Origin of the sequence: Streptomyces sp. NPDC088745 (assembly GCF_044751045.1) — a bacterium.
In the GTDB taxonomy this organism is placed as follows: Bacteria; Actinomycetota; Actinomycetes; order Streptomycetales; family Streptomycetaceae; genus Streptomyces; species Streptomyces cremeus.
This window is the reverse complement of record NZ_JBIVLB010000006.1, coordinates 1-55315: the sequence shown is the minus strand read 5'-3', so window position 1 is coordinate 55315 and position 55315 is coordinate 1. Positions and strand designations below refer to the sequence as shown.

51 protein-coding genes and 1 pseudogene (1 of these 52 cut by a window edge) are annotated in these 55315 nt (G+C 74.5%); 27 read left to right on the top strand and 25 right to left on the bottom strand.

What is annotated here, in order from left to right:
- Positions 1-138 carry the 3' portion of an SRPBCC family protein gene (locus ACIP93_RS17685; protein WP_401759887.1) on the top strand. The gene continues 483 nt to the left of window position 1, outside the view, so only the last 138 of its 621 coding nucleotides appear in the window; the start codon falls outside the window, past its left edge; the stop codon is at positions 136-138.
- Between the two features lie 110 nt (positions 139-248).
- Here the strand turns inward: ACIP93_RS17685 and ACIP93_RS17680 are convergent, their stop codons facing one another.
- The 3 genes from ACIP93_RS17680 to ACIP93_RS17670 form a co-directional block, all read right to left on the bottom strand.
- Positions 249-905, bottom strand: coding sequence for a 1,4-alpha-glucan branching protein (locus ACIP93_RS17680; RefSeq protein WP_401759884.1), 657 nt, complete (start codon positions 903-905; stop codon positions 249-251).
- A 91-nt stretch (positions 906-996) separates the two neighbouring features.
- Entirely contained in the window at positions 997-2721 is a 1725-nt protein-coding gene (locus ACIP93_RS17675) for an acyl-CoA dehydrogenase family protein (RefSeq protein WP_401759881.1), read from the bottom strand.
- A 194-nt stretch (positions 2722-2915) separates the two neighbouring features.
- The gene (locus ACIP93_RS17670) at positions 2916-3488 is read right to left on the bottom strand and encodes a dihydrofolate reductase family protein (protein WP_345219484.1); all 573 of its coding nucleotides are present in this window, start codon (positions 3486-3488) and stop codon (positions 2916-2918) included.
- Positions 3489-3665: 177 nt separating this feature from the next.
- Here ACIP93_RS17670 and ACIP93_RS17665 point away from each other — a divergent pair, with 177 nt between their 5' ends.
- From ACIP93_RS17665 to ACIP93_RS17645, 5 genes are all read left to right on the top strand, one after another.
- Positions 3666-4274, top strand: coding sequence for a GNAT family N-acetyltransferase (locus ACIP93_RS17665; RefSeq protein WP_401759878.1), 609 nt, complete (start codon positions 3666-3668; stop codon positions 4272-4274).
- Positions 4275-4422: 148 nt separating this feature from the next.
- Positions 4423-5280: a hypothetical protein gene (locus ACIP93_RS17660; RefSeq protein WP_345219482.1), complete on the top strand. Its 858-nt coding sequence runs from the start codon at positions 4423-4425 to the stop codon at positions 5278-5280.
- A 304-nt stretch (positions 5281-5584) separates the two neighbouring features.
- The gene (locus ACIP93_RS17655; protein ID WP_401759875.1) at positions 5585-6928 is read left to right on the top strand and encodes an esterase-like activity of phytase family protein; all 1344 of its coding nucleotides are present in this window, start codon (positions 5585-5587) and stop codon (positions 6926-6928) included.
- A gap of 220 nt (positions 6929-7148) precedes the next feature.
- Positions 7149-8357, top strand: a complete 1209-nt coding sequence (locus ACIP93_RS17650) for an RNA ligase (RefSeq protein ID WP_401759872.1) — start codon at positions 7149-7151, stop codon at positions 8355-8357.
- Positions 8358-8360: 3 nt separating this feature from the next.
- On the top strand, positions 8361-9389 hold the full coding sequence (locus ACIP93_RS17645; RefSeq protein ID WP_401759869.1) for an AAA family ATPase: 1029 nt from the start codon (positions 8361-8363) through the stop codon (positions 9387-9389).
- A gap of 58 nt (positions 9390-9447) precedes the next feature.
- Here ACIP93_RS17645 and ACIP93_RS17640 read toward each other — a convergent pair whose 3' ends face one another.
- Both ACIP93_RS17640 and ACIP93_RS17635 read right to left on the bottom strand, forming a co-directional pair.
- Entirely contained in the window at positions 9448-10104 is a 657-nt protein-coding gene (locus tag ACIP93_RS17640; protein WP_401759866.1) for a GPP34 family phosphoprotein, read from the bottom strand.
- Between the two features lie 171 nt (positions 10105-10275).
- On the bottom strand, positions 10276-10725 hold the full coding sequence (locus ACIP93_RS17635; RefSeq protein WP_401759863.1) for an iron chaperone: 450 nt from the start codon (positions 10723-10725) through the stop codon (positions 10276-10278).
- Positions 10726-10994: 269 nt separating this feature from the next.
- On the opposite strand from ACIP93_RS17635, the gene ACIP93_RS17630 reads away from it, so the two are divergent.
- The 6 genes from ACIP93_RS17630 to ACIP93_RS17605 all read left to right on the top strand — a co-directional run bounded on the left by ACIP93_RS17630 (position 10995) and on the right by ACIP93_RS17605 (position 18953).
- A complete protein-coding gene (locus ACIP93_RS17630; RefSeq protein WP_401759860.1) occupies positions 10995-12170 on the top strand; it encodes a hypothetical protein in 1176 nt (391 codons plus the stop codon).
- Positions 12171-12225: 55 nt separating this feature from the next.
- Entirely contained in the window at positions 12226-12894 is a 669-nt protein-coding gene (locus ACIP93_RS17625) for a histidine phosphatase family protein (protein ID WP_401759858.1), read from the top strand.
- A 326-nt stretch (positions 12895-13220) separates the two neighbouring features.
- Positions 13221-14699 carry an MFS transporter gene (locus tag ACIP93_RS17620; protein WP_401759855.1) on the top strand — a complete coding sequence of 493 codons (1479 nt, stop codon included), beginning with the start codon at positions 13221-13223 and terminating at the stop codon, positions 14697-14699.
- Positions 14700-14961: 262 nt separating this feature from the next.
- Complete coding sequence (locus ACIP93_RS17615) at positions 14962-16944, top strand: transglycosylase domain-containing protein (protein WP_401759853.1); 1983 nt, start codon at positions 14962-14964, stop codon at positions 16942-16944.
- A gap of 156 nt (positions 16945-17100) precedes the next feature.
- Positions 17101-18321 (top strand): sensor histidine kinase, encoded by a 1221-nt coding sequence (locus ACIP93_RS17610; RefSeq protein ID WP_401759850.1) that lies wholly within the window; start codon positions 17101-17103, stop codon positions 18319-18321.
- Positions 18306-18953, top strand: a complete 648-nt coding sequence (locus ACIP93_RS17605) for a response regulator transcription factor (RefSeq protein WP_345219471.1) — start codon at positions 18306-18308, stop codon at positions 18951-18953. Before ACIP93_RS17610 ends, ACIP93_RS17605 begins: the two co-directional genes overlap by 16 nt.
- A 67-nt stretch (positions 18954-19020) precedes the next feature.
- On the opposite strand, the gene ACIP93_RS17600 is transcribed toward ACIP93_RS17605, so the two are convergent.
- Both ACIP93_RS17600 and ACIP93_RS17595 read right to left on the bottom strand, forming a co-directional pair.
- Positions 19021-19836, bottom strand: coding sequence for a phosphotransferase family protein (locus tag ACIP93_RS17600; protein WP_401759847.1), 816 nt, complete (start codon positions 19834-19836; stop codon positions 19021-19023).
- Positions 19837-19879: 43 nt separating this feature from the next.
- Positions 19880-22123 carry an MMPL family transporter gene (locus ACIP93_RS17595; RefSeq protein ID WP_401759844.1) on the bottom strand — a complete coding sequence of 748 codons (2244 nt, stop codon included), beginning with the start codon at positions 22121-22123 and terminating at the stop codon, positions 19880-19882.
- Between the two features lie 268 nt (positions 22124-22391).
- Here ACIP93_RS17595 and ACIP93_RS17590 point away from each other — a divergent pair, with 268 nt between their 5' ends.
- Both ACIP93_RS17590 and ACIP93_RS17585 read left to right on the top strand, forming a co-directional pair.
- Positions 22392-23699, top strand: coding sequence for a sensor histidine kinase (locus ACIP93_RS17590; RefSeq protein ID WP_401759841.1), 1308 nt, complete (start codon positions 22392-22394; stop codon positions 23697-23699).
- On the top strand, positions 23696-24382 hold the full coding sequence (locus ACIP93_RS17585) for a response regulator (protein ID WP_401759838.1): 687 nt from the start codon (positions 23696-23698) through the stop codon (positions 24380-24382). The genes ACIP93_RS17590 and ACIP93_RS17585 overlap by 4 nt, the downstream gene beginning before the upstream one ends.
- Positions 24383-24455: 73 nt before the next feature.
- Here the strand turns inward: ACIP93_RS17585 and ACIP93_RS17580 are convergent, their stop codons facing one another.
- Positions 24456-24812, bottom strand: coding sequence for an STAS domain-containing protein (locus tag ACIP93_RS17580; RefSeq protein WP_345219466.1), 357 nt, complete (start codon positions 24810-24812; stop codon positions 24456-24458).
- A 601-nt stretch (positions 24813-25413) separates the two neighbouring features.
- Between ACIP93_RS17580 and ACIP93_RS17575 the strand changes: the two genes are divergently transcribed.
- The 3 genes from ACIP93_RS17575 (at position 25414) to ACIP93_RS17565 (ending at position 30219) form a co-directional block, all read left to right on the top strand.
- Positions 25414-29445, top strand: coding sequence for a SpoIIE family protein phosphatase (locus ACIP93_RS17575; protein ID WP_401760595.1), 4032 nt, complete (start codon positions 25414-25416; stop codon positions 29443-29445).
- The gene (locus ACIP93_RS17570; RefSeq protein WP_345219465.1) at positions 29442-29762 is read left to right on the top strand and encodes an STAS domain-containing protein; all 321 of its coding nucleotides are present in this window, start codon (positions 29442-29444) and stop codon (positions 29760-29762) included. Before ACIP93_RS17575 ends, ACIP93_RS17570 begins: the two co-directional genes overlap by 4 nt.
- A 181-nt stretch (positions 29763-29943) precedes the next feature.
- Complete coding sequence (locus ACIP93_RS17565; RefSeq protein ID WP_345219464.1) at positions 29944-30219, top strand: hypothetical protein; 276 nt, start codon at positions 29944-29946, stop codon at positions 30217-30219.
- Here ACIP93_RS17565 and ACIP93_RS17560 read toward each other — a convergent pair.
- The 5 genes from ACIP93_RS17560 to ACIP93_RS17540 all read right to left on the bottom strand — a co-directional run bounded on the left by ACIP93_RS17560 (position 30216) and on the right by ACIP93_RS17540 (position 34349).
- On the bottom strand, positions 30216-30944 hold the full coding sequence (locus ACIP93_RS17560; RefSeq protein ID WP_401759834.1) for a GAF domain-containing protein: 729 nt from the start codon (positions 30942-30944) through the stop codon (positions 30216-30218). The two genes, ACIP93_RS17565 and ACIP93_RS17560, sit on opposite strands and share 4 nt — an antisense overlap.
- A gap of 191 nt (positions 30945-31135) precedes the next feature.
- A complete protein-coding gene (locus tag ACIP93_RS17555) occupies positions 31136-32176 on the bottom strand; it encodes an NAD(P)-dependent alcohol dehydrogenase (protein ID WP_401760593.1) in 1041 nt (346 codons plus the stop codon).
- Positions 32177-32237: 61 nt separating this feature from the next.
- Complete coding sequence (locus ACIP93_RS17550; RefSeq protein ID WP_401759831.1) at positions 32238-32996, bottom strand: SDR family NAD(P)-dependent oxidoreductase; 759 nt, start codon at positions 32994-32996, stop codon at positions 32238-32240.
- Between the two features lie 14 nt (positions 32997-33010).
- Positions 33011-33634, bottom strand: coding sequence for a TetR family transcriptional regulator (locus ACIP93_RS17545; RefSeq protein ID WP_345219461.1), 624 nt, complete (start codon positions 33632-33634; stop codon positions 33011-33013).
- Positions 33635-33755: 121 nt separating this feature from the next.
- A complete protein-coding gene (locus ACIP93_RS17540; RefSeq protein WP_401759829.1) occupies positions 33756-34349 on the bottom strand; it encodes a TIGR03086 family metal-binding protein in 594 nt (197 codons plus the stop codon).
- A 256-nt stretch (positions 34350-34605) separates the two neighbouring features.
- On the opposite strand from ACIP93_RS17540, the gene ACIP93_RS17535 reads away from it, so the two are divergent.
- On the top strand, positions 34606-35553 hold the full coding sequence (locus tag ACIP93_RS17535; RefSeq protein WP_401759827.1) for a helix-turn-helix transcriptional regulator: 948 nt from the start codon (positions 34606-34608) through the stop codon (positions 35551-35553).
- Positions 35554-35732: 179 nt separating this feature from the next.
- On the opposite strand, the gene ACIP93_RS17530 is transcribed toward ACIP93_RS17535, so the two are convergent.
- Entirely contained in the window at positions 35733-36848 is a 1116-nt protein-coding gene (locus ACIP93_RS17530) for a glutamate--cysteine ligase (RefSeq protein WP_345219458.1), read from the bottom strand.
- Between the two features lie 167 nt (positions 36849-37015).
- Here ACIP93_RS17530 and ACIP93_RS17525 point away from each other — a divergent pair, with 167 nt between their 5' ends.
- Positions 37016-38128: an alpha/beta hydrolase gene (locus tag ACIP93_RS17525; protein WP_401759824.1), complete on the top strand. Its 1113-nt coding sequence runs from the start codon at positions 37016-37018 to the stop codon at positions 38126-38128.
- A 37-nt stretch (positions 38129-38165) separates the two neighbouring features.
- On the opposite strand, the gene ACIP93_RS17520 is transcribed toward ACIP93_RS17525, so the two are convergent.
- A complete protein-coding gene (locus ACIP93_RS17520) occupies positions 38166-39785 on the bottom strand; it encodes a hypothetical protein (protein WP_401759821.1) in 1620 nt (539 codons plus the stop codon).
- Positions 39785-40447 (bottom strand): ATP-binding cassette domain-containing protein, encoded by a 663-nt coding sequence (locus ACIP93_RS17515; protein WP_401759818.1) that lies wholly within the window; start codon positions 40445-40447, stop codon positions 39785-39787. Before ACIP93_RS17515 ends, ACIP93_RS17520 begins: the two co-directional genes overlap by 1 nt.
- A 395-nt stretch (positions 40448-40842) precedes the next feature.
- On the opposite strand from ACIP93_RS17515, the gene ACIP93_RS17510 reads away from it, so the two are divergent.
- Positions 40843-41982, top strand: coding sequence for a PP2C family protein-serine/threonine phosphatase (locus tag ACIP93_RS17510; RefSeq protein ID WP_401759815.1), 1140 nt, complete (start codon positions 40843-40845; stop codon positions 41980-41982).
- A gap of 6 nt (positions 41983-41988) precedes the next feature.
- Here ACIP93_RS17510 and ACIP93_RS17505 read toward each other — a convergent pair whose 3' ends face one another.
- The 5 genes from ACIP93_RS17505 to ACIP93_RS17485 all read right to left on the bottom strand — a co-directional run bounded on the left by ACIP93_RS17505 (position 41989) and on the right by ACIP93_RS17485 (position 46955).
- The gene (locus ACIP93_RS17505) at positions 41989-43464 is read right to left on the bottom strand and encodes an aminotransferase class I/II-fold pyridoxal phosphate-dependent enzyme (protein WP_401760591.1); all 1476 of its coding nucleotides are present in this window, start codon (positions 43462-43464) and stop codon (positions 41989-41991) included.
- Positions 43465-43565: 101 nt separating this feature from the next.
- Positions 43566-44417, bottom strand: coding sequence for a glycosyltransferase (locus tag ACIP93_RS17500; protein WP_401759812.1), 852 nt, complete (start codon positions 44415-44417; stop codon positions 43566-43568).
- Positions 44414-45001: a class I SAM-dependent methyltransferase gene (locus ACIP93_RS17495; protein ID WP_401760590.1), complete on the bottom strand. Its 588-nt coding sequence runs from the start codon at positions 44999-45001 to the stop codon at positions 44414-44416. Before ACIP93_RS17495 ends, ACIP93_RS17500 begins: the two co-directional genes overlap by 4 nt.
- 56 nt (positions 45002-45057) lie before the next feature.
- Positions 45058-45888, bottom strand: a complete 831-nt coding sequence (locus ACIP93_RS17490; RefSeq protein ID WP_345219452.1) for a PIG-L family deacetylase — start codon at positions 45886-45888, stop codon at positions 45058-45060.
- Positions 45885-46955, bottom strand: coding sequence for an acyl-CoA dehydrogenase (locus ACIP93_RS17485; protein WP_401759809.1), 1071 nt, complete (start codon positions 46953-46955; stop codon positions 45885-45887). Before ACIP93_RS17485 ends, ACIP93_RS17490 begins: the two co-directional genes overlap by 4 nt.
- A 322-nt stretch (positions 46956-47277) precedes the next feature.
- Here ACIP93_RS17485 and ACIP93_RS17480 point away from each other — a divergent pair, with 322 nt between their 5' ends.
- The 4 genes from ACIP93_RS17480 (at position 47278) to ACIP93_RS17465 (ending at position 49782) form a co-directional block, all read left to right on the top strand.
- Complete coding sequence (locus tag ACIP93_RS17480; protein WP_345219450.1) at positions 47278-48243, top strand: LLM class F420-dependent oxidoreductase; 966 nt, start codon at positions 47278-47280, stop codon at positions 48241-48243.
- Between the two features lie 56 nt (positions 48244-48299).
- Positions 48300-48677, top strand: a complete 378-nt coding sequence (locus ACIP93_RS17475; protein WP_401759806.1) for a hypothetical protein — start codon at positions 48300-48302, stop codon at positions 48675-48677.
- Positions 48678-48758: 81 nt separating this feature from the next.
- Positions 48759-49082 carry a plasmid stabilization protein gene (locus tag ACIP93_RS17470; protein WP_345219448.1) on the top strand — a complete coding sequence of 108 codons (324 nt, stop codon included), beginning with the start codon at positions 48759-48761 and terminating at the stop codon, positions 49080-49082.
- 25 nt (positions 49083-49107) lie between these two features.
- Positions 49108-49782 carry an HAD family hydrolase gene (locus tag ACIP93_RS17465; RefSeq protein ID WP_401759804.1) on the top strand — a complete coding sequence of 225 codons (675 nt, stop codon included), beginning with the start codon at positions 49108-49110 and terminating at the stop codon, positions 49780-49782.
- Between the two features lie 60 nt (positions 49783-49842).
- Here ACIP93_RS17465 and ACIP93_RS17460 read toward each other — a convergent pair whose 3' ends face one another.
- Positions 49843-50496 (bottom strand): TetR/AcrR family transcriptional regulator, encoded by a 654-nt coding sequence (locus tag ACIP93_RS17460; RefSeq protein WP_401759802.1) that lies wholly within the window; start codon positions 50494-50496, stop codon positions 49843-49845.
- 129 nt (positions 50497-50625) lie between these two features.
- Here ACIP93_RS17460 and ACIP93_RS17455 point away from each other — a divergent pair, with 129 nt between their 5' ends.
- The gene (locus ACIP93_RS17455) at positions 50626-52266 is read left to right on the top strand and encodes an ABC-F family ATP-binding cassette domain-containing protein (RefSeq protein WP_401759799.1); all 1641 of its coding nucleotides are present in this window, start codon (positions 50626-50628) and stop codon (positions 52264-52266) included.
- Here the strand turns inward: ACIP93_RS17455 and ACIP93_RS17450 are convergent.
- The gene (locus tag ACIP93_RS17450) at positions 52240-52917 is read right to left on the bottom strand and encodes a hypothetical protein (protein WP_401759796.1); all 678 of its coding nucleotides are present in this window, start codon (positions 52915-52917) and stop codon (positions 52240-52242) included. The two genes, ACIP93_RS17455 and ACIP93_RS17450, sit on opposite strands and share 27 nt — an antisense overlap.
- Positions 52914-53489 carry a TetR/AcrR family transcriptional regulator gene (locus ACIP93_RS17445; RefSeq protein ID WP_345219443.1) on the bottom strand — a complete coding sequence of 192 codons (576 nt, stop codon included), beginning with the start codon at positions 53487-53489 and terminating at the stop codon, positions 52914-52916. The genes ACIP93_RS17450 and ACIP93_RS17445 overlap by 4 nt, the downstream gene beginning before the upstream one ends.
- 153 nt (positions 53490-53642) lie before the next feature.
- Between ACIP93_RS17445 and ACIP93_RS17440 the strand changes: the two genes are divergently transcribed.
- Entirely contained in the window at positions 53643-54203 is a 561-nt protein-coding gene (locus tag ACIP93_RS17440) for a GNAT family N-acetyltransferase (protein ID WP_401759794.1), read from the top strand.
- A 107-nt stretch (positions 54204-54310) separates the two neighbouring features.
- Here the strand turns inward: ACIP93_RS17440 and ACIP93_RS17435 are convergent, their stop codons facing one another.
- Positions 54311-54988 carry a TetR family transcriptional regulator gene (locus ACIP93_RS17435; protein WP_401760588.1) on the bottom strand — a complete coding sequence of 226 codons (678 nt, stop codon included), beginning with the start codon at positions 54986-54988 and terminating at the stop codon, positions 54311-54313.
- A gap of 236 nt (positions 54989-55224) precedes the next feature.
- Between ACIP93_RS17435 and ACIP93_RS17430 the strand changes: the two are divergent.
- A pseudogene (locus tag ACIP93_RS17430) lies at positions 55225-55315 on the top strand (electron transfer flavoprotein subunit beta); the annotation flags it as partial.

Genomic DNA, 55315 nt, shown 5'->3' with positions numbered 1-55315 from the left:
GTCCGGGTCACCACCGAGGAGACGCACACCGGCGCGGTGGTGGACGCCCACGAGGACGCCGCCCGAGCGGTCCTGCGCGAGGGCCTGGAGAAGTGGCTGCGCGACCTCAAGGCCGCGGCGGAGTCCGGCGGGCGCTGAAAGCTGCTCCCCCAGCCGGGCCTCCCCCCGCCGGACCTCACCGAGTCGCCGGACCGCACCGGGCTGCCGGGGACCGCACCGGGCCCCCGGGCCTCCCGCACCGCCCGGCCTCACCGGAGAGCGGCGAACGTGCCCTCGCGTGTCGTCGTGTCGGGGGCGGTCCAGGGGGCGGTGACGTAGGCCCGGGACCCGTCCGCCGCCGGCGCGCCCAGGACGCGCGTCACCGCGAGGGTCAGCGCGCCGGACGCCTCCCCCGTGCCCACGACGAGGGTCGTGGCGTGCGGCTCCTCGTGGACGTCGCGTACGTCGCCGGGGACGAGTCCGGCGGGGAGCGCGGGACCCGTGGTGCGGGCGGTGACGGTGGGGTCCGGGGTGTCGCTCAGGTTCTGGTGCTGCGGCTCGGACCGGTTCTGGAGCAGGGCGAGCAACTGGGCGACGAGGACCGGGTCCCGCGGGCCGTCGTACACCCAGCGCTTCCCCAGCACCCCGTGCTCCATCGTGCCGATGAGGGCCTGCTCGGCGGCCCCTTCGAGCGGTGCGCCGCGATAGGTGACGGGGACGTGGTACGTGACCGGGCTCGCCCCGGACGTGTCCGTCACCACCATGAACTCCAGGCCCACTTCGCCCTCCGGGTCCTCCAGCCGGAAGCCGCCGGCCTTGGCCAGCTCCGGGGCCGAAGCGCCCTGGTACCAGGGGCGGGTGGGCAGCCACGCGGTGAGGAGTTCGAGTTTGGTGGGGGTCACTGTGGTGTGGTGGATGGTCGCCATGCGGGGAAGGTACACGGCTGTCGCCGGCGCCTTCCCCGCGGGACGCGCCCAAGGGGCTCGGGAAGTCGTCCGTACGTCCCGCCCCTCCGCCTCAGGGAGCCATCTCGTACGTGCCCGACAGCGCCTCGACCTGCTGCCAGACGCGGGCCGAGCGCTCCTCGTCCACGGCGGGCCGGCGGACGGCCGCGAGCGCCCAGTCCTGCTGCGCCCCGGTGGCCGAGTCCTTGCCGTACAGCTCCACGGCGTGGGCCGAGAAGTCCCGTACCAGGACGGCGAAGAGCTCGTCGAGCACGTCCTCGTCGAGGCCCGTCAGCTTCGCCTGCTCCAGGATGAGCTGGCCGTGCACGACGAGCGCGAAGAGCTGGCCGACGGCGAGAAGGAGGTCCAGGTCGCGGCTCTGCTCCTCGTCCGGGGCGGCGGTCCTCACGAACTCGCACAGCGCGTCGGCCTGTTCGCGCAGCCGGGCCACGTTGGGCAGGCTCGCGTACGCGTCGAACGCCGGGCGCCAGTCGTGGAAACGGACCGCGCCGAGGCCCCGGGCGGGTCCCTGACGGAAGAGGAAGTCGTCATCGGCCGCGTCGCGGCGGGTCGGGACGCCCTCGTAGGGGGCCGGGTCCAGGAGGTGGTTCTTCATGAACTTCAGGATCAGGGCGAGGTTGACGTGGACCGTGCCCTCCAGCTTGGGCAGGCCGCGGATCTCGACCGCCGCCTGGGCGAAGTAGTTGTCCTTCTCGAAGCCCTTGGCGGCGATGACGTCCCACATGAGGTCGATGACCTTCTCGCCCTCGGTGGTCACCTTCATCTTCGTCATGGGGTTGAAGAGCAGGTAGCGGCGGTCGTCGGGGCCGGCCGTGCGGAAGTAGTCGACGGCGCGGTCGCTGAAGAGCTTCATGCCGACCAGCCGGACGTACGCGTCGGTCAGCTCGCGGCGCACGTGCGGGAACGCGGTGACGGGGCGGCCGTACAGGATGCGGTTGCTCGCGTGGGTGACGGCCTCGTACATCGCGTGCTCGCAGATGCCGATGGAGGCGGTGCACAGGTTGAACTTGCCGACGTTGACGGTGTTGAGCGCGGCGTCGAAGGCGGCGCGGCCGGTGTGCAGGACGTCGGCGGCGGTGACCGGGTAGTCCGCCAGGCGGAACTCGCTGACGTACTTCGAGGAGTCGACGACGTTCTTGACCAGGTGGTACGCCTCGTGGCGGCTGTCGGCGGCGAAGAAGACGTAACCGTCGGGGCCCTCGACGTCGGTGCGGCGGCCGAAGACGGAGACCAGGCCCGCCGCGTTGCCGTTGCCGATGTAGTACTTGGAGCCGGTGGCGCGGAAACCGCCGTCGGCGTCCGGGGTGAGCAGCATGTCGGTGTGGTAGATGTCCGCGCCGTGCGACTTCTCGGAGAGGCCGAAGGCGAAGACCTCGCCCTGGTCGAGGAGGGCGGCCGCGCGGGCGCGGGCGTCGGCGTTCTCGCTCTGCCAGACCGGGCCGAGGCCGAGGACGGTGACCTGCCAGGCGTACCAGTAGTCGAGCCCGTAGAAGCCGAAGATCTCGTTGAGGGCGGCGATGCGGGCGGTGTCCCACCGCTTGTCGGGGTTGTCCCCGGCGTCCGCGGCCGGGGTGAGGAAGGTCGCGAACAGTCCCTCCTTCGCCGAGAACGCGAGGAAGTCCGCCAGCCAGGCGCGGCTGCGGTAGTCCTCGATGAGCCGGCGCTTGCCGCGTGCCTCGAACCAGTCGACGGTGGCGCGCAGCAGCCTGCCCGTCTCGGCGTCGAAGCCCTGGGGGTCGTAGGTCTGCGGGTTGAAGAGGAGGGGGGCGGCGGCCATGGGGGGTGCCTTTCGGGGAGGGTACGGGCGGACGCGTCGAGACGCTCTTCCAGCGCGATCCTGCTATGCAACTTGTTGCACAAACAAGGCGGTGGCGCCGGTTGAGACACGGCTCACGGCGGGGGCCCGGCGCGCACCGCGTGCGGGGCCGGGCGGCCGGCCCCGCGTGTGCGGGCCGCCCGCCCGGCTCCGCGTCAGCGGACCACGTCGAAGACGTTCTTCTGGATGCCGTTGGCGTACGCCTCGTGCTCGACCAGCCGCAGCTTGCGGGCGTCCTTGTCGGCGGTGCTGAACAGCCGCTTGCCCGCGCCCAGCAGGAACGGGAAGACCAGGAGGTGGTAGCGGTCGATCAGGTCCGCGTCGGCGAGGGAGCGGGTGAGGGCGGCGCTGCCGTGGACGACGACCGGGCCGCCCTCGGTCCGCTTCAGCGCGGCGACCTCCTCCAGGGAGCGCAGGATGCTCGTCTCGCCCCAGTTCGGGACGAGGGCGTCCTCGGCGAGGGTGGTGGAGACGACGTACTTGGGCAGGGTCCTGTACCGGGCGAAGTCCTCCATGTCCGGCCACACCGCGCTGAACGCCTCGTAGCTGGTGCGGCCGAGCAGCATGGCGGCGGCCTCCCGCTGCTCCCGGTCCTTGATCTCGTAGGCCTCCGGCAGGAACTCGATGTCCTTGAAGGTCCATCCGGAGTTGCGGTAGCCCTCCTCGCCGCCCGGGGCCTCGACGACGCCGTCGAGCGAGACGAAGGCGGTGCTGATCAGAGTGCGCATGTGGTGACTCCCCTGGACGCAGGGGGCGTGAGTGCCCCTGTGCTCGTTGTTCCGGGCACATTGTCACGCGGTGGACCGTCGGTGCGGTCCGCCGGCCGTCGCACCCGGCCGCTCCGCCGGCCGGGGCCCTCCGCACCCCCCGCCTTCGCGCAGGCGGGCGGTGTGCAGAATGAGGCCATGCCGATAACGATCACCCCTCAGACGGCAACCGTCGACGACGCGGCGCAGATCAGCCGGACCCTGGCCCGCGCGTTCGCCGACGACCCGATGATGCTGTCGTTCTTCACCGATGACGCCACCCGCGAGGACTCCCTCGCGCGGTACTTCAGCACCCTGTTCACCCGGCAGTACGTCCTGCACGGGCTGTGCGAGCGCACCGCGTCGGCGGCGGCCTTCTGGGTGCCGGCCCAGGCCCAGGAGAAGGCCGTTCCGGACGCGGCGACCATCGAGGTGCTGACGGGCATCCTCGGGGAGCGGGCCGAACAGTTCGGCGCCGCCGTGCGGACCGCCGCCCAGCACGCCCCGCAGGAGCCGCACTGGTCGCTGGCGCTCATCGGCGCGGACCCGGAGGCACGTGGCCAGGGGCACGGGTCGGCGCTGCTGCGCTCGGGGCTCGCGCAGGCCGACGCGGCGGGTCAGCCGGTGTACCTGGAGTCCTCCAAGCCGTCGAACGTACCCGTCTACGAGCACTTCGGCTTCCGCGTGCGCGAGGAGTTCGAGCTGCCGGGCGGCGGTCCGACGCTGTGGGGCATGTGGCGCGAGCCGCAGGCGGACGCCGCGGAGTAGGCCCTCACAGGTGGCGCGAGCCGCGGGCGGACGCCGCGAAGCAGGGCTCGCAGGCGGCGGGAAGTGGGCGCGCTCCGGGGGCTGTTGGCCGCCTCCGGTTCATCCGCTCCTTGCCGGGAGGTCATGCGGCCCGGTGATCATCGGCCGCATGAACCTCCTCACTCAGGCCCCCGCCCGGCTCCTGCGCCCCGCCGCCGCCGGTCCCGCGCTCGCGCTCGCGGTCTCGGCCGCGCTGCTGTCCCCCGCCGCTCCGGCGCACGCCGCCGACGGCGCCGTTTCGTACGAGGTGAAGATCAACCTCACCGCCGCCGCGCTCGACGGCTCGCACGCGCCGAGTGCCGCGGTGCGCAAGGCCTTCGGCATCACCGGTGCGGCCAAGGCCCGTTCGTACAGCTACTACGACACGGACGACCGCGCGCTCGACGCCAAGGGGTGGAGCGTACGCCTGCGCCACAAGGACGGCTCGTCCTTCGAGGAGACGTACAAGAAGCGCTTCCCGGTGACGGACGGCGACCTCGACGCGGCCCTGAAGACGGCCCGCGCGGCGGGCTTCGACAGCGGCGACTCCGCGTACAAGACGGAGGTCGACTGGGGGTACGCCAAGCAGACCCTGAGCTTCAGCAACGAGACGAAGCGCAGCGCCAAGAACTACCCCGGCACCTCCCTCCCGTCCGGCGACACCGGCCGCGGCTGGCTGGTCGCCGACGCCCCCGGCAAGCTGAAGGACGCGACGAACGCGCTGGGCTCCTCGCGGGCGCACGGTCCGGTGACGGCGAAGGTGTACGGCGGTGCGTGGGGCGGCTCCGACGACGCGAGCATCGAGGTCCTGCCGGTCGTCGGCGCGGGCGGCACGGGCACGGAGTACGTGGTGGAGCTCTCCTTCAAGACGGACTCCCGGACGGACGCCGCCGAACTGCACCGGAAGTCCGTCGCGGCCGCCGAGGCCAACGGGTGGCTGTACCGGGGCGACATCCTGAAGACACAGCTCATCCTCGACCGCTACTGATACCGACGGCTCACGGCGTTCGCCGGTCGCGCGGACGGACCCCGTCCGCGCGGCCGGCGTTCCAGCCGGCCCGGCGGGATCGTCCGCGCCGCCCCGCGGGGCGGCCGGCCCGGTGCCGGGCACGAGCGCGACCGCGGCGCCGCCCGGACCCGGCACCGGGCGCACGCGCGGGTTCACCCAGGAGTCGTCCCGGCGTCACGTCCGCGTCGCTCGTCGTTGAGCGGTGCCGCTGATCATGGCGCTGTCGCCGTGGGCTTCCACCACGGGCGAAGTGCTGTGAAGTTCCGAGGGAGTTGTCCTGCTCATGAATCCGCGTGCCCTGCGTCGCCCCGCCGCCGTCGTGCTGCCGATGTCCACCGTGCTCGCGCTGACCACCGTGGTGGGGACCGCCGACGCGACTGCTCCCACGCATCACCGGCCCGACGGGCCGCGCGTCGTGTCGACGGCGACGCTGCCGGACATACCGCTCGCGAAGTTCAGCAACCGCCTGCTGCCCGGCACCGTGCACGACGACCGCGGCGTGGACCTCGGCGGCATCGGCAGCGACCTGTATCCGGCGGGGCGGCACGGGGAGTTCTGGACCGTGACCGACCGGGGGCCCAACGGGCAGATCGAGGTCGGCAAGGAGAAGCGGCGGACGTTCCCGGTTCCCGGGTTCAATCCGGCGATCGTGAAGATCAGGGCCGTGGGCGGACGCGTCGAGGTGCTGCGGTCCATTCCGCTGACGACGGCGAAGGGCAGGCCCGTCACCGGGCTGCCGAACCAGGCCGGGCGCGACGAGGCTCCGTACGACTACAAGGCCGCCAAGCCGCTGACGTACAACCCCGATGGGCTGGACACCGAGGGGATCGTCCAGGACCGGGACGGCAGCTTCTGGCTGGTCGACGAGTACGGGCCCTCGCTGGTGCACGTGTCGGCGCACGGGCGGGTGCTGGAGCGGCACGTGCCGAAGGGGCTGAACCTGAAGGGGGCCGGGTACCGGGTGGTCGAGTCGCTGCCGGCGGTGTTCCTGAAGCGGAAGATCAACCGGGGGTTCGAGGGGCTGGCGCTGCTGCCCGACGGGGACCTGGTGCTCGGGCTGCAGAGCCCGCTGCTGAATCCCGGCAAGGAGTCCGTGGAGGAGTCCCGGACGACGCGGCTGCTGCGCTTCTCGCCGCGCCGGGGGAAGGTCACGGCGGAGTACGTGTACCGGTTCGACCCGGTGGGCGTCGTGGAGCCCGGGCAGAAGAAGACCTCGGAGCTGAAGATCTCCGCGCTGGTCGCGCTCGGCGGGAACCGGCTGCTGGTGCAGGAGCGCACGGACAAGTCCACCCGGCTGCACGAGGTGCGGCTGCGCCCGGGCAACGACATCCTCCGCACCCGCTGGGAGTCCGCCGCGAAGCCCTCGGTGGAGGAGCTGCCCGAGCCGGCCGGGGCCGGGGTTCCCGTGCTGCCCAAGCGGCTCGTGGCCGACCTGAACGGGGTCAAGGGCGTGCCCGGCAAGATCGAGGGCATCGCGGTGGAGGGCGACCGGACGCTCGTCCTGCTGAACGACAACGACTTCGGCATGACGGACGGGCCGCGTGCCTTCGACGCGAAGGGGCGGCTCGTCGACAGCCGGGTCGAGACCACGCTGGTACGGGTGCGGCTGCCGCACCCGGTGCGCTGAGCGCGACGCGTCGCGGGGCCGGGCGCACGCACGACGGCCACACCGGCGCACGGTGGTCCTCGTGCGTCGCCCGGAGCGGTGGCGGACCGGCGCGGACCGGCCGGTGAGGCGGAGGCGGAGGCGGACGGGAGGCGGAAGACCGCGGTTCCCGGGTGCTTAATCGTTTCCGTTCCGGTCGGCGGGACGGGAGGATACGGGGGACCTCACCAGGAGAAATCCCATGTCTGCCACCCTTCTTCGTCTCGACCGTCTCATGCAGCCCGGCGACCTCGTCAAGGCCGTCGAGATCGGCCACGTCACGCGCCGGACCCACCCGGAACTGCCGCTGTCGATCTACGCGTACACCCGTTCCTGCCAGTACGAACAGGCCTGGACGGACGTCACCTCGCGCTGCCGCGGTCTGGTCGTCGACGACGCGACGGGCGAGGTGGCCGCGCTGCCGCTGCCGAAGTTCTTCAACGCGGCCGAGCACGCGCTGGGCCGCCCGTACGCCCCGGCGCTCCCCGACGAGCCCTTCGAGGTGTACGACAAGGTCGACGGCAGCCTCGGCATCGTCTTCCACCACTCGGGGCGCTGGCACGTCGCGTCCAAGGGCTCCTTCACGAGTGAGCAGGCCGCCTGGGCGGGCCGCCGGCTCGCGGGCCGGGACACGAGCGGGCTCGTCCCGGGCACGACGTACCTCGCGGAGATCCTCTACCCCGAGAACCGCATCGTCGTGAACTACGGCGACCGGCGCGACCTCGTCCTGCTGGCCGCGTACGGCCCGGACGGCACCGAGGTCCCGCTCGCCGAGGCCGCCGCCGGCTGGGCGCCGATCGGTTCGGTGGTACGGGTGTGGCCCGCGATGCCGCTGGCCGACCTCATGGAGCTCACCGCGTCCAGCACGCTGCCCGGTGGCGGCGCCGCCACCGGCACCGACGCCGAGGGCTTCGTGATCCGCTTCGCCTCCGGCCTGCGCGCCAAGGTCAAGATCGCGGAGTACGTCCGGCTGCACAAGGTGCTCACGGGGGTCACCGAGCGGGACGTCTGGCGGGGTCACGGCATCCAGCGCTTCCGGGACGCCGGCCGGCCGCCGAAGCAGGTCGCCCAGGCGGTCGGCTGCACGGTCGCGGAGGCCGCCACGGGAGCCCCGCTGGAGGACCTGCTGGAGCAGGTGCCGGACGAGTTCGACGCCTGGGTGCGCGGGGTGACCGCGGCCCTCGAGGAGGCCCTCGCCGACCGGGAGCGGGCCATCGACGCCGCGTATGCGACGATCGCTCACCTCGGCGACGACCGGGCGGCCTTCGCCCGCGCCGCCCAGGCGCTGCCGGACCGCGCGGTGCGGGCCGCGATGTTCCAGCGGCTGGCGGGCCGACCGACCGACCTCGTGGTGTGGCGTGCGCTGAAGCCGGCGGCCGCCGACCCGTTCACGACCGATGAGGACAGCTGAACCATGCCCGACACCCCCCTTCCCGAGCCCGGGGCCGAGGCCGCGACGGCGGCCGAGGACGTGAGCGAGGACCGGGCCGGCGCCCCCGCGCGCCTGCCCGTCGTCCACGTGATGACCGGCCTTCCCGCCTCCGGCAAGACCACCGCCGCCCGCGCCCTCCAGGCCGAGTCCGACGGCGGCATGCGGCGCGTCAACCTCGACGACCTGCGCGCCATGCTGGACCTGCCGTCGAAGCGGGAGCGCGACGAGTCCCCGGAGGGCCGGGCCCGTTCCTGGGCCCGTGAACAGACCGTGCTCGCCGTCCAGGACGAGGCGGTCCGCGCGGCCGTGCACGGCGGCTTCGACGTGGTCGTCGACAACACGCACCTCACCTCGCACGTCCCCAAGCGGCTGAAGGCGGCGGTGGCGGGGCGGGCTACCTTCGTGGTGCACGACTTCACCGGCGTACCGGTGGAGGAGTGCGTACGGCGGGACGCCGCGCGGGCGAACCCGGTCGGCGAGGAGATCATCCGCATCCTCGCCGACAAGCACGCCAAGGCCACCAGGGGCGGCTGGCGGCTCACCGACGCCTGGTTCAACGACCAGGCGGAGGTGGCCCCCTACGTCCCGGACCCGGCCCTGCCCTCCGCCGTGATGTGCGACATCGACGGCACGCTCGCGCTGACCGGCGACCGTGGCCCGTACGACTTCACGCGCTGCGGCCTCGACGTCCTGAACCCCTCCGTGCGGGACGCGCTGCTGGCCTTCCGGCAGACGTACGGCGACACGCTCGTCCTGCTGTCGGGGCGGAGCGAGGAGTTCCGGGAGCAGACCGAGGAGTGGCTGAAGCGCCACCAGGTGCCGTACGACGAGCTGTGGATGCGGCCCGCCAAGGACCAGAGGCGCGACGACCTGGTCAAGGCCGAGCTGTTCGACGCACATGTGCGGGAGCGGTTCGCGGTGCGGGTGTCGCTGGACGACCGGGACCGGGTGGTCGAGCTGTGGCGGCGGATGGGTCTGCCGACCTGGCAGGTGAACTACGGCGCGTTCTGAGCGGGAACGGCGGCGGCCGGGACGCCCCGTCCGCCGCCCGGGGCGGGGCGGCCGTCGGTCAGGCGCCCCAGCCGCCGCCCACCGCCCGGCTCGACAGGTACGCGTCGCGCAGCGCCTTGCGCAGGCCCGGGACCATGCTCTCGTCGTAGTACGCGGCCAGGGCCGTCAGGGTGTCGCGGTGTTCGCGGCGGTCCTTGGCGGTGAACACGCTCGGCACCTCGGCCTCGGCCGCGAAGACCGCCGTCGTCAGCTCGTCCGCCGGCACGGCGGCCGGACCGGTGTTCCGCAACACCGCGTCACGGACGCCCCGTTGCAGGTCCAGCACCTGCCTCGGGTCCTTGACGTGGACGCGGTCGAAGGGGAGCACGCCCAGCTTCTTCTGGCGCTCGACGGTGATCACGCCCGCCGCGGCGAGCTGCTCGCGGACGGGCTTCGCGGCCGTCGCCGCCTTGTGGTGCACGAACGGGAGCCAGCTCTTCGGGCTGTCCGCGGGCAGGTCGTGCCAGACCTCGGCGAGGAAGGCGTCCCCCGTCGGGCCGGTGCCGCGCCGGCGGACCTTCTCGCCCTCGACGCTCAGGTGCTCGGCGAGGGCCAGTTCGTGGAGGGCGGCGGCGCGCAGCAGTTGGCCGCGGCCCTGGACGTTGACGAGTTCGACCGTGCCCTCGTCGACGGTGTGACAGAGCAGACAGAGCCGCTGCGGCAGGGACAGTTGCATCTTCCGGCCTCCGGGAGTGAGGAGTTGCGAAGCGGTGGCCGGCGGCGGCGCTGCCTGCGCCGTGAACCGCTGGCCCGAAGGCCGCCGGCCCGTGGAGTCTTCCTCATACAGCCGTCGCCGAACGACGAACCCGGCCGGGAACACGCCGGTGAGCTCCGGGCGCGGCCGGTCTCAGCCCAGCGCCCGCCTGATCAGGTCGGTGAGACGGGACTCGGTCGCGGGGGTCAGGGCGGTCACCGCGTACGTGGTGGGCCACAGGGTGTCCTCGTCCAGGGCGGCCTGGTCGCTGAAGCCGATCGTGGCGTAGCGGGCCTTGAACTTGGCCGCGCTCTGGAAGAAGCAGACCATCCTGCCGTCCCGGCAGTACGCCGGCATGCCGTACCAGAGCCTGGCCTTCAGTTCCGGGGCGGTCCTCCGCAGGAGCTGGTGGAAGCCCTCGGCCAGGACGCGGTCGGTGCCGTCGAGTTCGGCGATCCTCGCGAGGACGTCCTGCTCCGCCTGCGCCTCCTTGTCCGCCTGCGACTGGCGGCGCGCGGCCGCCTTCAGCTCGCGGGCGTGGTCCTTCATCGCGGCCCGCTCCTCTTCGCTGAACCCGTGGAAAGACGTGGCAGAACTGGTCATGGTCACTCCCTGATGTCAGTGGCCCGGCGGGCCGTTCGCTGTGGTCACAGCCTCCCTCGGGACGGCCCCCGCGCGCCTCCGTGGTGAGCACGGAACGCACCACGGAATGCGTCTGGGACGGAGCGGGACCCGGCTTCTCGGCATCGTTCCGGCATCCTCGCCGAAAAAAACTTCCTCACCGGTGCCCCCGGACCGCACAACTCTCGCCGCGCCCCGCACGTCTCCCGGGTGTGGCGGTACGGGTGGAGCGAGGCGGAGGGCAGGCTCGAATGGTGTGGACGACGGGTGCGCAGGTGGACGTGCCGGCGCGGTACGCGGCGGTCTTCGAACCCGGCGACCCGGCCCGGACGGGCCGGCTGGGGCCGGTCACGGTCAGCCCGGGCCGCATCGCCGCGCAGGCGTACGACGGCGACGCGGCCTTCGACACGGTGGTCACCTTCGCGGAGCTGGACGAGGACGAGTGGGACCGGCTGTGGGAGTGCGTGGCCGAACGCCCCTCCGTGCTGGAGGGCGTGCTCGGCGGCGACCTGCCCCCCGGCCTGCTGGAGGCCGCCGAGGACGCCCGCGTACGGCTCCTGCCCGGCTACGGGGACCTCGAAGGAGCCTGCGGCTGCGAGGAGTTCGAGGACCCGTGCTCCCACGCGGCGGCGCTCTGCCACCAGGTGTCCTGGCTCCTGGACGAGGACCCGTCGCTGCTCCTGCTGATCCGGGGGCGGGACCTGCGCCGGGCGCGGGAGGAGCTGACGTCCGTCGTGCTGATGCAGGCGATGGCCGGGGCGGTGGACGGCCCCGAGGAGCCCGGGGAGGACGCCGTACGGCAACCGCTTCCGGACGGCACTCCCGCCCGGGAGGCGTACGCCGCGCCCCCGGCGCCCCTCCCGCCGCTGCCGCCGCTCCCCCGCCCCGCCGCCCGCCGGACCGGGCCGCCGCCGGGGGCCGGGGCCGACCCGCTCGCCCCGCTCGTCGTCGACGCGGCCTCCCGGGCGCGCGAACTCCTCGCCCATCTGCACGGGTTCCGTCCCTCGGCGCCGCTCGCGCTGGACGCGGCACGGGACGCGGTACGGATCGCCGCCACGCACCCGGACCCCCGGGCCGCCGCGCGCCTGCGGGAGGCGTCCGGCGCGCCGGAACGGTTCGACCGGGCGGTGCGGGCCTGGCGGTTCGGCGGCCCCGCCGGGCTCGACGTCCTGGAGACCTCCTGGACACCGCCGCGACAGGACCTCGCGCGGGCCCGCACCACCCTCGCCGCGGACTGGGCGCAGGACGAACTGCCCGCACTGGAGGTGACCGACAACCGGGTGACGCTCGGCGGCCGGGGCCTCCAGCTCCGGTACGGGCGCGACGACCGCTGGTACCCCTACCAGCAGGAGGGCGGGACGTGGTGGCCGAGCGCCGCCCCCCACCCGGACCCGGCCGACGCCCTGGCCGCCCTCCTGGAGGACTGAACCCAGCCGACGGCCGGGGGCGGCGCGCCCGCACCCCTTTCCCCGAGGAGTACCCGTGCGCACCCTGTACGTCGTCACCCATCCCGAAGCCACCCACCACGTCGAGGGGCTCGTCGGCGGCTGGTACGACTCGCACCTGACTCCCGCGGGGCTCCGCGCCGCCGGGGCCGTCGCCCGTGAGCTGCGGTCCCGGGTCCCGGCGGACGCCGAAGTCGAGCTGTACTCCTCGGACCTGCACCGCACCCGTGAGACGGCGGAGGCGATCGCCGCACTGTTTCACGTGAAACCTCGCCTGGACCCCCGCCTGCGGGAGAAGTCCTACGGGGCGGCGGGCGGCCGGCCGCAGGAGTGGCTGGACCGGCGCTTCGTCCCGCCGCCGCCCGTCGGCGAACGGATGGACCACGACGAGGGCGTGCCGGGTGCCGAGACCAAGCTCGTCTGGGCCCGCCGCCTGTACGCGGCCACGGACGCGGTCCTGGCGAGCCCGTGCGCGCACCAGATCGTCGTGACGCACGGCGGTTCGCTGACCTTCGTGGTCGCGTCCTGGCTCAGGATCCCGCTCGCGTCGGCGGGTTACGCCGTCTTCCGCGCCCCGGCCGGGAGCATCACCACGCTCCACGAGGACGACTACTTCCACAACCGTCAGCTTGCCGCCCTCGGCGACACCGCTCATCCGGCCGGGCCGGACGACGCGGCCGACGGCCCGGGCCGCACCCGGGTGTGATCCCGGCGGGCCCGCGGGGGTGTCGTATCCTGGGCACGTTCCTGTGCCGAGGCTTCGGTGGCAGTGACCGGACTTCCTGTTCCTTCGCGTCGATCCCGGGGTGACGTCTTATCCATCAGGCCATGTAGTCGTCCGTGTTCCCCGCGTGCTGTGGTGTCGCACGCGTCCGGGGGCGGACGTCGCGCCGGTCTGAGTCGCGTCACCCACCTCCGCAGTTCTCTTTCCCGGGTGCAGCTCTGCCGGCTGCCCCGGGCTTCGGTGTCCTCCGGCCCGGTGCGGCTGTCGGCGGCGCTCCCCGATTCCTTCGGATCAGGAGTTTTCCCGTCGTGTCCTCCTCCGCGCTCGGCAACGAGCCGCAGCACACCCCTCGGGCCCCCGCCCACCCGGCGCCTCACCGGCCGAAGACGGCCCTGGCGGCCTGGATCGCGCTCCTGGTGCTGCTGACCGCCGAGCTGATGAACATGCTCGACCAGTCGGTCGTCCTGACCGCCCTGCCCGCCATCCAGGAGTCGACCGGTGCCGGGCCGGTCGCGGTGCAGTGGCTGACCACCGCCTACACCCTGCCCGTCGCCGTCGGGCTGATCACCGGCGGACGGCTCGGTGACATCCACGGCCGCCGCAGGATGCTGCTCATCGGCACCGTCGTGTTCACCGCCGCCTCCCTGCTGTGCGGTCTGGCCACCGGTCCGGGCATGCTGATCGGCGCCCGGCTGCTCCAGGGCGTCGGAGTGGCCGTGATGATCCCGCAGGTCCTGGCGACCCTGCACGTCGCCTTCGAGGGCCATCGCCGCAGCAAGGCGTTCGGCCTGTACGGGGCCGTCCTCGCCATCGCCAACGTCCTGGGCCCGGTCCTGGGCGGCGTGCTCACCGAGGCCGACCTGTTCGGGCTGTCCTGGCGGCCGGTCTTCCTGGTCAACGTGCCCGTCGGGCTGGCCGTACTCCTCCTCGGACGCGCCTTCGTCCCCGAGTCGACCCTCCGTGGGGCCGACCGGCTCGACCTGGCCGGCATGCTGCTGTCCGGCCTGGCCGTCGTCCTGATCCTGGTCCCGCTCACCGAGGGCCACGCCCGTCGATGGCCGCTGTGGTGCTTCGCCGTGCTCGCCGCCGGCGTCCTCGTCCTCGGTGTCTTCCTGCGCCACCAGAAGCGCAAGCAGGACGACGCCCCGCTGGTGCCCCTGTCCCTCCTGCGGGTCAGGCAGTTCTCCGGGGGCATGGCCGTGGACCTGCTGCACGGTCTGCTGTGCGGCCTGTTCTTCCTGACCTGGACGCTGTACCTGCAGAACGGACTGGGCCTGAGCCCGCTCGAGGCGGCCGTGGCCTTCGTGCTGCTCTCCGTGGGAGAACTGGGCGGCGCGACGGTCGCGGCGAAGACAGCCGGGCGGTTCGCCCGCCGTCTGCCGCAGACCGGAACCCTGGTCGCGACCGCTGCGACGGTCACGTACGCCCTCCAGATCGGCAGCCACCAAGCCGGCCTGACCCTGCCGGCGATGACCGCTCCGGTGGTGCTGATCGGCTTCGGCCTGGGCATGGTCTCCGGCCCGCTCGCCGATCTGTCGCTGGCCAGGGTCCCGCACGAGGACGCCGGTTCGGCCTCGGGCCTGTTCAACACCGCCATCCACCTGGGCATCGCGCTGGGCACCGCGCTGACCGCCGTGGTGTTCTTCGGCGTCACCGGCGGCTCTCCCGACGGCGCGGTCAACCGCGACGCGTTCGTCACCGTGCTGTGGTGGGCCGGCGGCCTCCTGGCCCTGATGTGGGCGCTGATGTTCTGCCTGCCCCGACAGGCCGACAACCCGGCCGGCTGAGCCCCGCCCGGTTCGCGGTCGGCGTCGAGGAGGAAGAACCGCTCCGGGTGCGTGGACGCCGGCCGTGCTCGGTCGCAACGGCACTTTCCGTACCGCGGCCGCTCCCGTCCGGTACCGAACACCCGCGGGACACCGGTACCGAACACCCGTGGGAGAAAAGGGCCTTGGGAGACAACCCGAGCGGGAAACGGAACATCTCCTTTCACAAGTTCGCACCCACGCGGTGCGCCGGCGTGAACGTGAACAAGGAGCTGACCCCCGCATGGCCCGACGCCCCCGCCGTCTGCGTGTTCCACATGTCGACCACCCCCGCGGAGGGCGGAGCGGCCTGCGTCGCCGGCTGCCCTCCTGGCGGCAGGCGGGCGGCGGCGCGCTGGCCGGATGCGCGGTGCTGGCCGGGGCGTTCGCGGTGGTGTACACGAGCGTGGACATCCCGGACGAGAACGCCGAGGCCCGCAGGCAGGGCACCGTCTACTACTGGGCGGACGGCAGTCACATGGTGAGCGTGGGCGCGGTCAACCGGCAGAACGTCACGCTCGCCGACATACCCGACTCGGTGGAGCACGCGGTCGTCGCCGCCGAGAACGAGACCTTCTACGAGGACTCCGGGGTGTCCCTCAAGGGCATCGGCCGGGCGGCCGTCAGCATCGTCAAGGGCGGTGACACCCAGGGCGGTTCGACCATCACGCAGCAGTACGTGAAGAACACCTACCTCAGCCAGGAGCAGTCGGCGAAGCGCAAGGTCCGGGAGTTCTTCATCTCGCTGAAGCTGAACAACCGGCGCACCAAGGAGGAGATCCTCCAGGGCTATCTGAACACCAGTTGGTTCGGGCGCGGCGCCAACGGCGTCCAGGCCGCCGCCCAGGCGTACTACGGCATCCCCGCCAAGGACCTCGACCCCAGCCAGGCCGCGCTGCTCGCCGCGCTGCTGAAGGGCGCGGAGGAGTACGACCCGGCGGGCGGCGGCGGCAACCACGCCCGCGCGGTGGAGCGCTGGAAGTGGATCCTGGACCGGCAGGTGGAGACCGGCGTGATGACCCGGGCCGAGCGGGACACGTACCGGACCTTCCCGGAGCCGCGCAGGGCCGCCAAGCCGACCAGCCTCGGTGGGCAGACCGGCTATCTGGTCGACATCGCCAACAAGTACGTGAAGAAACGTTCCGGCCTGACCGACAAGGACCTCGCCCGGGGCGGCTACAAGGTGCACACCACCTTCGACAAGGCGAAGGTGCGGCAGTTGGAGCACTCCGTGCGCAAGGTGCGCGAGCGCGACCTCGACCCGAAGAAGCGCGCCGAGGACCGGCACGTGGAGGTCGGCGCGGCGTCCGTGCGGGACGACGGGGCGGTGGTCGCCGTGTACGGCGGGGCCGACGCGGTCACCCACTTCGCGAACAACGCCGACACGGCGGGCGTCCCGGCCGGCTCCGCTTTCAAGCCCTTCGTCCTCGCGGCGGGCCTCCAGCACGACGACACGCTCACCCTGGAGAGCGCCTTCGACGCCTCGGGCCGGCCGGTGAAGGTCGGCGCGGACAGCCGGGCGCCCGTGGGCGCGCCGGACGCCCGGGCCGACCGGGGCCGGCGGCCCACGACCTTCTACGACGCACTGCAACAACAGGGCTACGCGACCTTCACCCAACTGGGCAGGCACGTCGGGCTGGAGAAGGTGAAGGAGCTCGCGGTCAGCGCCGGGCTGCACGAGTCGAGCCTGGCCCGGCTGGACAAGTCCTTCCCGCTCGGTACGTCGACGCCGAGCGCGGTGCGGATGGCGAACGCGTACACCGCCTTCGCGAACCGGGGCATGCGGGCGGAGCCGTACGCGGTGACCGGGGTCTCCCGGGACGGCGAGGAGGTCGAGGGCTTCGAGAAACCGGTGCCGCGGCGCGCGATGGACGCCTCGGTGGCGAACGAGGTCAACACCGCGCTGGGCGCGGTGTTCTGGAACGCGCTGACCGCGGACCGCCAGATCGACGCGCTGTCCGGTCCGGGGATGCACAAGACGTCGGCGGGCGCGACGGACGGGGACGACCGGATGCGGTCGGCGTGGTTCGTCGGTCACGCCCAGGACGCGACGACGGCGGTGACCATGTTCCGCACCCGGCCGGAAACGCCGCAGCTCCTGGGAATGCAGGGCGTGGGCGGCTCCGGCTCGAACCGCGGGAACGTCTTTCCGCAGCGCATCTGGACGGAGTTCGCCACCGGCCGGGAGAACCCGGGCGGCCCCGGGCGCGCCGCGGGCACGGGGTGACGCGGGCCCCCGCCGCACCGCAACAGGTGCCCGCAGGGGGTGGGGCGCGCCGCAGGCGGTGGGGTGCGCCGCACGCCACGGGGGGCCCGTCCGGCAGGCGGCGGGGAGTCGCCCCGGCCGCCGCCGCGCCGTCCCCTGCCGGGCTACCGTGCTCCCATGCGACCCACGACGGCCTGGCAGGCCATGGCACAGCGCCCCACGGGTTTCCTGGTGTCGGCGTGGCCCTGGCGGTCCCTGGCCTACCTGGTGGGGGGCGTGCTGTTCGGGGCGGCCGTCACCGCGGTCTTCGCGGTGGTGCTCGCGGCCGGGGCCGTGCTGCTGCTGGTGCTGGTCGGCGTCGTGGTCCTCGCCGGGCTCGTCCTGGCCGCCACCTCGGTGGCCTCGGTGGAGCGCCGGCGGCTCCGCCTGGTGGACCTCGACCCCGTGCCCGACCCGCACCGCGGCCCTCGGGCGCCGGGCCCGAGGGCCTGGGTCAGGCACCGGCTCACCGAGCACGTGACCTGGCGGGAGCTGGCGTTCACGCTGGTCTCGGCCACTGCCCTGTGGTGGCTCGACCTGCTGGTGCTGGGGTTCTGCTTCGGCCTGCCCGCCGTGTTCTTCGAGGCGACGGGCCCGCAGACCTGGCCCTGGACGGTCTTCGGCGTCCTCGTCCTGCTGGCCTCCCCGTACACGGTGACCTCGTGGGCGGGTGCGCGCGGGGCCATGACCCGGACGTTCCTGGCCCCCCGCGACCTGGAACTCCAGGAGGAACTGCGGGAGGTCCGCGCCTCGCAGGCACGTTTCCTGGATTCCTTCGACGCCGAGCGGACACGTATCGAACGCGATCTGCACGACGGCGCGCAGCAGCACCTGGTATCCCTCGGGATGACCCTCGGCATGCTGCGCCTGGACACCCCCGACGGCTCCCCGCAGTCCGAGCTGCTCACCCAGGCCGAGCAGCAACTCGCCACCGCACACCGCGAGTTGCGGTCGCTCATCCGGGGACTCAACCCGCCCGTCCTCGCCGACCACGGTCTCGTCGCCGCCGTCGAGGACTACGCGGGCCGCTTCCCGATACCCGTCACCGTCGACCTGACGCTCCCTCAGCGGCTGCCGAGGAAGCTGGAGTCGACGCTGTACTACGTGATCAACGAGGCGCTGACCAACATCGCCAGGCACAGCGGCGCCGGGTCCGCCGCCGTCCGGGGCCGTTACCATGCCGACGTGTTGATCCTCGACATCACCGACGACGGCCACGGCGGCGTGGACCCCGGGGCGGGCTCCGGCGTCACCGGGCTCGCCGACCGGGTCGCGGCGCTCCAGGGCCGGATGCGGGTGTCGAGCCCGGTCGGCGGTCCCACCCTGCTGCACGTGGAGGTCCCTTGTCGCTTCGCCTGATCGTGGCGGATGACGCCGTCCTGCTGCGCGAAGGCCTGGTCGGGCTGTTGCGGCGGGTCGGGCACGAGGTGGTGGCGTCGGTCGGCGACGCGGACGCCCTGCAGGCGGCCGTGCGTGCCGAGCGCCCCGACCTGGTGGTGACGGACGTGCGCATGCCGCCGACCCTGACGGACGACGGCCTGCGGGCGGCGGTGCGGCTGCGCGAGGAACTGCCCGGGCTGCCCGTGCTCGTACTGAGTCAGTACGTGGAACGGTCGTACGCGCTGGGCCTGTTGGACTCCGGAGGGGGCGCGGCCGTCGGCTACCTGCTCAAGGAGCGGGTCGGCGCGGTCGCCGACTTCATGGGCGCCGTCGACCGGATCGCCGCCGGCGGCACGGTCGTGGACCCTGAGGTGATCCAGCAGCTCGTACGCCTGCGGCAGGACCCCCTGGAACGGCTCAGCCCCCGCGAGCGCGAGGTGCTCGGCCTGATCGCGGAGGGCCACTCCAACTCCACCGTCGCCGCCCGGCTGTGCGTCAGCGACGCGGCGGTGAACAAGCACATCGGCAACATCTTCAGCAAGCTGGACCTCCCGACGAACACCGAGGGCCACCGCCGGGTCCTCGCGGTCCTGGCCTTCCTCCGGTCCTGACGCGGCGACCCGCCAGGCGCGTGCCCCGGCGGCGGCGCCCACGGGCGGGCGCGGCCGTGGGGCCGTCTCACGCCTCGCGGGCGGCCCGGAGCCGTCCGAGCTGTTCCACGCCCAGCCGCCGCCCGTCGGGGAACCGGTCGTGCCGGTCCCAGCGCCAGGCGGTGACCATCGCCGCCACCAGCGTCCGGCACTGCCGCAGCAGCGCGGCGTCGGCGCCCGGGTAGTGCGCGCCGGTCTCCTCGTCGGCGTGGGCGAGGTCGAATTCGACGGGTCCGCGGCAGTACGTCTCCAGGTCGATGAACACCGCCCCGTCCTTCGTGCTCAGCACGTTCCCCGGATGCGGCTCCCCGTGCAGCAGTTGGCCTGCCCCACCCAGGCCCCGGCTCGCGCCGCGCAGGGTGCGGGCGAGGAACCCCCGGTCGCCGTCGGTCAGTTCGGGGCTGCGCTCGCGGTCCTCCACGACCCGCAGGGCCTCCGCGACCCGCTCCGTGACGTGCGGCGCCGGGAGGTCGACGGCCCGCATCCCGGCGTGCAGTCGTACGAGCGCGTCCGCGTACCGGGCCGGGGAGAGCACCCCCACGGGCCGGTAGTACGTCCACAGGGTGACGACGAAGCCGTCCCTCCCGTACGCCCGGGGCGCCGCCCTCGGATCGAGCGCGGCCACCGGGGCCCCGGCCGCCGCGAGCCGCTGGGCGAGGTCGACCTCGTGCTCCGCGACCTGGTCGTCCACGGGGGCCACCCGGGCCAGCACGTCACACGGCAGCAGCCGCAGCGCCAGCTTGTTCGAGTCGTGGAGTACGGTCACGTCCTCGGCGTCCAGCCCCAGCGAGGCGGCGGTCTCCACGGCCGCGCGCACCGCCCGTGCTCCCTGGGCACCCCGCATGGTGTCTCCTTCGCTCCGCCGGTCGGCCCGCACACCGTAACGCTCACCGGGGGGCGGCCGCCCACTCCTTTCGTTCCTCCCGTCCCTGGCTGCCGTCGTCCCCGTCGGCCCTGTCGGCCGTACGGTGCCGGGCCCTTCCGCCCCGCTCCGGCCCCGGGCGCAGCGGCCACCACAGGGCCCGGCCGAGGAGGGCCGCCAGCGCGGGCACCACGACCAGCGCCAGGACGAGCGCCGAGAGCAGGATGCCCAGCGTCATCGCGAACGCGATCTGCGCGCTGCCCGGCGTGGCGGAGAGCGTCGCGAAGGAGCCCGCCAGGACCAGCCCGGCCGTGGCGACGGCCGGCGTGGTGTGCCGCAGCGCCCGGGCGACGGCGGCCCGTGCCCCGCCAGGCCGCCGCATCTCCTCCCGTATCCGGTCGGCGACGAGGATGTTGTAGTCGGTGCCCAGCGCCACGACGAACAGGAACAGCACCAGCGGCAGGGTGAAGTCGACGCCCGTCCCGCCGAGCACGTGCTGGAAGAGCAGGGCGGCCGCGCCCAGCGTGGCGGCGAAGCCGAGGCCGACCGCGAGCATCAGGACCACGGGGGCGAGCAGGCTGCGCAGAAGGAGCAGCAGGATCAGGGTGATCAGGGCCGCGGCGACCGGGAAGACGATGCGCAGGTCGTGGTCGACGGCGGTGGCGATGTCCGCGAAGACCGCCGCCGTGCCGCCGACATGGGCCCTGGTCCCCTCGGGCGTGTGCCGGGCCACGGTGTCGCGCAGCGGGCCGGAGACCAGGTCGCGGGCCTTCTCGCTCTGCGGGTCGGCGGTCGGGTGGAGGTCGATGCGGGCGGTGCCGCGGTCCTGGCTGAGGACGACGGGGGCGGTCTTCCCGACGCCTTCGACCCCGGCGAGCGCGCGGACCAGGCCGTCGAGCCGGGCGGGGGCCAGGGCGCCGCCGTCGTCGGCGGTGACGTACACGCTGGTCGGGTCGGACACCCCGGCGGGCAGGACGCGGGAGATCTCGGCGGCGGTGGCCGCGGCGGCGGTCCGCGAGCCGGACGCGTCCCTTCCGTACTCCATGCGGATGCCGGTCAGCCCGGCGGCGAGTGCGGCGAGCAGCGCCAGGGAGGCGGCCAGCATCAGCAGCGGCCGCCGGGTGACGAGTTCCCCGAAGCGGGCGGCCCGGCCCGCGGCGGGCGTGCGGTCCAGGGTCCTGGACGGCCAGAACATGGCGCGTCCCGCGGCGGCGAGCAGGGCGGGCATCAGGGTGAGGCTGCCGAGCAGCATCACCAGGACCGCGACGGCGATGGCGGGGCCCATGGAGCGGAACTGGCCGAAGGTCGCGAGCCCGAGCGTGGCGAACGCGGCGACGATCGTCAGCGCGGCCGAGGTGATCGCGGTGCCCACCCGGCCGGAGACCTGCGCGGCCGCTTCGCGGACCGGCTGGGCGGGCTTCTCCCGGAGCTGTTCGCGGAACCGGAAGAGCAGGAACAGCAGGTAGTCGATGCCGATGCCGAGCAGCACCACGTTGATCAGCCCGGGGGTGCCCGCGTCGAGTCGGCGTCCGGTGAGCAGCGCGGCGCCGGCGACGGCGCCCGCCGCCACCGCGCCGATCAGGGCGACCGCGATCAGCGGCAGCACGGCCGCGAGGACGCTGCGGAAGGCCAGCACGTTGAGCAGGATGATCAGGACCGTGACGAGGACGCCGCCGACGGTCGTGGCGACCTCGTGGTCGTCGGTGGTGTCGACGAGTTCGGGGAGATCGCCGGTGAAGCCGGTGCGCAGGCCCGCCGCCGCGAAGTGGGCCCGGGCGTCGTCGCGGAAGGCGCGGTAGACGCCCTGCACTCCCGTGTCGGAGGGGCTGCCGGTCAACCGCACGCTCAGCAGGGCGAAGCTCCGGTCGGGCGCGGTCGCCGCGGGGGTGACGGCGGGCGTCTGGGAGCGGTCGGGCAGGAGGAACCTCGGCATGTCGTCCTCGACGGGCATGACCACCCGCCGCCCGCTCAGGGCCCTGGCCCCCGCCGCGATGTGCTCGCGGTCGGCGGCGGCGAGGGGTCCGCCGTCGGTGCGGGCGACGAGGACCGTCAGGGCGGTGGCGTCGGGGTCGTCCCCGAACTTCTCCTCCGCGAGGTGCTGGGCGGCCGCCGAGTCGTAGCCGCGGGGCAGGAAGTCAGCGGTGCGGTGCTGGGTGACGCGGGACATCAGGGTGGGGATCAGGGCGCTGAGCACGATGCCGAGTACGGCCCACAGGGCGATGACCTTCCAGGGGTTGCGGGTGGCGTACCCGGTCAGGGTGCGGATCACGGGGTCCTCCGGCGGACGGATCGGTGCGGATGGTCGGAAGGGGCCGGCGCTGGGGTCGCCCGGCCTGTCTCCAGACCATCAGCCGCGGCGGGCGGGGGCGTCGTGACGCCGGACGATCCGGGGCCGGGACCGGGGTCCTGCCCCGGCCCCGGACCAGGACCCTGCTCCTACTCCCGGCCCCGCTCCTGGTCAGGGCCCGGGACGGGACCGCGCGGCACTGTGCGACCCTGTGCCGGGGAGCCGCGAGGCCGGACGCAAGGGGGCGGGCATGCCGAGGTACCGACACGGGGGCCCGGCCGTGCCGCCCATTGCGCCGGAGGACGAGGACGCCGATCGGCCCTGGACGCGCAACGACGCCCTGGTGACCGGCGGCGCCTGCGTCATGAACCTGCTCAGTTACGTGTTCTTCGACGGCTCCGGCACCGCCCACAGCGTGCACGCGGCGGGCTTCCTGCTGCTCGCGCTCGGGGCGCTGCCGCTGCTGGTGCGGCGGCGGCAGCCGGTCGCGGCCTTCGCCGCCGTGCTCGGCCTCGACGCGGTGGCGACCGTGACCGTGCCGCTGCCGCAGCACGTCGGGGCGGTCCTGGTGGTCGCCCTCTACACGGTCGGCCGGGCCCGTCCCGGGTGGGTGACCGGGTGCGCGGCAACCGCGACCGCGGCGGTGACGCTGGGGAGCCAGAGCGGCGGGCGGCTTCCGCCGTGGCAGGACGCCGTGTACCCGCTCCTGACCACGCTGCTCGTCGTCGGCACGGCGCTCGTGGTGAACCGCCGGCAGCGGGAGGTCGCGGCCCACCGCAGGCTCCTCGCCGACCGCGCCGTGGCCGAGGAACGCCGCCGCATCGCACGGGAGTTGCACGACATCGTCGCCCACCACCTCACCACCATGCAGCTCATGGCGGGCGGGGCCCGCGCCAACCTCGCCCGGCCCGAGGTGGCCCGTGACGCCCTGGTCACGCTGGAGTCCTCGGGGCGGCTCGCGCTGCGCGAGATGCGTCAACTCCTGGACGTCCTGCGGGCGGACGACGAACCGGGCGGCGGGCCGGGCGGCGGGCCGGGCGGCGAACCGGGCGGCGCGCCTGCGGTGCCGCAGCCGGGCGTCGACGACATCGGGCACCTGGTCGACGAGGCCCGCGCGGCCGGACTGCCGACGGACCTCACCGTCGAAGGGCCGCCTCTCGCGCTGTCGCCGACGGCCGGGCTGACGCTGTTCCGGATCGTGCAGGAGGCGCTCACCAACACCCGCAAGCACGCCGGGACCGCACGCGCCGACGTGCGGCTGACGTATCGGCGGGACGCGGTCGTCGTGGAGGTGCGGGACGACGGCGCGGGTACGGCCGTGCGGAGCGGGAGCCCCGGTTACGGGCTCGTCGGGATGCGGGAGCGCGTCGCGCTGCACGGCGGCAGCCTGACGGCCGGCCCGCGCGGCGGCGGGGGGTTCGGCGTGCGCGCCGAACTGCCGGTGGCCGAGGCCGCCCTGGAAGCGCCGCGGGCGGCAGACCCGGACCCGGCGGGTCCGGTCCCCACAGGCACGGACCCGGCGGCCCCGGTCCCGGCGGGCAGGGAGTCGCGCGGATGACCGGTACGGCCCGCCCCATCACCGTCCTCATCGCCGACGACCAGCCGCTGGTCCGGCGCGGGCTGTCGCTGATCCTCGCCCCCGACCCCGGCTTCGAGGTGGTCGGCGAGGCCGAGGACGGCGCACGGGCCGTCGCGCTCGCCGGGCGACTGCGCCCGGACGTGGTGGTGATGGACATCCGGATGCCCGTGCTGGACGGCGTCGCCGCCACGCGACGGCTCGCGGCCGAGCTGCCCGGCTGCCGGGTGCTGGCCCTCAGCACCTTCGACATGGACGAGTACGTGGTGGGCGCGCTGCGCGCCGGGGCCTACGGGTTCCTGCCCAAGGACAGCTCCCCGGAGGACCTGGCCGCGGCGATCCGCACCGTGCACACGGGTGAGGCGGTAGTCGCCCCGCGCCTGCTCACCCGGCTGATCTCGACCTACGTCCGCAGACCGGGCGGCACGCCGCCGTCGGCCCCGGGGGCGGGGCACGACACGCTCACGCCCCGCGAGGTGGAGGTGTGGCGGCTGATGGCCACCGGCCTGGACAACACGGACATCTCTCGGGCCCTCGGCCTCAGCCCCTCCACGGTCAAGAACCACATCACCAGCATCTTCGACAAGCTGGCCGTACGGGACCGGGCCCAGGCGGTCGTCGCGGCCTACGAATCGGGACTGGTCGCCCCCGGCGGAGGCGGATGACCCGGCATCCGGGGGCGGGAACGGGCCCCCCGGACGCGGCGGTCGTCCCGTGCGGCCGACCGCCGCGGCCGTCTCACGAGGCCAGCACCTCCAGCGCCTCGTCCACCGTCGGCCGGAACGTGAACACCTGGTCCAGGCCGACGATGCCGAAGACGTGCGCCAGGTCGGCCCGCAGGCCGGTGAGCAGCAGACGCGACCCCGTCGCCTCGGCCTGGTGGTGGGCGGTGATGAGCACCGTGATGCCCGTGGAGTCGCAGTAGTCGAGCTGCGCGAGGTCGATCACCACGGGTGCTCCGGGCCCGAACGGCGTGTGCCTCAGTGTGTCGGTGAACTCGCTCGCGGTGTGGTGGTCCAGCTCTCCGGCCACGGTGAGCACGGTGGCACCGGAGGCGTGGGGGGTTCGGGTGACGGTCAGGACGGGGATCTTCACCTGTTCTCCTGGTCGGGCACGTAGGTGGCGGCGGGGCGGGCAGGGCGCTCGGCGCGGTCGTCGTTCACTCCCGTACCCGGATCGGCGCACAACGTGCGGGCCGTGGCTGCGCGCCCTCGGCCGACGAGCCCGGGAACGGCACTGTCCGGCCTGGTCACCGCCACCTCCCCGCCATTCTCCGGCCCTTGTCCGCAGTATCCTCACATCTTCCGGCAGCGGGTGCGGATTTCTCCTACTGTGGGGAGATCGAACTCCGTGGGGCGGCCGATTCCGCCGCGCATTTCGGAGCAATCGCCCCTTTGTCGGACGTAACACGTACGAGCGAAGCACGCCTGTGGTACCGCGCGCCCCGGGGCCCACGGACGGGAAAGAGGAGTGTCCGGTGACGTATGCCGAAGGTCACGATGCCGAAGGCAGCGACGCCGGGGGCCCCGGTGCCGGGAGCCGAGGCGTACCGGAGCCCGACGTGTTCGCGGCCGACGACGAGGTCGGGCGCGACCTCGCCGCCGTGGACTGGGCGGCGACCGCCGTCGGTCCGCCCGACACCTGGCCGCAGAGCCTGCGCACGGCCGTCAGCATCCTGCTGTCGTCGCGGTTCTCGATGTGGATGGCCTGGGGCCCCGAGCTGACGTTCTTCTGCAACGCCGCCTACCGCCGGGACACCCTGGGCGGCAAGTACCCCTGGGCGCTCGGCCGTCCCGCCGGCGAGGTGTGGGCGGAGATCTGGGACGACATCGGGCCCCGGATCGACACCGTGACGGCCACCGGGCAGGCCACCTGGGACGAGGCGCTGCTGCTGTTCCTGGAGCGCTCGGGCTATCCGGAGGAGACGTACCACACGTTCTCCTACAGCCCGCTGCGCGATGACGACGGCGATGTCGTCGGCATGCTGTGCGTGGTCAGCGAGGAGACCGAACGGGTCATCGGCGAGCGGCAGATGGCCACCCTGCGCGACCTCGGCTCCGACCCGAGCGTGGCCCGCACCGAGCAGGAAATGCTGGCCTTCGTCGGCGGGCAGCTCGGCCGGAATCTGCTCGACCTGCCGTTCACGCTGACGTACCTGTTCGCGGAGGACGGCTCGGCGCACCTGGCCGGGACGACCGGCATCGCGGCCGGCCACCCGGCCGCCCCGCCCGTCCTGGCGGCCGACGACCCGCACCCGGTGTGGCCGGTGCGGGCGCTCGCCCGGGGGGAGTCGACGCCGGTGGCGCTGGACGGCGGGCCGTTCGCGGACCTGCCGGGCGGGGGCTGGCCGCAGCCGCCCCAACAGGCGCTGGTGGCACCTCTGTTGCAGCAGGGGGGCACACCGTACGGATTCCTGGTGGCGGCGCTGAACCGGTTCCGGCCGCTGGACGCGGGCTACCGGGCGTTCGTCGAACTGGTCGCCGGGCACGTCGCGGCGGGCGTCGCGGGAGCGCGCAGCTACCAGGCGCAGCAGCGGCGGGCCGAGGAACTGGCCGAGCTGGACCGGGCCAAGACCACCTTCTTCTCCAACATCAGCCACGAGTTCCGCACCCCGCTGACCCTGATCATGGGGCCGGTGGAGGAACTGCGCGGCCGGCTCGCGCAGGCGGGGCCGCAGGTGCGCGAGGAACTGGAGGCCGTGCACCGCAACGGACTGCGCCTGAGCAAGCTCGTCAACACCCTTCTGGACTTCTCCCGCATAGAGGCCGGACGCATGCAGGCCCGCTACGCGCCGGCCGACCTGGCGTCCGTGACGGCGGAACTGGCGAGCCTGTTCCGCTCGGCGGTGGAACGGGCGGGGCTCCGCTTCGAGGTCGACTGCCCGCCGCTGCGGGAGCCGGTGCACCTCGACCGGGACCTGTGGGAGAAGGTGGTCCTCAACCTGCTGAGCAACGCGCTGAAGTTCACCTTCGAGGGGTCCATCGCGGTGCGCGTGCGCGCGGAGTCCGGCCACGCGGTGGTCACGGTCACCGACACGGGCATCGGCGTCCCGGCCGCCGAGATGCCGAAGCTGTTCGAGCGCTTCCACCGCATCGAGAACGCCCGGGCCCGGTCCAACGAGGGCAGCGGCATCGGGCTCGCCCTGGTCAGGGAGCTGGTGGCACTGCACGGCGGCACGATCACCGCCGAGAGCACCGAGGGCGAGGGCACCTGTTTCACGCTGCGGGTGCCGTTCGGCAGCGCCCACCTGCCGGCCGAGGCCCTCGCGGCGCCCGCCGGGGCCCTCGGGCCCGCCGCGGCGGACGCGGTCTCCGGGGAGCCGTCCGCCGCGGCCGACCCGTACCTCCAGGAAGCGCAGCGCTGGCTGCCGGCGGACGACGACGTCCAGGACCCGTCGGCCTCCCCGGCCGCCCGCACCGCGGCGTCCCCCTCCGCGGCCCCGTCCGTCTCCGCCGACGGCCCCGCTCCGGCCCGGGTGCTGGTCGCCGACGACAACGCCGACATGCGCGACTACCTGACGCGCCTGCTGCGCGGGGCCGGTTACCGGGTGAGTGCCGTGGGCGACGGGGCGCAGGCCCTGCGGTCCGTCACCGAGACCCCGCCCGACCTGGTGGTCAGCGATGTGATGATGCCCCGCCTGGACGGGCTCTCCCTGGTCAAAGCGCTGCGCGGCGATCCTCGTACGGCCGCGGTGCCCGTACTCCTGCTGTCCGCGCGGGCGGGCCAGGAGGCGTCCATCGAGGGCCTGGAGGCGGGGGCCGACGACTACCTCGTCAAGCCGTTCGCGGCGGCCGAACTCCTCGCGCGGGTACGGGCGAACGTGGAGCTGGCCCGGATGCGCACCCACCACGCCCGCTGGCGCACGGCGCTCGTGGACTCGCTCCAGGAGGCGTTCTTCGTCTGTGACGCGGAGGGCGCCGTCATCGAGATCAACACGGCCTTCACCGACATCCTCGGCTTCGGCCCGCAGGGCCTGCCGTACGAGTCCGCCCACCCGTGGTGGCCGGACCCCGAGACGGAGCCCGACGCGCACCGCGCGGTCGCCGAGGCGTTCGCCGCCCTGCCCGGGCAGCAGCACAAGGGCGGCCGCACCCTCCCCGTCCGCCACCGGGACGGGCACCGGCTGTGGGTCAGCGCGACCCTCAACCGGGCGCGGGACCCCGAGTCCGGCAAGAGCGTCACGGTCGGCACGTTCCGCGACGTCACCGCCGAGCACTACGCCGTCCAGCGCGAGAGCGCCCTCGGCGCCCTGAGCACGAGCCTGTCGCAGGCCGCGAACCTGCCGGACGCGCTCGCGGGCGCGCTGGAGGAACTGCGCGGGCTGTGGCGGGCCGAGGCCGTGCTGGCCGCGCTCTTCACGGGCGGCGACGAACCCGCCCTGACCGCCGCCGGGCAGGCCCCCGCCTGGGAGCGGTTGCCGGCCGAACAGCGCCGGGCCCTCACCGGCCTGCGGGACCACCCCCTGCTGTCGCCCGTCGCCGACCGCGCCGGGGCCGGCATCCTGCTGGAGCACCCGCAGGGTCCGCTGGCCCTGTGGATCGACCTGGGCGGCCGGCGCCTGTTCACCGGCGAGGACCGGCTGCTGCTCTCCCTGCTCGCCGGACGCCTGGCCCAGGGCCTGACCCGCGCCCACCAGATCGACCAGCAGCGCGAGACGGCCATCGAGCTGCAACGGGCCATCCTCGGCCCCTCGCAGCTCCCGGACGGTTTCGCCGTGCGGTACGAACCGGCCACCCAGCCCCTGGAGGTCGGCGGCGACTGGTACGACACGGTCGCGCTGCCCGACGGGCGCATCGGCATCGTGGTCGGCGACTGCGTGGGACGCGGCCTCCAGGCGGCCGCCGTGATGGGCCAGCTCCGCAGCGCCTGCCGGGCGTTGCTGCTCCAGGACGCCCAGCCCTCCCGCGCGCTCATGGCCCTGGACCACTTCGCCGCCACCGTCCCGGGCGCCCTGTGCACGACGGTCTTCTGCGGTGTGCTCGACCCGGGCACCGGCCGGCTCACCTACTCCAGCGCCGGGCACCCGCCGGGCATCCTGGCCCGCCCGGACGGCGGCACCCAGCTCCTCGACGCGGGCCGCTCCACGCCGCTCGCGGTGCGCCCGGGGCATCCGCGCCCCGAGGCGGACTGCACGATGCCCGCCCGGGCCACCCTGCTGCTCTACACCGACGGGCTGGTCGAGCGCCGCCGCCGCCCGCTGATGGACGGCATCCACCGGGCGGGCGCGGCCGTCCAGGAGGGCCGGGACACCTCCCTCGACGACCTCGCCTCGCTGGTCATGTCACGTCTCGCCCCGGCCGGGGGGTACGACGACGACGTGGCCGTGCTGCTCTACCGCCACCCCGCCCCGCTGGACGTGGCCTTCCCCGCCGAGTCCGGCCAACTGGCCCCGGTGCGCAAGGCGTTGCGCAGTTGGCTGAGCGCCTGCGAGGTGCCTCCGCAGATGCTCCAGGGCGTCCTGGTCGCCGCCGGGGAGGCCTGCGCGAACGCCGTCGAGCACGGGCACCGGCACGCCCCCGGCGACATGGTCAGGCTCCGCGCCGAGGCGCGGGTCGACACGCTGCACCTGAGCGTCGCGGACTCGGGCCGCTGGCGGACGCCCCGCCCGGAGACGAACGCCCACCGGGGGCGCGGGGTGACGCTGATGCGCGCCATGATGCAGCAGGTCACCATCACGCCCGGCCCGTCCGGCACCACCGTCGACATGCACGCGAGGATTCCCCGATGACGACACCGCTCACGCTCACCCCCGGCCGACGCCCGGACGGCACCGCCCTCCTGACGGCCGTGGGCGAGGTGGACATGAGCAACAGCGCCGTCCTCGCCGCCGCCCTGGAGGACCCGGCGCGGCGGCCCCTCGTCCTGGACCTGACGGCCGTCGAGTACCTGGACAGTGCGGGGCTGAGCGTGCTGTTCGCGCACGCCGACCACGTCACGCTGGTCGCGGCGCCGCTGCTGACGCCGGTGCTGGCCATCTCGGGACTCACCGAGCTGACGACCGTCCACGACGCGCCGCTGGACGCGCCGCCGACCCGCCACGCCTGACGGCCGCGCGCCGGCGGCCCGGCGAAGAGCGGCGGAGCACGGACGGGGTACGCGCCCGCCGACGGGCCCGGTGCCCGCGCTCCCGGGGTTCCCGAGACGGGCCGGACCCCGTCGTCCTCCTTCGAGTGATCCCCGGCGGGCCCGCCCCGCCCCGCGTGCCCCGGGTGCTTGGCTGCACCCCATGCCGCACTCCCCCCGCACCGCCCTGTCCCCGGCCGCCCGCATCGCCGCCGGACTGCCCCTCCTCGCCGCCTCGCTGCTGCTCACGGCGACCGCCGCGCACGCCGCACCGCTGCCTCCCGCGCGGTCCGCCGCCGACGCCGGCCCCTGCTTCGCCGTGGAGACCCCACCGGGTCACGTCTGTGTCCCCGCGCCCAAGCAGTGCTTCGCCGCCCCGTGCCCCCAGTACGCGTTCGTACCGGCGACCGAGCCGTATCCGGTGCCGCCGATGCGCTAGCAGCTGTCCGCGCCGTCCGACGGCGAGTCGCCGCCGCAGCCCGACGCCATCACGTCGGCCGCCAGCTCGGGCAGCGGCCTGCCGCTCGCGAAGGCCCTGGCCCGCAGCCTGGCCAGGGCCTCCGCCGCGTCCACGTCCCACCGTTCCATCAGCACGCCCACGGCCCGGCGGGTGGTGCCCCAGTGGGCGTCCAGCATCTCCTCGGGCTGCCACCGGGGCAGCCGGTCCTCCGTGCTGTGCGTACGGCTTGCCTCCAGCAGCACCTCCAGCACCGCGGCGGACGCCCGCAGGGCCCGCCCGACGCTCCGCGCGGTCAGCCGCCGGGGCCGGAAGGAGAACAGGTCGACCGACCCCACGGCGGGCGACGACCCCAGCGGGAACCCGCTCAGGGACCCGATCTGCGGAAGCTCTTCCCGCAGCCGCGCGCCGAAGACGGGCCACCGCCCCGGCTCCTGCCGCACGTCGGGCCACAGCATCGGTACGCCCTCCGCGCACGCGGACACGCACGGCCCCTCCGCGCACTCGAACTGAAGCTCCTCCAGGCGCACCGCGACCGGCCCCGTCGCCGCCAGCAGTTGCCGCTCCGGTGTGTCCGTGGCCAGGGACAGCGTCACCCCGTCCACCTCCAGCACCGCGCACAGCGCGGCGGCCAGCCGCTGCGGCAACAGGGTGAAGTCCCCCTCGGCCGCAGCCCGCACCCTGCGTGCCTCCCGCGATTCGGGCATGCCGCTCACCTCGACGCTCACCCCCGCACCTGACGCGCGGGGTCACCGCTTCGGGTACCCCTGATCAGGCCGGGCACCCGCGCCGCTCCCGGGCGGGGGCCGGACCGGCCCGCCTCCGAGTTCCCCGTGGTGTCATGCGTCCGCCCCCGATGCGTGTGCGGAACGGGGGCGGACGGACGTACGGGACGGGCTCAGCCGTGGGGAAGGAGCACCGCGCGGCCGTTGACGCGGCCCGCGTGCAGGCGCTCGTACACCTCGGGCGCCCGGTCCAGCGGGTAGGTCTCCACGTGGACGTCGAGCACGCCCGCGCGCGCCAGGTCCAGGACCTCGATCAGCTCGGAGCGCGAACCCCAGTACGGGGCGCGGAAGGCCGCGTCGTACGGGACGACCCCGAAGCCCACCGGGGCCGCGCCGCCGCCGATGCCGACGACGGTCACGTCGGCCTCCACCCCGGCGCAGGCCGACGCGGTGGCGACGGTGGGCGGGGCGCCGACGAAGTCGAACACGGCCTGCGCGCCCAGGCCGCCGGTGAGTTCGCGGACCCTGCCGGCCGCGTCGGCGTCGGAGAGCACCGTCTCGTGCGCGCCGACCTCGCGGGCCAGGTCCAGCTTCTCCTCGGTGACGTCCAGGGCGATCACCCGGGCCGGGGTCAGGGCGCGCAGCAGTTGGATGGCGACGTGGCCGAGACCGCCGGTGCCGATGACGACGGCGGTGCTGCCGGGGGTCAGCTTCGGCAGCGAGGTCTTGATCGCGTGGTACGGGGTCAGGCCCGCGTCGGTGAGCGGCACGGCGGTGACCGGGTCGAGGCCGCCGAGCGGGACCAGGTGCCGGGGGTCGTCCACGACCATGTACTCGGCGAGCGCGCCCGGGGCGCCGAGTCCGGGCGGGCGGATGCCGAGTTCGGCGGCGCGCAGGCAGTAGTTCTCCTTGCCCTGCGCGCACATCAGGCAGCTTCCGCACCCCCACGGCCCGTACACCGCGACCGGGTCGCCGATCTCGAAGCCGGTGACGCCCTCGCCGAGCGCGGCGACCGTGCCCGCGCCCTCGTGGCCGAGGGTGAGCGGCAGCGGGAAGGGCAGGGACTCGGCGGGCCAGCTCATCACGGCGATGTCGGAGTGGCAGACGCCTGCGGCGGTCACCTTCAGCAGCACCTGCCCGGGGCCGGGCTCGGGCCGGTCGACGGTGACGACCTCGGGGGCCTCGCCGACGGTGCGGTACTGGACTGCCTTCATCTGGGGGGACATGGGGAGCTTCTTTCTCGCAGCCTGGGTGGGGGGACGGCCGTACGAAGGGTCAGCGGGCCGCGTAGCCGCCGTCGACCAGGTGGTAGCTGCCGTTGACGAACGAGGCGCGGTCGGAGAGCAGGAAGAGGGTGAGCTCGGCGACCTCCTCGGCGGTGCCGAGGCGGCCCTGCGGGTGCAGGGAGATCAGGTGGTCGCGCTGGGCGTCGTCGCCGCCCCGCAGGAGCGGGGTGTCGATGAAGCCGGGGGCGACGGCGTTGACGCGGACGCCCCGGGAGGCGTACTCGACGGCGGCGGTCTTGGTGAGGCCGACGACCGCGTGCTTGGCGGCGGAGTAGGCGGGGGAACCGGCGAAGCCGTTGGTGCCGAGGATGGAGGACATGTTGACCACCGCGCCGCCGCCGGAGGCGAGGATCAGGGGGAGTTCGTAGCGCAGGGAGTAGAAGACGCCGTTGAGGTTGGTGTCGATGACGCGCTGCCAGTCCTCGATGCCGTACTCGCCGGTGGGAGCGGTCGCTCCGGCGATCCCGGCGTTGTTGACGGCGAGGTGGAGGCCGCCGAACTTCTTGACGGTGAAGTCGACGGCGGCGCGCACCGACGCGGGGTCGGTGACGTCCACGCCGACGGCGGCGGCCCTGCCGCCGGCCGCGACGAGGGCCTCGGCGGTCTCCCGCGCGCCCTGTTCGTTGTGGTCGGCGACGACGACGGCCGCTCCGGCCTCGGCGAGGCGACGGGCGACCTCGCGGCCGATGCCGGAGGCGGCGCCGGTGACGAGCGCGGTCCTGCCGGCGAATTCAAGCGTGCTGTTCATGGTGGTACCTGGTTTCACTTGCCGGGGGTGGTGCTGGGTGCGGGTTCGTCGGCCAGGGCCGCGAACGCCGTGTCGATCAGCTCGGGAAGGGGGGTGGTCGCGCCGGGGGCGGTCCAGAACCGCACGGCCGTGCCGAAGGCCCCGACGGCGAGCGCGACGGCGAGCGCGGGACGCAGGTCGCGCTCCGGGTCCTGCCCGAGGCGCTCGGCCACGATCCGTACGGACTCGCTCTGCGCCTCTTCCCGTACGTGTCCGTAGGCGGCCCGCAGCGCCGGCTCCTGGTGGAGCAGGTGCAGCAGCTCGGCGGCGCGGGACCGGCGGGGCCAGGCGGGCGGTTCGCCGTCGAGCCAGGTGTGCAGGGCGCGGTGGTAGGCGGTGAGGGGGGCCTCGTCGGCGGGGCGGGCGGCGAGGGCCGCGTTGATCCGGGCGAAGTCGGCGCGCAGGGCGTCGGCGACAGCGTCCTCCTTGCCGGAGAAGTACCGGGTGAAGGTGCGCCGGGAGACGTCGACGCGGTCGCTGATCGCTTCGACGGTGACGCCGTCGAGGCCCCTTTCGAGCACCAGGTCCACGGCGGCGGCCGCCATGGCCTCGCGGCTCTCCTGGACTTTGCGGACCCGGCGGCCCTCGGGGGTGCTCATGTATTCGACTGTACTCCTCGAAATGTCCCACCGGGACAGTTGGCCCGGTGGGACAGGAGAGGTGTGTCACATTATGCGGTCATATCAGCCCGAGGGCCTGAGGGAGAGCGCGACTCGCGGCTCACGGGGTGCGGCCCGCCCAGGCGACCAGCTTCTCGACGGCCGGGGCGTCGGCGGGGACCTCCACCACCGGGCCGAACGGCACCGCGCCGCCGCGGCGATCGGCGGGGATGGCACGCCGGGCGGTGGCGGTGCAGAGGGCCACGACCTCCGGGTCCCAGGCGGGGCGCAGACCGGTCGCGGTGGCCAGGTCCCAGGTGTGGACGGTGAACTCCGTGGTGAAGGCCAGGGCCGCCGCCGCGCCGGGAAGGGTGCCGAACGGGAGGGTCAGCGGGCGGGCCAGCACCGCCGGGTCGGCCCAGGCGTCCCGGGCCTCGCGGACGGCCTCCTCCCAGGCCTTCGGGAGCGCGTCGTCGGTGACGTCCTCGGCGACGGTGGGCGCGCTCAGGGTGTCTCCGCCGTTGGCCGCGAGGGCGATGCGGCGGAGAACGGCGACGAGGTGGCGGGCGAGGCGGCCGACGGTGAAGTCGGGGCACGGGGTGGGGGATGCGAGCTGGTCGGGGCGGACGGCGACGAGGGTGTCGCCGGCGAGGGCGACGGCCGCCCAGAGGGCGGGGCGGGGGTCGGTGGTCGAGATGGCCTCGGGCTGATTCATGGCTTCATCCTGGGAGGTGAAGTGGCCATCTCCTGGCCACTTTTCCGGAGGTGTCGCGGGAGAATTCGCGAGGGGCCCCCAGGGGCCCGCTTCGCGCACCGATGGCCTGCGCCCCGGGCGGCTCGGGCGTCTCGGGTTTCCCGGGTGCACCGGGCGTCCCGGGCGACTCCGTAGCCCCGCACCCCCGCACCCCCGCGCCCCCACACCCCCACGTCAGAATGGCCCCCATGACTCGCCCCGCGCCCCGGTCCCGCCGATGAGAGCCGATCGGCTCGTTGCCGCGCTGCTCTTCCTCCAGACCCGCACCCGGGTCACCGTCGCCGAAGTCGCCGCCGAGTTGGAGGTGTCGGAGCGGACCGCCCGCCGGGACCTGGAGGCGCTGGCCTCCGCCGGGATTCCCGTGTACGCGCAGCGTGGGCGCGGCGGCGGGTGGTCGCTGGTCGGCGGGGCCAGGACCGACCTCACCGGGCTCACGTCGGAGGAGGTCCGGGCCTTGTTCCTGCTGGCCGGGCCCGCGGCGGCCTCGCCCGAACTCCGTACCGTGGTAAGGAAGTTGATACGGGCGCTCCCGGCGCCGCTGCGGTCCGCCGCCGAGGCCGCCGCCCAGGCGAACGTGCACGACGGCACCGACTGGGCCCACACCGCCGTCACCGCCGACCGGTCCCGGCTGGTCGTCCTCCAGGGGGCCGTGGTGGGCGGCGTCCAGGTCCGGCTCGGGTACGCGGGTCCCGGAAAGCCGGAGTCGCTGCGCACCGTGCACCCGCTCGGCCTCGCCTCCAAGGCCGGCGCCGACTACCTGCTGGCCGACACGGAACGGGGCCTGCGGACCTTCCGGCTCAGCCGGGTGACCTCCGTGGAGCCGACCGGGGAGCCGGTGGTGCGGCCGGCGGGGTTCGACCTCGCCACCGCGTGGCGTTCGCTCACGGCACGGCTGGAGGAACGGATGCACGCGGCGACCGTGCGCGCCCTGGCCGAACCCGCGTCGCGGGCGATCCTGGAGCGGGTCCTCGGCGGGCTGCTGCGCATCACCGGCACGCATGCCGACGGCCGGCTGGAGATCGAGGTCGACGGTCCCAGTGTGGAAGTCGTCGCTGAGCGCCTCGCCGGGCTCGGGCGGCGCGTCGAGGTCGTCGGCCCGCCCGAGGCCCGGACACGACTGGCCGCGCTGGCGGAGGAGCTGGCGGCCCTGTACGGACGTACCTGACGCTTCGTCACCTGCGCGCAGCACCCGCACCGAGCAATGCCCCGACCGGGCCGGGCCTCCCGCGCGGGACGCTGGTTCCGCTCAGCCCGCGAGCCTCGCCAGGACGTGGACCCCGTGGTCACGGTGAGCACGGGGTCCGCCTGCTCCCCTCCCGGGACCTGCGGCGGGAGGCCGGGGCCTCACGCCGCGCTGCGGCGCACGCACTCCGACACCGTGCGGCGCAGGCTGCCCGTCTCCTTGAGGAGGGCCCGCTGCACCTCCGCGCCCGTTCCGCCCTTCAGGAGTTCGGCGGTGGCGCGGCGGACGTCGTCGGTGTCGCCGGCGTCCTCCAGGGCCGGGCCGACATGGGTGAGCAGGGCCTGGACCACGTCGGCCGCCGGTTCCGGGTGCAGGGTCTCGGGGTGCACCAGGCGGTCGGTGAGGCCCGAGCGGGCGGCGCGCCACTGGGCGAGGCGCAGCGGCCCGACGCCGTGCGGAACGGGCGGCTCACCGGCGCGGTGGGCGCGGGCGGCGGTCTCGACGAGGCCGCGGGCCAGGGTGGCGAGGAGGACGGTCGTGGAGGCCTCCAGGCAGACGTCCGCCACCCGGATCTCCACGGTGGGGAAGTTGTGGGAGAGCCGGGCGTCGAAGTAGACCATGCCCTTGTCCTTCAGGACGCCGGTCTCCAGGAGGTCGGCGACCTGCCGGTGGTAGTTCTCGGCGGAACCGAAGATCTCCACCGGGCCGGCGGACGGCCAGCGGCCCCAGACGCGGTTGCGGTAGCTGTTGTAGCCGGTGTCGGAGCCCTGCCAGAAGGGCGAGTTGGCGCTCATGGCGGTGAGGACGGGCAGCCAGGGCCGGATGCGGTCGAGGACCTGCACGCCCTCCTCGTCGGACTCCACGGAGACGTGGACGTGGCAGCCGCAGGTGAGCTGCTCCTGCACCGGCATGCCGAACTGCTTCTCGATCCAGCGGTGCCGGTCCCCGGTGTTGACGGTCGGACTGACGGTGAGCGGCGAGGTGGCCAGTGCCACGGCCGCCGCTCCCACCTCCTGCGCACGCCGTCCCGCCTCCGCGCGCCAGCGCCGGATCTCCGCGCCCAGGTCGCCCATCGAGAACTGCGGCCGGGTCGCGAACTCCAACTGCTCTCCGTGGAGCTCCTTCTCGAAGACGTCCTCCGCGTCGGCGTCCTGCGCGGGCACCGCCAGCACGGCCGAGGACACCGCCCGCGACTCCCCGGACTCCGGGTCGACGAGGAGAAGCTCCTCCTCCACTCCCACACTGCGCACGATGCGGTCCTCCATCTCGCTGTACATCTCGCCGCACCGCACCGACCAGGGGCGGAGGCGTTCGAACCCTGCGGACCGGTCGTCCGCGGTACGGGCACGCAGACACCGGTTCCCGGACCTCCGCCCGGCATGCCTGCGGATTTCCGCACACCACACGGACGGGTGCGGCGGCCGGGTGTGGTTGGCTTCGCGCCATGGACGCGCAGAGCACCGGCGGGGACCAGGACCGTACGCCGCCGCCACCGGACGGCAGCACGTCGCGGCGCGGAGACGCGACGGGGGGCGGCGGCACGGTGCGAGGCGGCGGCGCGCCGCCCGTGCCCGCTCTCGATCCCGAACTCGCCGCCGTACGAGCGGGCTCGGCGTCCGCCGAGCCGCTCACCGCGCACAACCTCGCGTCCCGGCAGGCGCGGGACGCCGCGTCCCGGCCCCGGCCGACGGCGGCGGATCTGCGCGCGGACGGCCGCTTCGAGGTGAGCGAACTGCGGGTGCCGGGGCCGCCGGGCGGTCCGCGGGTCACGCTGGTGAGCGCGCGCCCGGCCGGGCTCGCCGGGCCCCGCCCCCTCCTCCTGTACCTGCACGGCGGCGCGCTGGTCATGGGCAACGCGTGGTCCGTCCTGCCGACGGTGCTGCGCGAGTGGGCCGAGCCGCTCGGCCTGGCCGTCCTCTCGGTGGAGTACCGGCTCGCCCCCGGCACGCGGTACCCCGGGGCGCTGGAGGACTGCTGGGCCGCCCTGACCTGGGCGGTCGCCAACGCCGACGCGCTCGGCGTCGACCCGTCACGCCTCGTGCTGGGCGGCAAGAGCGCGGGCGGCGGGCTGGCGGCGGCCCTGGCCCTGCTGAACCGGGACCGGGGCGGGCCGTCCCCGCTGGGCCAACTGCTCCTCTCCCCCATGCTGGACGACCGCAACGACACCTTCTCCGCCCACCAGCTCTCGGGTCACGACGTCTGGGACCGCGCCTCCAACTCCACCGCCTGGCAGGCGGCGTTGGGCGACCTGCACGGCTCGACGGAGCTGCCGCCGTACGCCGCCCCGGCCCGCGCGACGGACCTGTCCGGGCTGCCCCCGGCCTACGTCGAGGTCGGGTCGGCGGAACTCTTCCGGGACGAGGGCGTCGCGTACGCGAACGCGATCTGGCGGGCGGGCGGGGACGCCGAGCTCCATGTGTGGCCGGGGGCCTGCCACGGCTTCGACGGTCTGGCCCCGCGGGCGGCCCTCACCCGGGACGCCCGCGACACCCGCACCCGCTGGCTGCGCCGCCGTCTCGCGGGCCGGCCCGCGGGCCCGGACGCCCGGCCGGAGTGACGCCGGACCCGGGCGCGCCGACGGGGGGCGTACGGGGTCAGCCGAGCAGGGTCAGGAGGCGGGCCCGTGCCGTCGCGAGCACGCGGCGGCGCGGCTCGCCGTGCAGCCGCCCCGCCACCGCCCCGCCCCACCCGAGCATGACCGCCCCGGCCAGCAGCAACAGGGCCAAGGGGGTGGGAGGCAGGGTGTGTTGACGTACCGTCAGGAGCAGCAGGGGCGCGGACGAGGCCACCGCGCAGACCGCCCCCCGCCCGTACCACAGCACCGCCTGCACCGGCCCCGAATTGCCCAGCGGCGTCTCCCCGCCGAGCAGCACCTCCACCGGCACCGCTCCCCGGTACGCGCTGACCAGTGCCCCGCCCACCAGCGCCGGCACCGCCCCCAGCAGGGCGGCGTGGCCCGGCGTCCACAGCACCAGCGCGGCCCCGCCCGTCAGCACGCCCAGCAGCGCCCCCGGCAGCACCGCGTGCCACAGCGCCAGCGCGCGGAAGGAGTACGGCAGCCCCGCCGCCCGCCGGAAGTCGTCGCTCTCCAGGCGTGCGGGCTCCACGAACTGGGCCGCGGCCAGATACCCGGCGGCGAGCGCCAACACGCCCAGCGCCACCTGCCGGCGCCCGCCCTGCGCGGCCTGCCCGCACAGCCACACCGCGGCCCCCGCCCACAGCGCGCCCCACACCAGCCGTCCCGGCTCGCGCAGCAGCCCCGTCGCGTCCCGCCACGGCACGAGCAGCCACCGGCGGCGCGGCATCGGCAGCCGCGCCCACGGCCGTGCCCGGCCGCGCCGGGGCCCGCGCACCGTGGAGCGGGTCTGCCGCAGGTCCAGCGCGAAGAGCGAGGCGGTGACCTGCGAGGCGAGCGTCGCGCGGGCGCGCAGGGCCGCCGCCGGGATCAGCGGCGCCACCCGCCACGCCACGGCTGTCGCGCCCGCCGCGCACACCGCCGCGAGCCCCGCCCCGACCGGCCAAGGGCCACCGTGTCCCGCCGCCGCGACCAGTGGCTGCGCCGCCCACCCCCATGGCCCGGACCACAGCGGCAGGAACCCCACGCCACAGGCCACCGCCGCGCAGCCCGCCCCGAAGGTCCGGCCGCGGTACCCCCACCGTTCGACCAGCACCCCGGCCCCGACGCCCGTCAGCGCCGTGACCAGCCCGGCCCACGCGCCCGCCGCCGTCAGCGGGACGGGGCCGCCCGCCCCGGCGACGTGCACCACGTAACCCAGCACGGCGCCCACGGCCGACCCGGCCAGCGCCGACCGGAGCGCGGCCGCCCGCAGCCGGGGAAGCAGGAGCGGTCCGCGCGCGATCGGCAGCGGGAGGAGCCAGTGGACCGTGGGGAGGTCGACGCGCACGGGGCCCCGCCAGGCCGCGTTGCGCGCCATGAGCAGCAGGGTGAGGGCGAACAGCGCCGGCACGATCGACGGCAGCGCGGCCGTGACCAGGCGGGCGGTCTCCCCGTGCCAGTCGCCCCGGCCGCCCGCGCGGGCGGCGGCCGCGAGGAGGGGGCCGGCCCAGAACACCGCGAACAGGGCGACGAGGTAGACCACGTACGCGCTCTTCCTGCGGCGCTCCTGCCGGGACGGCGCACGCGCCTCGCGCAGGAAGCCGAGGGCGCGTGCCGCGGGGGACGGCTCCCCGGGGGCCGGTGCCGCGGCGGACATCAGCGGTCCGCTCCCACCGGTATGCCGTCCTCCAGCGTCAGCACCCGGTCGGCCACCGCGTCGGCCAGTGCCTCGTGGTGCGTGGCGAGCAGGATTGCCGTGCCGCGCTCCTTGTGCGCGGCCAGGCGGCGGCCCAGCTCCTTGCGGGCGCGGCCGTCCAGGCGCTGTTCGGGTTCGTCGAGGATCAGCAGGTCGTGCGGCCGTACGAACGCCGAGGCGAGCAGCATCGCCTGGGTCTGACCGGAGGAGAGGGCCGACGGCAGGACGCCGTCGTGCCCGGCGAGGCGGTGGTCGGCGAGGGCGCGGTCGACGGCGGCCTCGGCGTCCGTGCCGAGGCCGTGTGCCAGCGCGACCAGCATGAGGTGCTCGCGCACGGTCAGGTCGGGGTAGCGCGCGCCGGGGTCCATCACGGTGGCTACCCGGGCCCGGGTGGCGGGGGTGTCCTCGCCGACGGGGCCGCCGGCGAGGGAGACCCGCCCCTCGGTCGGTTCCTCGCGGCCCGCGGCGAGGCGCAGCAGTGTCGACTTCCCGGCCCCGTTGCCGCCCACCAGGGCCACGCACTCGGCGGGGGCGAGAGCGAGGGTGACCCCTCGGACGACCCACCTCTCGCCGTAGCGGCGGCCGACGTCGGTCAGTTGCAGGAGCGGGGGCGTGTGGGTCACGTGGAGTGCTTCCGTTCGTACGGGCAGAAACGCTTGCCACACACAAGTATCCGGACGGCGCCAGCGCGCCCGGCCGAGGGGGGCCGCAGCCCCCCGGCCGAACGCGGCCTGCTCGCCCGCTTCCCGGCGCCGCTGACGGGCCGCCCGAAGACGTGGTCGCTCGACCGCCCCAACTCCCCCGAGCGGAGCGTGCGTTGTGCGAACGAGCAGCGCGGGGCCGTCCTGCGCGCCCTGGCCGCGTACGCCGGCGACGCGCTCCTTCCCGTGGCGGTGGGGCGCGGCTGGCCCGGGACCAAGTGCTCTTCCCTTGGTGACCAAGGGCCCGCATGACTGCGGCGGCGGACGCGCAGGATGGGCAGGTTAGTCCGCGTTCCGTCACTCGGGTCAGGTACCGCATGCCCTCCTCCACTCCTCCGTTGCAGAGCGCCGTCGCCCGTGAACGCTGGCGTGCCCGGGCACAGGCATGGCTGCCCTGGGTGGTCTGGGCGGTCGCCGTGATCGCCGAGGTCCTGACGGGCAGTGACACCCGGCTCGGGCCGGTCCTGGCCGCGGTGCCACCGCTGGTGGCGGTCGCGCACGGCTGGCGGGCCGTGCTGGTGTCGGGGCTGGCCGCGACGCTGACCCAGCAGGCGTTCCTCTACGTGGTGGAGGCGGCGGAGACGGGGACCTGGACCACCGCGATGACCGCCATGTCGGGGGTGACGCTGGCCAGCGCCCTGTCGGCGGCCGCCCGGGTGCGCCGGGAGCGGCAGGTGCAGGAGCTGCACGACGTCGTCGGCGGGATGCAGCGCGCGCTGCTGCATCCGCTGCCGCCGGAGCTGGGCGGCTACCGGATCGCCGGGTTCTACCAGGCCGCGCACTCCGACGCCCGGGTCGGCGGCGACTTCTACGAGGCGCTGGAGACCCCGTACGGGCTGCGCGTGGTACTCGGGGACGTCTCCGGCAAGGGGCTTCCGGCGGTCGACGCGACGGTCACGCTGCTCGGGGCGTTCCGCGAGGCGGCGTACGAGGAGGCGGATCTCGGCCGGGTGGCGCTGGTGATGGACCGGGCGCTGCGGCGCAGGCAGCGCATCTCGGAGGACCACCGGTTCGCGACGGCGCTGATCGTCGAGGCGGGAGCGGACGGACGGCTGCGCATGGTCAACTGCGGGCACGTCCGCCCCCACCTCGTCGACGCGCGCGGGGCCCGTGAGGTCGCGCTGCCCACGTACGGACTGCTGGGTCTGTTCCACCTCGTGCCGAAGGGGCTGCCGGAGCCGGTCGCGCATACGCTCGCGCCCGGCGAGTCGCTCCTCGTGGTCACCGACGGCGTGACCGAGGCCCGGGGCGAGCGGCGTGACTTCTTCGACCTGGCGGCCTTCCTCACCGGCCCCGCCCCGAGGCAGAGCCCGGTCGCACTGAAGGAGGCGCTGCTCGACGCCCTCGCCCGGCACACCCGCGGCCACCTCTCCGACGACGCGGCGGCGCTGGTGCTGACGCCCGGGGAGGGCGGGGTGACGCGCGCCGGAGGTACGGACGCGCATCAGGAGGGGTGATGACGGTCAGGCGTCCTCGTGCATCACCCTGACGGTGTCCAGTCCCGAATCCGTGGCGTCCGGCACGTTCATGCCCGCCTCGACGCCCGTGCGCAGGTACGTCAGAACCGGCTCGGTGAGGCGTTCGCCGGGCAGGACGACGGGGATGCCGGGCGGGTACGGGGTCATCATCTCGGCGGCGATCCGGCCCTCCGCTTCGGCGAGCGGCACATCGTCGGTGCGGGCGAAGAAGGCGTCGCGGGGCAGCACCGCCTGCTCCATCCGCAGGTCGGCGGGCGTGGGCACCTGGACCCGTTTGCCGCCGGCCGGCTCCTCGCGGTGGTCGGCGAGCGAGCGCAGGGCGTCCAGGAGGCGGGCGACGGTGGTGGCGTCGTCGGCGTGCGTGATCTGGGCGCTGACCCTGCGGTGGTCGAAGAGGTGCAGGTCGATGTGGTGGTGCTCGCGCAGCCAGTCGGCGGCGCGGTAGCCGGAGATCCCGAGTCCGCTCAGGTCGATGACCACGGGCAGCGGGTCGAAGCCGGCGGCCGCGCCGGGGCCGCAGAAGTCGGCGGAGTCGTTGACGTGCATGCCGTCGATGGCCTCGATGGACTCCCGTGCGGTCGCCGCGACTTCGAGGGCGTGGTCCATCAGCCGTTCGCCGTGCAGGGCCATCTGACGCCGCCAGCCGTCAATGCCCGCGTAGAGGAGGACGGAGGGGCTGGTCGTGCCGAGGAGGTCGGCGCGCAGGGCGAGCGCGTCCGGGTCGACGAGGTCGCCCTGGAGGTGGAAGACCGAGCCCTGTTCCAGGCCGCTGCCCATCTTGTGGATGCTGGTGACGCAGATGTCGGCGCCCGCGTCCATCGCCCAGGACGGCAGCCCGGGGTGGAAGGGCAGGTGCGCGCCCCACGCCTCGTCGACGATCAGCGGCCGGGAGCGGCGGTGGCACACCTCCGCGAGCGCGCTCAGGTCGGCGGCGGCACCGTAGGGGGTGGGGCTCGTGACGAGGGCGCCCCGGGCGTCGGGGTGTGCGGCGAAGGCCTTGTCGTACGCCTCGGGCGACGGCGGGTGCGCGAGGTGGCGGACGGGGTCCCACTGCGGGTCGATCCACACGGGCTCGATGCCGCAGAGGATGAGGCCGGCCACCACGGACTTGTGGGCGTCCCGGCTGACCAGCAGCTTCTCGTGCGGGGCGGCGACGGTCAGCATGGCCGCCTTGACGGACAGGGAACTGCCGCAGGTGGAGAAGAAGGTGTGGTCGGCGTGGACGGCGTCGGCCATCAGCTCCTCGGCGCGCTCCAGGATCCGGTTGCGGGTCCGCCGGTCGTCCAGGCCGCCGCTGGCCAGGACGTCGCCGCAGAAGACGGCGTCGCCGAGGACCTTGCGCACTTCCGGGTCGGCCCCGCGGGCCTGCTTGTGGCCGGGAGGGGTGAACCCCAGTTCGTCGCGCTCGTGGTAGGCGGCGAGGGCTTCCAGGACGGGGGCCTCGCTGTGGTCGAGGGGCACGGTGCTCACTTCCCTTTCCGGGGTGGTACGGACGTTGCTCGAGGTCTGGTGCGGGTGTTCCTTCCGGGGGTCGTGCGGACCGGACCCGGGTCGTCTACCCCTCAGCCCGCCGCTTCCTCACCCGCGCCCGCCGCCGCCCGGATGCCGCGGTCCAGCCCGGCGAGGTGGTCGCCGAAGCCGCCCCTGGCCCGGGGCCGGGTGCGGCCCGAGGTGGTCACGGGGCAGTCGGCGGTGCGCAGGAGGCGTGCGCCGGTGCGCTCCAGGGCGTCGACCAGGCCGTGGTCCTCGCTGAGCGCCAGGGGCGGGAAGCCTCCGGCGGCGGCGTAGGCGCGGGCGTCGACGCCCAGGTTCGCGCCGTGCACGTGCGGGTGCTGCCAGGGCTGCCCGGCGGGCGGGCGGGACACCTCGTACAGACGGCGGTGGCGGGCGGCCAGCCGGGGCCGGTGCGCGGGCCACCGGTCGACGGTGACCGTGCCGACGACGGCGTCCCAGCCCTCGGCGGCACGGGCCAGTTGGAAGGCGAGCCAGTCGGGCGGGACGGTGCTGTCGGCGTCGGTGGACGCGAGCCAGACGGAACGGGGCCCGCACGGGACGCCGCCCTCCGGGGTGCCGCCGCCCAGCGCCCTCAGGGCCGCGCTCACCCCCGCCGCCCGCGCCCGCCCCACGTTGCGGAAGCCCACCGGGACGACCAGTGCTCCCGCCGCCCGGGCGCGGGCGGGGGTGTCGTCGGTGCAGCGGTCGGCGACGACCACGGTGAGCACCCGCACCCCGTCCAGCGCCGGGTGCTCGGAGGCCACCCGTACGGCGTCCAACGCGGCCGGAAGCAGGGCCTGTTCGTCGCAGGCGGGAATCACGACGGCGACGGCCCGCCGAGGGGCCGTGCCGGGGGCCGCGCGAACGGCCGCTTCAAGGGTCGTGCGAGCGGCCGTGCCGGGGACCTCACGAGCGGTCATACGAGACCTTCGCGTGCGGCGGGCGAGGGCGCGGGGGAGCCGTCCGGCCCGGTCCTGGCGTACACCTGGAGGACGAAGTCGGCCTCCCGGTGGTCGGCCACGGGCGTCAGCCCCGGCACGGAGGCGACCGTCCCGGCGAGCGTGCTGCCGGTGCCCCGGTGGTCGGGGACGGGGTGGTTCCAGTGCGCGGTGACGAGGGTGCCGCCGGGTTCCAGGGCGGCGGCGGTGCGGGTCAGGACCTCGTGGAGGCCCGGTGCGTCGAAGTAGTAGAGCAGCTCGGACAGGACGACCAGGTCGAAGGAGCCGTCCGGCCACTCCTCGGGGAGGGTGAGGCGGCGCACGTCGACGTGCGGGAGGTGCGCGGTGCGTTCGCGGGCGGTGGCGACGGCGGACTCCACCCGGTCGCAGGCCACCAGCTCCTCGCAGCGCTCGGCCAGCCGGACGGTCAACTCGCCCACCGAGCAGGCGGGTTCGAAGGCGCGACGGTAGCGGGGCAGCGGGAGGCTCGCGACCGTGAGGTCGTACTTGCGCCGCTCGTAGAAGCGCTCGGCGAGGTGCCAGGGGTCGGGGGTGTCGCGGTACATCTCGTCGAAGTACGAGGCGGGGGTGGGCCCTTGGGCCCGGTCGCCGGTCGCGCGGCTCACCGGAAGACCACCTCCGTCTCCCGCAGGTGGTGGGCGAGTTCCTCCGGCGGGAGGATCGCCGCGTCGCCGGGGCCGGGGCCCAACGGCTCGGTCTGGCTGACGAAGCGCGCGGCCGCCGCGCGCTTGCGGGCCCGGACGTCCGGCGGGAGCGCGATGCGCGCGGCCCGCTCCCACGGGACGCGGGAGTCGCCCGGGGTCGCCCAGTGCCACATCCACACCGGGTAGAGCCAGCAGGGGACGCCGGTCGCCGCCGCCGCGCGCAGGGCGGCCCGGCCGGCCGCCTCGTGGTCGCCGTGCACGTCCCCGGTCCAGGGGGCGACGAGCAGGTCCGCGCCCTCGGCGAGCTCCGCGAGGCGGGCGGCGACCCGGTCCTCGTGGGCGCCGACCCGGGTGTCGGGCACGTGCAGGGGGACGACGGCCGCCTGGGCCGCGCCCAGTTCGGCGAGGGCGTCGCGGGTCTCGGCGGCCCGGACGCGTACGAGGTCGTCGGCGGTCAGCACCGTGCTGTCGGGGTGGGAGCCCTCGCCGTCGGTGACCATCGCCACGGTGATCCGGGTGCCGGCGGCGGCGAGCAGTGCGATCGTGCCGCCGAAGCCGAGCACCTCGTCGTCGGGATGGGCGGCGACGACGACCACTCGGGTGAACGGGCCGACCGGGATTTCGGGCAGGTCCGCCCAGCCCGGCCAGGCCCGCCAGACGGCCTCGGGAGTGCCGGGCGCCTGGATGGGGTCGGACGCGGTGCCGCGGGTCCGGGCGGAGGCGGCGGGAGCGGTGGGGGCCTGGGCGGGGGTCGCCGCCGCGGGGCGCACGGGTGCGGTGTCGGTCATCGGGTGTCCTCCGGTCGGGCGAGGAGAGCGCCGAGTGCGGCGAGGTCGCGTTCCGCGTGGTGCTGGCGGAGGTACACGGCCAGGTCGGCGGCGGTACGGGCGTGCCGGGCGTCGTGGCACAGCGGTCCGGCGCCGGTGGCCCGGCCGACGTGGTCGAGGACGGCGGCGCAGGCCGATGCCACGAAGGCGCGCACGCGCATGGCCCGCAGCCGGGCGGCGTCCGGGTCGAGGGGGTCCGCGTCGATCTCGGCGGCGGCCTGCTCCAGGAGGGCCCCGGCGGCCTGGAGCCGGCTGTCGACCGCGCCGAGGTGGGCGTCGGTGTGGGGCTCGGCACGACGTTCCGCCGCTTCCCGGAGCACCCTCGACGCGGCCACGGCTCCCCCGTACCAGCAGGCGGCGACGCCGATGCCGCCGTGCCAGAAGCCGGGCCGGCGCAGATACGCCTCGGGGCCGCCGACCGCACGGGCGGGCACGTCGGTGAAGCGGACGTCGGGGGTGTCGCTGCCCGCCATGCCCACGGCCTGCCAGGTGCCGTCGACGGGGCGGCAGTCGTCGCCGTCGACCCGTACGGCGAAGAGCCTGCGCTCGTCACCGGCGCGGGCGGTGACCAGGGCGTGGGTGCAGGAGTGGGCTCCGGAGCAGTACTGCTTCAGCCCGCTGATCACCCAGCCGGAGCCGTCTTCGGCCCGCCCTCCGGCGCCCCCGGGGCCGTCGCCCGCGTCCTTGCGCAGGGCGGTCAGCCCCTCGCCCGGCGGTTCGGCCGCCCAGACGCCCCACCGCTCACCGGGCCCCGGCGGTGGCGCGCCCAGCTCGGCGAGGATGGCGGCCGCGTCGACGTGCCCCTCCACCAGGCGGGCCGTGCACAGGTCGGTCCCGGCGACGGCCCGCAGGGCGGCGAACCGGTCACGGGTGCGCCCGGAGCCGGGCAGGGGGAACTCCAGCTCACCGGCGTCGACGCGCGCCAGGACCGAGCGGAAGCCCTCGGCGGCCTGCCGCCGCGCCGCGAGCGGTCCTGCGTCGGCGTCCAGGGCCTCGGGGGCCGTGGAAGGGGGCAGGTCATCACGCATGGAACAAACTCCCGGGGCCGATACGGGGGGAAGGAGGCGGAACTCCCGGGGGCGGAGCCGCCTCGGGGCACACCCCCTCAGGACGAGACCGCCGCACGGTAGAGCCGTCCCGGGGCGAGCCCCTTCCCACACTCTGAGGTGCCGCCGCGCGGCCCGCATGCCGCGGATCTTGGCGGGGCGATTTCTCCACTGCCCCTCATCGCCGGGAGGAAACATGGGCCGCACACACATCGCCCGAGGCGGCCGGGGTACAGCGGGGCAGGCGGTTCCGCTCGGCGCCGAGCGAGGTTTGACGGCGGACAAGAGCGGCTACACGCACCCAATGGTGCAAATTGGCTACACGATGATGACCGAGCAGGCAGGCCCGCGCGCCCTCGTCGATGACGTGGTGGCCGCCGAGCGGGCCGGGTTCGACTTCTCCGTCACGTCCGACCACTACTTCCCGTGGCTGGACTCCCAGGGCCACGCCCCCTACGCGTGGAGCGTGCTGGGCGCGGCGGCGCAGGCCACCGAGCGGATTCCGCTGATGACCTACGTGACCTGCCCGACGGTCCGCTACCACCCGGCGGTGATCGCCCAGAAGGCGGCGACCCTCCAGCAGCTCTCCGAGGGGCGGTTCCGGCTGGGCCTCGGCTCGGGCGAGAACCTCAACGAGCACGTGGTGGGCGCGGGCTGGCCGTCGGCCGGGGTGCGGCTGGAGATGCTCGAAGAGGCGGTGGAGATCATCCGCGCGCTCTTCGCGGGCGGCAACGTCAACCACCGCGGCGAGCACTTCGACGTCGCGAACGCGCAGCTCTGGGACCTGCCGGACGAGCTGCCGCCGATCGGTGTGGCGGTCTCCGGCGAGCGGTCCTGTTCGCTCGCCGGGCGGCTGGCCGACCTGGTCATCGCGACCGAGCCGAAGGCCGAGCTGATCGAGTCCTTCGAGCGGCACGGCGGTACGGGCAAGCCGCGGGTGGGGCAGCTGCCCGTCTGTTTCGACCCCGACCGGGACGCGGCGATCAGCCGGGCGCACGACCAGTTCCGCTGGTTCGCGGGCGGCTGGTCGGTGAACGCGGAGCTGCCCGGACCCGCGAGCTTCGCCGGGGCGACGCAGTTCGTCACCGAGCAGGACGTGGCCGAGGCGATCCCCTGCGGCTCGAAGGTGGAGGACTTCGTCGAGGCGGTACGGCCGTACGCCGAGGCGGGGTTCACCGAGATCGCCCTCGTCCAGGTGGGCGGCGAGCACCAGAAGCCCTTCATCTCCTGGGCGGAGAAGGAGCTGCTGCCCGCCCTGCGCGAACTCTGAAGAGCACCCCACGCATGTGCACGAGCGAAAACACGAGCGGAAAGAAGGACTTCCCCATGAACGACTCCTCGCAGGCCGACTCCCCCGACCTGGTGCAGGTGGTGCTGAGCGACTGCGCCGCCGACGACGCGAAGGCCGTCCTGTCCGCACTGGGCTCGGCGTTCTCCTCCGGCCGCCCCTCCGACACCTCCGGCGGGAGCCCGGACTCCGGTTCCGACACCTGGACGGAGTCCTTCGTGGCCGCCGACGCCCCGGGCTCCCTGTCCGGCACGGAGCTGAAGGGCGGCGTCACCGCCGAACTCCAGGGCGCCCCGGTGGCCGTGGACCGGCTGCGCAAGGCGCTCGCTTCGGCGTTCGCCGTCGAGGAGCGGGGTTCGGCCTCCGGCGACCAGGAGATCGAGGTCCAGCTCCGGCTGTCGGCGTCCGACGCCTGACGCACCGGGCCCCGCACCCCGCACGCGGACCTCCTTACGGACAGGAAACGCAGACCCTCCGCACAGACAGGACGTCGCACCATGCCCCGAGGATCGAACGCCAAGCGCGAGCGGCAGTACGAACACATCAAGGACAGCGCCCGGCAGCGCGGTGAGAGCAAGAAGCGCGCCGAGGAGATCGCGGCGCGCACGGTGAACAAGGAGCGGGCCAGGAGCGGGGAGGCCAAGGAGGCGAGCAGGACCTCCACCCAGGACGTCTCGTCCTCCCGCCGGGGCGGCCTGAACTCGCACAAGGGCTCACAGGGCCCCACCCGGGACCAGCTCTACGAGGAGGCCAGGTCCCGCAACGTCAAGGGCCGTTCCTCGATGACCAAGGACGAGCTCGCCAAGGCCCTGGGCCGCTGAAACCGCACCGGAAGGAACGAATTCGATGACCCGCGCGGCGCTCTTCGACGTCGACGGCACCCTCGCCGACACCAACCACCTGCACGTGGTCACCTGGTGGGAGGCCTTCCGCCAGGCCGGTCACCAGGTGCGGACGCACGACATCCACCGGGCCATCGGCCTGGGCTCGGAGGACCTCATCGCCCACCTGCTGGGCGACGACCGCGACACGGACGAGGACGACGCCCTGAGCGCCGCGCACTCCACGCTGTACGGCACGTACTTCGACCGGCTGGCCGCCCTGCCGAAGGCGGGCGACCTGCTGCGCTCCCTGCACTCCCGGGGCTGGCGCATCGTCCTGGCCACCTCGGCGGGCGGGGCCGAACTGGAGGCGCTGCGCCGGGCGATCGACGCGGACGACGTGATCGCGGGGGTCGCGAGCGCGGACGACGTGGAGCAGGGCAAGCCCGCTCCCGACCCGGTGCACCAGGCTCTGGAGATCGCCGGATGCGAGCCGCAGGACGCGGTGTTCGTCGGCGACACGGTGTGGGACATGCAGGCGGGCGCCAAGGCGGGGGTGCGCACGGTCGCCGTGCTGGCGGGCGGCATCCCGCGCGCGGACCTGGTGGAGGCCGGGGCGGCGGAGGTCTACGCGGACCCGGCGGAGCTGCTGGCCGAGCTGGACGGAAGCGTGGTGGGGAGGATGGAACGCGGGGAGTGACCCGGCGGCACCACCCTTCCAGCGCCCAGCGCCCCGCCCTCAGCCCTCAGCCCTCAGCCCTCAGCGGCTGAACGCGCCCGCCTCCGCCGCGAGTACGGCCGTCCGCGCCGCCCGGTCGGGCAGTCCGGGGTCCGGGGCGGAACGCAGCAGCACCAGGTGGTGGTAGAGCGGGGCGGTGGCGGCGACGAGCAGGGCGCGGGCATCGGTTTCCGCCGGAAGTTCGCCCCGTACGACCGCCCTCTCCACGACCGTCTCGCACTGCGCGTACCGCTCCTCCCAGAAGCCGCGCAGGGCGTCGGCGGCCGGGGCGGAGCGGAAGGAGACCGCGATCAGGGCGGCGGCGACGGAGGGCTGCTCGGTGAGGGAGGCGTGCACCTCGTGGTTGAGGGCGGCCAGGTCGCCGAGCAGGGTGCCGGTGTCGGCGGGCCGCCAGTCGTCCTCCGCGCCGAGGGTCAGGAGGTCCGCGAGGAGACCGCCGACGTCCTGCCAGCGGCGGTAGACGGTGGTGCGGTGGACACCGGCGCGGTCGGCCACCGCGTCGACGGTGAGTCCGTCGTAGCCGTGCTCGACCAACTGGGCGCGGACGGCGTCGAGCACGAGCGCCCGCGTGCGGGCGGTGCGCCCCCCGGGTCGGCGCGCGGGGGCCGCCCGCTCCGGTTCCCGCGGAGGGGCGGTGACGGACGGGGCACCTGTTGCCGTCCTCGGAGTCCTCATGTCATGATTCTAACGCAACTGTTGTCGCACTAATGGGGCCCTCCATGCTCAAGCGAAGCGTTCTCCCGACCTCGCGGTCCGTACGTCCCGTACCGGCCGCTCCGTCCCCGAATGCTTCGGAGCCCCCGCATGCCCACCCAGATCGCCGCTCTCTCCGTCACTAAGTCCTTCAACGGCCGCACCGTCCTCGACGCGGTCACCTGCTCCCTCTCCCCCGGCGAGCGCACCGGAATCGTCGGTGAGAACGGTTCCGGCAAGACCACCCTGCTGCGCCTGTTCGCGGGTGCCGCACAGCCCGACGAGGGCGAGATCGTCGTCCACGCGGACGGCGGCGTCGGCTTCCTCGCCCAGGACGAGGAGCTGCCTCCCCTGGCCACCGTGCAGGACATCGTCGACCGCGCGTTGGGCGAACTCCGCACGATGGAAGCCGAGTTGCGCCGTCTGGAGGCCGCGATGGCCGACGGCGGCGACGGCGACGACCCCGCCGGGTCCGTGCTGTCCGCGTACGGGGCCCTGCTGACCGCCTTCGAACTGCGCGGCGGGTACGAGGCGGACGCCCGCCTCGAACGCGCCCTGCACGGGCTGGGCCTCGGCCTGCTCGCCCGCGACCGCACGGCCGGCACCCTCTCCGGCGGTGAACAGGTCCGCCTGCGCCTGGCCGCGCTGCTCGCGGCCTCCCCGGAGGTCCTCCTGCTCGACGAGCCCACCAACCACCTCGACGCGGACGCCCTGCACTGGCTGGAGAACCACCTGCGCGACCGGCGCGGCACGACGGTCGCCGTCTCGCACGACCGCGTCTTCCTGGAGCGCGTCTCCACCACGCTCCTGGAGGTCGACGCCGACCGCCGCACGGTCGTCCGCTACGGCAACGGCTACGCCGGTTACCTGACCGAGAAGGCGGCGGCCCGGCAGCGCTGGGTCCGGTCCCACGCCCAGTGGGTGAGCGATGTCGAGGACGCCCGTACGTCACTGGCGACGACCGCGCACCAGGTGGTGCCGGGCCGCGCCATGAAGGACCGCAACAAGATGGCGTACGGCATGGCCGGCAACCGGGTGCAGGCGTCGGAGGCCGGCCGGGTGCGCCGGGCGGAGGAGCGCCTGCGCCGCCTGCTCGCCCGTCCGGTGCCCGCCCCACCGGAGCCGCTGCGCTTCGCCCCGGTGCTGCGTACGGGGCAGCGGCACGGCACGGTCGTCGAGGCGTCCGGCATCCGGGTCGACGGCCGCCTCGCCCCCACGGACCTGAAGCTGGCCTCCGGTGAACGGCTGCTGGTGACGGGTCCCAACGGAGCGGGCAAGACGACGCTCCTGCGCGTCCTCGCCGGTGAACTCACCCCCGCCGGCGGCGACATGACCCGGCGCGGCCGCATCGGCTACCTGCCGCAGGAACCCCGCTTCAGGGTGCCCCACCTGCCCCTGCTCACCGCCTTCGGCGACGGCCGCCCCGGCGGACCGGAGGAGCACGCCCAACGGCTGCTGGCACTGGGCCTCTTCGGCGAGGAGATGTTCGACGTGCCGGTGGGCCGGCTGTCGACGGGCCAGCAGCAACGCCTGGCGCTGGCCCGCCTGGTCACCGCCCCGCTGGACGTGCTCCTCCTGGACGAGCCGACCAACCACCTCTCGCCGGTGCTGGTGGAGGAACTGGAGGCGGCGCTCGGCGCCTTCCCGGGGGCGCTGGTGGTCGTCAGCCACGACCGGCTGCTCCGCCGCCGCTGGAAGGGCGGCCGGCTCGCGCTGGAGCCCGCGTCACGGGGTGCGGCCGCCCGCGTCTGAACCCGTGTCCGCCTCGGGCAGCAGGTGCGCGAGGAGCAGCTTGACCAGCAGGAGGGGGGCGAACCACGCCACCGCGTCCGGCACGTCCGCCGGGCCCGTGACGAGGACCAGCACGAGCGCGGTGAGCGCGAAGGCGACCGGCCGGCGCAGCGGTGCGGGGGCGACGGTCACCAGGACGGCGGCGGCCGCCACCGAGACGTACACGAGGAGGGCCGTCGTCCAGCCGTACCCGGGGACCGCCCAGGCCAGCAGGAAGGGCTGCCCGTGCGCCGCGACGAACAGCAGGTGGTGGCGGGCCGTACGCCCCGGGCGGTGATACCAGCGCTTGGCCGAGCGGGTGGAGTTGACCACCGCTCCGCCGAAGAGGTCGAAGGCGACGAGGGCGAGGACCACGCAGGCAGGCCAGGGGAGCGGGGCCCGCAGCGCGAGGACCGACGCGAGTGCCGCGCCGACCGCTGCGGCCCCGAGGCTGATCGTGATCTCGCCACGCGTCGCACCGGGCGCGACGAGCCGGTCGGTGAGCCGCGTCCAGGCGGTGCCACGGGAAGCGGAGGGCCCGGCTGCGGGCGGTCCGGGGGCGCCAGTACGCCGGCCGGAGGCCCCGGCGGCGGAAGGTTCGGGGATGCCCGGGGGCCGGCCGGGGGCGGTCATGCGCGCAGACCTTCCACGCACACCTCGACGATCGGCCCGGCCAGCTCCGCGAGCGGCGTCCGGGGGTCCGCCAGCCACTGCACCAGGCACCCTTCGACGGCCCCCACGACGACCGCCGCGTGCGCCGCGCCGACGCCCGGCCGCAGCGTGCCCTCGGCACGCGCGTCCGCCAGCAGCCGGGCGACCGCCTCGCGGTGGGCCCGGTGGACGGCCGCCAGGTCCAGCGGGGCCCGGCAGGCCCACACGTCCGCCAGGACACGGGCGTGCTCGGGGTGCGCGGCCAGGAACGCGACCGTGCCGCGCACGAGTGCCGCCAGACGGTCCAGGGCGGGGCCCCGCACCGCCGAGGCGGCGGCGAGCGCCTGCTCCGACCGCGCGGCGTAGCGCTGGAACACGGCTTCCAGAAGGGCGTCCCTGCTGTCGAAGGACAGGTAGACGCTCCCCTTGGCGATTCCGGCCTCGGCCGCCACGTCGTCGATGCGTGAGGCGGCGAAGCCCTTGCGCGCGAACACCCGCAGCGCCGCGTCGAGCAACTCCTCGCGGCGGGCGGTGCGGTCCACCTTCTTCGGCATACCGTAAAGGTGACTGACCGGTCAGTCACCGTCAAGGTCCGCGCAGCGCCAACTGCCGGGCCGCTCACCGGCGTACGACGCCGGGGCACCGAGAGACCGGGACACCGCGGAAATTCACTGGCGGCCGGCAGCGACGCCGCGGAGGCTCAGGGCATGCAACCCTTCCTGGAGACAGACCGGCTCGTTCTGCGGGCCTTCACCGAGGCCGACGCCGACCACCTGTGCGCGCTCGACGGCGACCCCGACGTCATGCGCTTCATCACCGGCGGGAAGCCGACCAGCCCGGAGACGATCCGCACGCGCACGCTGCCGCGCCTGCTGCACACCTACCCGCACTTCGGCACCCGCGGCTACTGGGCCGCGGAGGAGAAGGCCACGGGCACCTTCCTGGGCTGGTTCGAGTTCTGCCCCCTGGAGGACAGCCGCCCCTTCGTGGTCGAGCTGGGCTACCGGCTGAATAGGGCCGCCTGGGGCCGGGGTTACGCCACCGAGGGCTCGCGGGCCCTGGTCGACAAGGGCTTCGCGGAGCTCGGGGTCGAGCGGGTGACCGCGAACACGATGGCGGTCAACGCGCGGTCCCGGAGCGTGATGGAGAAGGCGGGTCTGACCTTCGTGCGGCACTTCACGGGCGACTGGCCGGAGGCGATCGAGGGCTCCGAACACGGCGAGGTGGAGTACGACCTCACGCGGGCCGTGTGGGAGAAGCGAAACTGAGCCCCGAGTCGCCCCGCGTCATCCGCGGGACCGCCCACGGCACTGAGTACCTGCCCGTACCCATCAGGCGTGGTACTCAGTGCTGAGGCCGGCTCCGTCCGTGCCCCTCACTCCTCCGTCAGCGCCGCCTCGACCTGCTGGACCACCCGCCACAACGGAGCGCCCTTGCGGGCCACCATCACGATGACCTCGTCCCCTTCCGGCTCCCGCACCGCCTCCCCCACCGGCTCACGGCTGCCCGCCCACACCTGGCGCACCGTGGCCAGCGCGTGCTCGACGGCCGCGTCCGCGTCGCCCTCGCCGCCCGTGCGCAGCCAGGTCCGCAGGGCGTTGTTGTGGGCGGCGACCACCGCGGCGGCCACCACTTCGGCGCGCAGCGCGCCGTCCGCGGCGCCCTCCCACCGGGTGCGGAGATAGGCGGCGAGGGTGCGTTCGTAACGGCGCACGACAGAGAGTTCGTACGTGCGCAGACCGGGCACCTCGCGCGTCAGCCGGTAGCGCTGCACGGAGAATTCGGGCTTCGCCGCGTACATGCGCATGACCAGGTGGGCCGCGTCGCACACCGCGCCGACGGGTTCGGCCGCGCCCGCCGCCTCCAGAAAGGCCGTCATGTCGGCGAGGCAGCGGTCGTGGTCGGGGAAGACCGCGTCCTCCTTGGACGGGAAGTACCGGAAGAAGGAACGGCGGCCCACCCCGGCCCGCGCCACGATGTCGTCCACCGTGGTCCGCTCGAAACCGCGCTCCAGGAACAGCGCGAACGCGGATTCCGCCAGGACCTCCCGCATGGGCGTCTTCGTCACGTCCCCCGCTGAGGCCGCACTTTCGGGGGCCTCTCCCGTCGGCTTGCGCCGCCTCCGCACCTCGGTCATGCGGGGAACGTAACACCGGAACCCACAAATGTGGCACCCAATGCATTTACAGAGGGTACTCAGTACCCTATGTTCGAGGTATTCATCGTGCGCGTCCCGCATCCGCTTCGTGCGCGCAGCCCGTGTGTGCCCCATCTGTAAGGAGACTCGGCGTGAGCTTGAGGATCGTTGTCTGTGTGAAGTACGTGCCCGATGCCACTGGCGACCGGCACTTCGCCGATGACCTGACGGTCGACCGGGACG

Coding starts and splice junctions, on each gene's coding strand:
- ACIP93_RS17545 (WP_345219461.1), bottom strand. CDS start 33,634: ATGAGCACCCCCGAGGGCCGCCGGGTCCGCAAAGTCCAGGAGAGCCGC.
- ACIP93_RS17670 (WP_345219484.1), bottom strand. CDS start 3,488: ATGCGCACTCTGATCAGCACCGCCTTCGTCTCGCTCGACGGCGTCGTC.
- ACIP93_RS17655 (WP_401759875.1), top strand. CDS start 5,585: ATGAATCCGCGTGCCCTGCGTCGCCCCGCCGCCGTCGTGCTGCCGATG.
- ACIP93_RS17610 (WP_401759850.1), top strand. CDS start 17,101: ATGCGACCCACGACGGCCTGGCAGGCCATGGCACAGCGCCCCACGGGT.
- ACIP93_RS17675 (WP_401759881.1), bottom strand. CDS start 2,721: ATGGCCGCCGCCCCCCTCCTCTTCAACCCGCAGACCTACGACCCCCAG.
- ACIP93_RS17650 (WP_401759872.1), top strand. CDS start 7,149: ATGTCTGCCACCCTTCTTCGTCTCGACCGTCTCATGCAGCCCGGCGAC.
- ACIP93_RS17510 (WP_401759815.1), top strand. CDS start 40,843: ATGCCCTCCTCCACTCCTCCGTTGCAGAGCGCCGTCGCCCGTGAACGC.
- ACIP93_RS17445 (WP_345219443.1), bottom strand. CDS start 53,489: ATGCCGAAGAAGGTGGACCGCACCGCCCGCCGCGAGGAGTTGCTCGAC.
- ACIP93_RS17460 (WP_401759802.1), bottom strand. CDS start 50,496: ATGAGGACTCCGAGGACGGCAACAGGTGCCCCGTCCGTCACCGCCCCT.
- ACIP93_RS17500 (WP_401759812.1), bottom strand. CDS start 44,417: ATGACCGCTCGTGAGGTCCCCGGCACGGCCGCTCGCACGACCCTTGAA.
- ACIP93_RS17535 (WP_401759827.1), top strand. CDS start 34,606: ATGAGAGCCGATCGGCTCGTTGCCGCGCTGCTCTTCCTCCAGACCCGC.
- ACIP93_RS17645 (WP_401759869.1), top strand. CDS start 8,361: ATGCCCGACACCCCCCTTCCCGAGCCCGGGGCCGAGGCCGCGACGGCG.
- ACIP93_RS17560 (WP_401759834.1), bottom strand. CDS start 30,944: ATGCCCGAATCGCGGGAGGCACGCAGGGTGCGGGCTGCGGCCGAGGGG.
- ACIP93_RS17465 (WP_401759804.1), top strand. CDS start 49,108: ATGACCCGCGCGGCGCTCTTCGACGTCGACGGCACCCTCGCCGACACC.
- ACIP93_RS17450 (WP_401759796.1), bottom strand. CDS start 52,917: ATGACCGCCCCCGGCCGGCCCCCGGGCATCCCCGAACCTTCCGCCGCC.
- ACIP93_RS17555 (WP_401760593.1), bottom strand. CDS start 32,176: ATGAAGGCAGTCCAGTACCGCACCGTCGGCGAGGCCCCCGAGGTCGTC.
- ACIP93_RS17665 (WP_401759878.1), top strand. CDS start 3,666: ATGCCGATAACGATCACCCCTCAGACGGCAACCGTCGACGACGCGGCG.
- ACIP93_RS17575 (WP_401760595.1), top strand. CDS start 25,414: ATGTGGATGGCCTGGGGCCCCGAGCTGACGTTCTTCTGCAACGCCGCC.
- ACIP93_RS17680 (WP_401759884.1), bottom strand. CDS start 905: ATGGCGACCATCCACCACACCACAGTGACCCCCACCAAACTCGAACTC.
- ACIP93_RS17565 (WP_345219464.1), top strand. CDS start 29,944: ATGCCGCACTCCCCCCGCACCGCCCTGTCCCCGGCCGCCCGCATCGCC.
- ACIP93_RS17480 (WP_345219450.1), top strand. CDS start 47,278: ATGGTGCAAATTGGCTACACGATGATGACCGAGCAGGCAGGCCCGCGC.
- ACIP93_RS17525 (WP_401759824.1), top strand. CDS start 37,016: ATGGACGCGCAGAGCACCGGCGGGGACCAGGACCGTACGCCGCCGCCA.
- ACIP93_RS17640 (WP_401759866.1), bottom strand. CDS start 10,104: ATGCAACTGTCCCTGCCGCAGCGGCTCTGTCTGCTCTGTCACACCGTC.
- ACIP93_RS17490 (WP_345219452.1), bottom strand. CDS start 45,888: ATGACCGACACCGCACCCGTGCGCCCCGCGGCGGCGACCCCCGCCCAG.
- ACIP93_RS17660 (WP_345219482.1), top strand. CDS start 4,423: ATGAACCTCCTCACTCAGGCCCCCGCCCGGCTCCTGCGCCCCGCCGCC.
- ACIP93_RS17475 (WP_401759806.1), top strand. CDS start 48,300: ATGAACGACTCCTCGCAGGCCGACTCCCCCGACCTGGTGCAGGTGGTG.
- ACIP93_RS17455 (WP_401759799.1), top strand. CDS start 50,626: ATGCCCACCCAGATCGCCGCTCTCTCCGTCACTAAGTCCTTCAACGGC.
- ACIP93_RS17630 (WP_401759860.1), top strand. CDS start 10,995: ATGGTGTGGACGACGGGTGCGCAGGTGGACGTGCCGGCGCGGTACGCG.
- ACIP93_RS17600 (WP_401759847.1), bottom strand. CDS start 19,836: ATGCGGGGTGCCCAGGGAGCACGGGCGGTGCGCGCGGCCGTGGAGACC.
- ACIP93_RS17520 (WP_401759821.1), bottom strand. CDS start 39,785: ATGTCCGCCGCGGCACCGGCCCCCGGGGAGCCGTCCCCCGCGGCACGC.
- ACIP93_RS17530 (WP_345219458.1), bottom strand. CDS start 36,848: ATGTACAGCGAGATGGAGGACCGCATCGTGCGCAGTGTGGGAGTGGAG.
- ACIP93_RS17435 (WP_401760588.1), bottom strand. CDS start 54,988: ATGCGGGAGGTCCTGGCGGAATCCGCGTTCGCGCTGTTCCTGGAGCGC.
- ACIP93_RS17585 (WP_401759838.1), top strand. CDS start 23,696: ATGACCGGTACGGCCCGCCCCATCACCGTCCTCATCGCCGACGACCAG.
- ACIP93_RS17540 (WP_401759829.1), bottom strand. CDS start 34,349: ATGAATCAGCCCGAGGCCATCTCGACCACCGACCCCCGCCCCGCCCTC.
- ACIP93_RS17495 (WP_401760590.1), bottom strand. CDS start 45,001: ATGTACCGCGACACCCCCGACCCCTGGCACCTCGCCGAGCGCTTCTAC.
- ACIP93_RS17470 (WP_345219448.1), top strand. CDS start 48,759: ATGCCCCGAGGATCGAACGCCAAGCGCGAGCGGCAGTACGAACACATC.
- ACIP93_RS17635 (WP_401759863.1), bottom strand. CDS start 10,725: ATGACCAGTTCTGCCACGTCTTTCCACGGGTTCAGCGAAGAGGAGCGG.
- ACIP93_RS17485 (WP_401759809.1), bottom strand. CDS start 46,955: ATGCGTGATGACCTGCCCCCTTCCACGGCCCCCGAGGCCCTGGACGCC.
- ACIP93_RS17590 (WP_401759841.1), top strand. CDS start 22,392: ATGCCGAGGTACCGACACGGGGGCCCGGCCGTGCCGCCCATTGCGCCG.
- ACIP93_RS17615 (WP_401759853.1), top strand. CDS start 14,962: ATGGCCCGACGCCCCCGCCGTCTGCGTGTTCCACATGTCGACCACCCC.
- ACIP93_RS17550 (WP_401759831.1), bottom strand. CDS start 32,996: ATGAACAGCACGCTTGAATTCGCCGGCAGGACCGCGCTCGTCACCGGC.
- ACIP93_RS17570 (WP_345219465.1), top strand. CDS start 29,442: ATGACGACACCGCTCACGCTCACCCCCGGCCGACGCCCGGACGGCACC.
- ACIP93_RS17440 (WP_401759794.1), top strand. CDS start 53,643: ATGCAACCCTTCCTGGAGACAGACCGGCTCGTTCTGCGGGCCTTCACC.